Annotated in this window: 46 protein-coding genes and 1 tRNA gene (1 of these 47 running past the window's edge); 18 read left to right on the top strand and 29 right to left on the bottom strand. The window is 36.0% G+C overall.

What is annotated here, in order from left to right; all coding sequences use genetic code 11:
* The 15 genes from CG11_RS16215 to CG11_RS16145 all read right to left on the bottom strand — a co-directional run.
* Positions 1 to 703, bottom strand: the 5' portion of a protein-coding gene (locus CG11_RS16215) for a GNAT family N-acetyltransferase (protein WP_052597844.1). The gene continues 326 nt to the left of window position 1, outside the view; 703 of the gene's 1,029 nt are visible here — the first part of the coding sequence; its start codon is at positions 701 to 703; the stop codon falls past the left edge of the window.
* On the bottom strand, positions 700 to 1,266 hold the full coding sequence (gene purN, locus CG11_RS16210; RefSeq protein ID WP_052597843.1) for a phosphoribosylglycinamide formyltransferase: 567 nt from the start codon (positions 1,264 to 1,266) through the stop codon (positions 700 to 702). Before purN ends, CG11_RS16215 begins: the two co-directional genes overlap by 4 nt.
* Before the next feature lie 4 nt (positions 1,267 to 1,270).
* Positions 1,271 to 2,410, bottom strand: coding sequence for a LegC family aminotransferase (locus CG11_RS16205; RefSeq protein ID WP_052597841.1), 1,140 nt, complete (start codon positions 2,408 to 2,410; stop codon positions 1,271 to 1,273).
* Between the two features lie 39 nt (positions 2,411 to 2,449).
* Positions 2,450 to 3,421, bottom strand: coding sequence for an NAD(P)-dependent oxidoreductase (locus CG11_RS16200; protein WP_052597840.1), 972 nt, complete (start codon positions 3,419 to 3,421; stop codon positions 2,450 to 2,452).
* A 62-nt stretch (positions 3,422 to 3,483) separates the two neighbouring features.
* The gene (locus tag CG11_RS16195) at positions 3,484 to 4,371 is read right to left on the bottom strand and encodes a hypothetical protein (protein WP_052597838.1); all 888 of its coding nucleotides are present in this window, start codon (positions 4,369 to 4,371) and stop codon (positions 3,484 to 3,486) included.
* Positions 4,372 to 4,644: 273 nt separating this feature from the next.
* Positions 4,645 to 5,925 carry an ABC transporter ATP-binding protein gene (locus CG11_RS16190; protein ID WP_052597837.1) on the bottom strand — a complete coding sequence of 427 codons (1,281 nt, stop codon included), beginning with the start codon at positions 5,923 to 5,925 and terminating at the stop codon, positions 4,645 to 4,647.
* Between the two features lie 75 nt (positions 5,926 to 6,000).
* Entirely contained in the window at positions 6,001 to 6,843 is an 843-nt protein-coding gene (locus CG11_RS16185) for an ABC transporter permease (protein WP_052597836.1), read from the bottom strand.
* A gap of 146 nt (positions 6,844 to 6,989) precedes the next feature.
* A complete protein-coding gene (gene crcB / locus CG11_RS16180; protein WP_052597834.1) occupies positions 6,990 to 7,361 on the bottom strand; it encodes a fluoride efflux transporter CrcB in 372 nt (123 codons plus the stop codon).
* Positions 7,354 to 8,409, bottom strand: coding sequence for a glycosyltransferase family 4 protein (locus tag CG11_RS16175; protein WP_052597833.1), 1,056 nt, complete (start codon positions 8,407 to 8,409; stop codon positions 7,354 to 7,356). Before CG11_RS16175 ends, crcB begins: the two co-directional genes overlap by 8 nt.
* A 128-nt stretch (positions 8,410 to 8,537) precedes the next feature.
* Positions 8,538 to 9,938: an OmpA family protein gene (locus CG11_RS16170; RefSeq protein ID WP_052597831.1), complete on the bottom strand. Its 1,401-nt coding sequence runs from the start codon at positions 9,936 to 9,938 to the stop codon at positions 8,538 to 8,540.
* A 319-nt stretch (positions 9,939 to 10,257) separates the two neighbouring features.
* Positions 10,258 to 11,817: a glycine--tRNA ligase gene (locus CG11_RS16165; RefSeq protein ID WP_052597830.1), complete on the bottom strand. Its 1,560-nt coding sequence runs from the start codon at positions 11,815 to 11,817 to the stop codon at positions 10,258 to 10,260.
* Between the two features lie 481 nt (positions 11,818 to 12,298).
* Positions 12,299 to 13,294: a hypothetical protein gene (locus CG11_RS16160; protein ID WP_052597828.1), complete on the bottom strand. Its 996-nt coding sequence runs from the start codon at positions 13,292 to 13,294 to the stop codon at positions 12,299 to 12,301.
* Positions 13,295 to 13,307: 13 nt separating this feature from the next.
* A complete protein-coding gene (locus CG11_RS16155) occupies positions 13,308 to 13,532 on the bottom strand; it encodes a hypothetical protein (RefSeq protein WP_052597827.1) in 225 nt (74 codons plus the stop codon).
* A 103-nt stretch (positions 13,533 to 13,635) separates the two neighbouring features.
* Positions 13,636 to 14,634 (bottom strand): hypothetical protein, encoded by a 999-nt coding sequence (locus CG11_RS16150; RefSeq protein ID WP_052597826.1) that lies wholly within the window; start codon positions 14,632 to 14,634, stop codon positions 13,636 to 13,638.
* A 356-nt stretch (positions 14,635 to 14,990) separates the two neighbouring features.
* The gene (locus tag CG11_RS16145; RefSeq protein ID WP_052597825.1) at positions 14,991 to 15,989 is read right to left on the bottom strand and encodes an SIMPL domain-containing protein; all 999 of its coding nucleotides are present in this window, start codon (positions 15,987 to 15,989) and stop codon (positions 14,991 to 14,993) included.
* 356 nt (positions 15,990 to 16,345) lie between these two features.
* Here CG11_RS16145 and pheS point away from each other — a divergent pair, with 356 nt between their 5' ends.
* From pheS to CG11_RS16115, 6 genes are all read left to right on the top strand, one after another.
* Positions 16,346 to 17,383, top strand: a complete 1,038-nt coding sequence (gene pheS, locus CG11_RS16140) for a phenylalanine--tRNA ligase subunit alpha (protein WP_052597824.1) — start codon at positions 16,346 to 16,348, stop codon at positions 17,381 to 17,383.
* A gap of 44 nt (positions 17,384 to 17,427) precedes the next feature.
* Positions 17,428 to 17,856 (top strand): DUF4878 domain-containing protein, encoded by a 429-nt coding sequence (locus CG11_RS16135; protein WP_156039800.1) that lies wholly within the window; start codon positions 17,428 to 17,430, stop codon positions 17,854 to 17,856.
* 62 nt (positions 17,857 to 17,918) lie between these two features.
* The gene (locus CG11_RS16130; RefSeq protein ID WP_052597822.1) at positions 17,919 to 18,341 is read left to right on the top strand and encodes a hypothetical protein; all 423 of its coding nucleotides are present in this window, start codon (positions 17,919 to 17,921) and stop codon (positions 18,339 to 18,341) included.
* 127 nt (positions 18,342 to 18,468) lie between these two features.
* A complete protein-coding gene (locus CG11_RS16125) occupies positions 18,469 to 19,068 on the top strand; it encodes a YiiX/YebB-like N1pC/P60 family cysteine hydrolase (RefSeq protein ID WP_052597821.1) in 600 nt (199 codons plus the stop codon).
* Between the two features lie 106 nt (positions 19,069 to 19,174).
* Positions 19,175 to 19,936: an MBL fold metallo-hydrolase gene (locus CG11_RS16120; protein WP_052597820.1), complete on the top strand. Its 762-nt coding sequence runs from the start codon at positions 19,175 to 19,177 to the stop codon at positions 19,934 to 19,936.
* A 169-nt stretch (positions 19,937 to 20,105) separates the two neighbouring features.
* Entirely contained in the window at positions 20,106 to 21,764 is a 1,659-nt protein-coding gene (locus CG11_RS16115) for a hypothetical protein (RefSeq protein WP_197043867.1), read from the top strand.
* A 253-nt stretch (positions 21,765 to 22,017) separates the two neighbouring features.
* Here the strand turns inward: CG11_RS16115 and infB are convergent, their stop codons facing one another.
* From infB to rimP, 3 genes are all read right to left on the bottom strand, one after another.
* Positions 22,018 to 25,041 (bottom strand): translation initiation factor IF-2, encoded by a 3,024-nt coding sequence (infB, locus tag CG11_RS16110; protein ID WP_052597819.1) that lies wholly within the window; start codon positions 25,039 to 25,041, stop codon positions 22,018 to 22,020.
* Positions 25,042 to 25,308: 267 nt separating this feature from the next.
* Positions 25,309 to 26,580, bottom strand: a complete 1,272-nt coding sequence (gene nusA, locus CG11_RS16105) for a transcription termination factor NusA (RefSeq protein ID WP_052597818.1) — start codon at positions 26,578 to 26,580, stop codon at positions 25,309 to 25,311.
* Between the two features lie 97 nt (positions 26,581 to 26,677).
* Positions 26,678 to 27,169 carry a ribosome assembly cofactor RimP gene (gene rimP / locus CG11_RS16100; protein ID WP_052597817.1) on the bottom strand — a complete coding sequence of 164 codons (492 nt, stop codon included), beginning with the start codon at positions 27,167 to 27,169 and terminating at the stop codon, positions 26,678 to 26,680.
* Positions 27,170 to 27,434: 265 nt separating this feature from the next.
* Here rimP and CG11_RS16095 point away from each other — a divergent pair, with 265 nt between their 5' ends.
* Entirely contained in the window at positions 27,435 to 27,905 is a 471-nt protein-coding gene (locus CG11_RS16095) for a regulatory protein RecX (protein WP_052597816.1), read from the top strand.
* A 26-nt stretch (positions 27,906 to 27,931) separates the two neighbouring features.
* Here the strand turns inward: CG11_RS16095 and CG11_RS16090 are convergent, their stop codons facing one another.
* The 5 genes from CG11_RS16090 to CG11_RS16070 form a co-directional block, all read right to left on the bottom strand.
* A complete protein-coding gene (locus CG11_RS16090; protein WP_052597815.1) occupies positions 27,932 to 30,019 on the bottom strand; it encodes a penicillin acylase family protein in 2,088 nt (695 codons plus the stop codon).
* 169 nt (positions 30,020 to 30,188) lie between these two features.
* Positions 30,189 to 30,518: an MGMT family protein gene (locus CG11_RS16085; protein ID WP_052597814.1), complete on the bottom strand. Its 330-nt coding sequence runs from the start codon at positions 30,516 to 30,518 to the stop codon at positions 30,189 to 30,191.
* Between the two features lies 1 nt (position 30,519).
* Positions 30,520 to 30,975 carry a hypothetical protein gene (locus CG11_RS16080; protein WP_052597813.1) on the bottom strand — a complete coding sequence of 152 codons (456 nt, stop codon included), beginning with the start codon at positions 30,973 to 30,975 and terminating at the stop codon, positions 30,520 to 30,522.
* 37 nt (positions 30,976 to 31,012) lie between these two features.
* Positions 31,013 to 32,278, bottom strand: coding sequence for a DUF2975 domain-containing protein (locus tag CG11_RS16075; protein ID WP_052597812.1), 1,266 nt, complete (start codon positions 32,276 to 32,278; stop codon positions 31,013 to 31,015).
* A 26-nt stretch (positions 32,279 to 32,304) separates the two neighbouring features.
* Positions 32,305 to 32,763: a hypothetical protein gene (locus CG11_RS16070; RefSeq protein WP_052597811.1), complete on the bottom strand. Its 459-nt coding sequence runs from the start codon at positions 32,761 to 32,763 to the stop codon at positions 32,305 to 32,307.
* A gap of 212 nt (positions 32,764 to 32,975) precedes the next feature.
* On the opposite strand from CG11_RS16070, the gene CG11_RS16065 reads away from it, so the two are divergent.
* From CG11_RS16065 to CG11_RS16055, 3 genes are all read left to right on the top strand, one after another.
* A complete protein-coding gene (locus CG11_RS16065) occupies positions 32,976 to 34,553 on the top strand; it encodes a peptide chain release factor 3 (RefSeq protein WP_052597810.1) in 1,578 nt (525 codons plus the stop codon).
* A 233-nt stretch (positions 34,554 to 34,786) separates the two neighbouring features.
* Positions 34,787 to 37,291 carry a PEP/pyruvate-binding domain-containing protein gene (locus CG11_RS16060; RefSeq protein WP_081909569.1) on the top strand — a complete coding sequence of 835 codons (2,505 nt, stop codon included), beginning with the start codon at positions 34,787 to 34,789 and terminating at the stop codon, positions 37,289 to 37,291.
* On the top strand, positions 37,291 to 38,091 hold the full coding sequence (locus tag CG11_RS16055; protein WP_052597808.1) for an SDR family oxidoreductase: 801 nt from the start codon (positions 37,291 to 37,293) through the stop codon (positions 38,089 to 38,091). The genes CG11_RS16060 and CG11_RS16055 overlap by 1 nt, the downstream gene beginning before the upstream one ends.
* A 373-nt stretch (positions 38,092 to 38,464) precedes the next feature.
* Here CG11_RS16055 and rpsU read toward each other — a convergent pair whose 3' ends face one another.
* Complete coding sequence (gene rpsU, locus CG11_RS16050) at positions 38,465 to 38,659, bottom strand: 30S ribosomal protein S21 (protein ID WP_052597807.1); 195 nt, start codon at positions 38,657 to 38,659, stop codon at positions 38,465 to 38,467.
* 158 nt (positions 38,660 to 38,817) lie between these two features.
* Positions 38,818 to 38,891, bottom strand: a tRNA-Asn gene (locus CG11_RS16045).
* A gap of 313 nt (positions 38,892 to 39,204) precedes the next feature.
* Here CG11_RS16045 and CG11_RS16040 point away from each other — a divergent pair.
* The 3 genes from CG11_RS16040 to hutI all read left to right on the top strand — a co-directional run bounded on the left by CG11_RS16040 (position 39,205) and on the right by hutI (position 42,687).
* Positions 39,205 to 40,131: a PfkB family carbohydrate kinase gene (locus CG11_RS16040; RefSeq protein WP_052597806.1), complete on the top strand. Its 927-nt coding sequence runs from the start codon at positions 39,205 to 39,207 to the stop codon at positions 40,129 to 40,131.
* Positions 40,132 to 40,400: 269 nt separating this feature from the next.
* The gene (locus CG11_RS16035) at positions 40,401 to 41,264 is read left to right on the top strand and encodes a thioredoxin domain-containing protein (protein ID WP_052597805.1); all 864 of its coding nucleotides are present in this window, start codon (positions 40,401 to 40,403) and stop codon (positions 41,262 to 41,264) included.
* Between the two features lie 190 nt (positions 41,265 to 41,454).
* Entirely contained in the window at positions 41,455 to 42,687 is a 1,233-nt protein-coding gene (gene hutI / locus CG11_RS16030) for an imidazolonepropionase (RefSeq protein ID WP_052597804.1), read from the top strand.
* Between the two features lie 385 nt (positions 42,688 to 43,072).
* Here hutI and CG11_RS16025 read toward each other — a convergent pair whose 3' ends face one another.
* The 3 genes from CG11_RS16025 to CG11_RS16015 all read right to left on the bottom strand — a co-directional run bounded on the left by CG11_RS16025 (position 43,073) and on the right by CG11_RS16015 (position 47,185).
* Positions 43,073 to 44,638 (bottom strand): ankyrin repeat domain-containing protein, encoded by a 1,566-nt coding sequence (locus tag CG11_RS16025; protein WP_052597803.1) that lies wholly within the window; start codon positions 44,636 to 44,638, stop codon positions 43,073 to 43,075.
* A 32-nt stretch (positions 44,639 to 44,670) separates the two neighbouring features.
* Positions 44,671 to 46,305, bottom strand: a complete 1,635-nt coding sequence (locus CG11_RS16020) for a hypothetical protein (RefSeq protein WP_052597802.1) — start codon at positions 46,303 to 46,305, stop codon at positions 44,671 to 44,673.
* A 169-nt stretch (positions 46,306 to 46,474) separates the two neighbouring features.
* Entirely contained in the window at positions 46,475 to 47,185 is a 711-nt protein-coding gene (locus tag CG11_RS16015; RefSeq protein ID WP_052597801.1) for a YqjF family protein, read from the bottom strand.
* A 186-nt stretch (positions 47,186 to 47,371) separates the two neighbouring features.
* Between CG11_RS16015 and CG11_RS16010 the strand changes: the two genes are divergently transcribed.
* The 5 genes from CG11_RS16010 to CG11_RS15990 all read left to right on the top strand — a co-directional run bounded on the left by CG11_RS16010 (position 47,372) and on the right by CG11_RS15990 (position 52,103).
* Complete coding sequence (locus CG11_RS16010; RefSeq protein ID WP_052597800.1) at positions 47,372 to 48,661, top strand: replication-associated recombination protein A; 1,290 nt, start codon at positions 47,372 to 47,374, stop codon at positions 48,659 to 48,661.
* Between the two features lie 57 nt (positions 48,662 to 48,718).
* A complete protein-coding gene (dtd, locus tag CG11_RS16005; RefSeq protein WP_052597799.1) occupies positions 48,719 to 49,174 on the top strand; it encodes a D-aminoacyl-tRNA deacylase in 456 nt (151 codons plus the stop codon).
* 279 nt (positions 49,175 to 49,453) lie between these two features.
* Entirely contained in the window at positions 49,454 to 50,686 is a 1,233-nt protein-coding gene (locus tag CG11_RS16000) for a metal-dependent hydrolase (RefSeq protein WP_052597798.1), read from the top strand.
* Positions 50,687 to 50,690: 4 nt separating this feature from the next.
* Entirely contained in the window at positions 50,691 to 51,266 is a 576-nt protein-coding gene (locus CG11_RS15995; protein ID WP_052597797.1) for a Crp/Fnr family transcriptional regulator, read from the top strand.
* A 108-nt stretch (positions 51,267 to 51,374) separates the two neighbouring features.
* Entirely contained in the window at positions 51,375 to 52,103 is a 729-nt protein-coding gene (locus CG11_RS15990; protein ID WP_052597796.1) for an SDR family oxidoreductase, read from the top strand.
* 119 nt (positions 52,104 to 52,222) lie between these two features.
* Here the strand turns inward: CG11_RS15990 and CG11_RS15985 are convergent, their stop codons facing one another.
* Positions 52,223 to 57,058: a T9SS type A sorting domain-containing protein gene (locus tag CG11_RS15985; RefSeq protein WP_052597795.1), complete on the bottom strand. Its 4,836-nt coding sequence runs from the start codon at positions 57,056 to 57,058 to the stop codon at positions 52,223 to 52,225.
* Positions 57,059 to 57,671: the final 613 nt, after the last annotated feature.

Raw genomic sequence — 57,671 nt, 5'->3', positions numbered from 1 at the left:
AAATAGAACCAATAAGTATATTATCAAGAGTTGCTTGATATATCCAAGCACCTTCTATAGTTTCTAATATTTGTAAAAAATAACTCTCCTTAAAAAAATAAAAATCAGCAGCATTCAAATCTACCATGGTTTTATTATACAATTCAAAAAAAGCTTTAAAGGCTTCTTTTGTTCTTTTTCTTGTAACAATGACGCCTTCCTTAATAGCCTTTCGAATCATATTACGGTTTTTACTTGAAAATTCTTTTTTCCAAATATCATCAGGCGATTGCTCTAAATCCAGCAGCACAGTATTTCTATCATACAAAACTTCCATATTCTCTTTCGAAAAAGTATGGTTATTTGTCATTGGATTGAAACGAGTGAACTCTGCTATAATGTTTTTTTCGCAGCAATACTTCTCGAAACTTGCATAAAAAGCATTTTTAAAACTATCATTCTCATTGTTAAAAAGCACGCCATTGTAACCATAGCATCCTTCTATATCAAATGCGTTAGAGACAAACGGTACTTCTTTCAATAAATAAGGATACATTGCAATTTTCTCTCCTTGCTCAAAGATAAAACAATAAGCTTTGCCATCTCCATTATTCTCATATAGTCTATAATATGCTGGAGTATAGTAAATATCCTGAACCTCTCTAGGCAATTTTTGTAAATAACTTAACCATACTCCCTCATCCTCTAGACTTATTATTTTCATACAAAAAATTCATTAATTGATTCTAAACTAAGGATTGTCCCTGCTTCAAATATTTTTTTGTCTAACGATTCAAAATTATCATCAGGCTCTATAATTACAGCCTTTTGTTTTGTAATAGTGCCTCCATCTATGCTTCCATCAACCCAATGAGTTGTAATTCCAGTAATTTTTACACCATAATCTAATGCTTGATCTATTGCTCTAAGCCCCTTAAAGCTTGGCAATAGAGATGGATGAATATTCATTACTTTTTGTTTAAAATTTGTAATAAATTCTTCAGATAAAATTAACATCCAACCTGCTAAAAAAATATACTCTATATTGTTTCTTTTTAGTACTTCAAGTAAGCTCGCTTCATATTCTGCCTTAGATAAGCCACTTTTTTTAGGCATGATAGCAGTCTTAATGTGATATTTTTTCGCAATATTTAAGGCTTCCGACTTAGGGTTATTACTTATAACTAAATGTAAATCAGGTCTTATAAGCCCTTGTTCATTTTTTTCTATAATATCAATGGCTCCACGACCATACCCTGAAATAAATATAGCAAATTTCTTTTTCATAATATTATATAATTACACTACTAGGAATATTAACAATGCGACTTGCCAAGTACTCTGCGTTAGGAATAGGCACATCCAACGAATCTTGATACATTGGCAAAGTTGTCATCAAGTCCCATATAGGGCGCGTCATTACTCCATTTTTATTTGTTGCCTCTAAGAAAGCTGTTTTTTGATGCTCATCTTTCAATAGCAGAGTATTCAACCAAAAATTAGCCGTTGTTCCCTCTTGTTCCCATTTAAATATAATTTCTTGTTTTTCAAAGAACATCTTATAGGCAGTTGCCAAGGTTCTTTTCTTCTCTAAGAACTGAGGTAGGCACTCTAATTGTGCACAAATCAAGGCAGCATTTATATTAGGCATTCGATAGTTAAACCCTAATTCCTCGTGTCGGTAAGCCCAAGGATGTGGTTGTTTTGCTGTTGTAGTTAGGTGTTTTATTTTTTTTCCCAATTCGATGTCATCTGTTACCACACATCCACCACCACCAGCTGTTACAATTTTGTTTCCGTTAAAGCTAAAAACTCCTAATTTACCAAAAGTTCCAGTATGTTGTTTTCCAACCCAACTTCCCAAGGATTCAGCAGCATCTTCCACCACAGCAACATTCCATTCTTCACAAATTTCAACAATTAATTTTATATCACATGGAAAACCAAAAGTATGCATTGGCACACAAGCCTTTACTATTTCCCCTGTTCTTTTATGTATACAACGCCCTGTTCTTAATTCACAATGCTCCTCAAAAAAAGTCCGCAAACTACTTGACGACATGCCCATCGTTTCTAGATCAACATCTACAAAAAGAGGTGTTGCCCCCGTATACTTTATCGCATTGCAAGTTGCTACAAAAGTCAAAGGTTGTGTAATAACAATATCATGCGTACTTACATCCAATGCGTGCAAAGCAATATGCAAAGCAGCGGTACCATTTGTAGTTGCCACAGCACTCTTTGCCCCTGTAATTGCTTTTATGTCTGCTTCAAACCGATCCACAAACTTACCTACTGAAGAAACAAATGTAGAATCAATGCACTCATTAAGGTATTTTTTTTCATTACCGACAAAAACTGGCGCATGTAGAGGGATGAACTGTTCAGGTTCTTTAAATTGCTTTCTAATAAAATCAACAACTTTTTCCATATTAAATATTATTATATTTATAAACCAAACTTCAAAAGCCTAAGAATTTCTATATTTCATATCATCTACATTATCAAAAAAACCGTTTTCAACAACATATTTTATTTGTTCTACTCCCTGAGGTACTTTTATCGTTATTTCAAAACCCAACTGATTTTTTATCTTATCAAAGTTCACTCGATAGTCTCTAGGATCTTCATTTTTTTGCACGTATTTAATGCTAGCTGTTGGAATTTGTTTCACAATCTCATCAACAATCATTTTTTTGGTATAATTCTGAGTAGTATCACCAACATTAAACACCTCATATGCTACTTTTTCTATATCTGACTCCAACACTAAGACAACTGATCTAGCTAAATCGTAAACATGACAATAAGGTCTCCAAAACTGTTCACCGAAAATTACTAATTCTCTTCCTAATGCTATCTCTTTGGTAAACTCATTTACAGTTAAATCAAATCTAGGACGTTCAGATAATCCATATACCGTTGAAAATCTCAAGGAAGTAGGCTTGCATATATTCTCTTTAGGTTGATTTAATAAAAATTTCTCAGAGCTTACTTTTGTTTCTGCATATAGAGATACAGGCGCTAATTTAGATGTTTCAACTACATAGTCACCCCCCTCCATTTTACCATAGTTACTACAAGTTGATGCAAATACAAATCTTGAAATTCCCATTTCATTACACATGGTATACATTTTCTGGGTGGCATCCAAATTTGTTTCTTTAGCTAAGTCTGGCGTTTTTGCACAAGCAGGATCTCCCACAATTGCAGCAAGATTAACAACTGCATCAACTCCTTCTAGGGCTGCTCTTATGTCTTGTTCGTTTCGAACATCTCCTTTTTGAAACTCAAATTCAGGGTAATTAAATAATTCTATTAAAGATTCTCCTCCAAACATTAAATTATCAAGGACTCTCACATTATAGCCTTTTTTTAATAGAATTCGTACCAATACACTTCCTATATAACCAGCACCACCAGTAACTAATATTTTTTCCATTATTTTATTTTTGATTATGTTCAATATTAATAATACTTTTATTCTAAAAAAGATTGTTTCAATTAACAATATCCATATTCTTTTAAATCATACTGATCAAACTTTTGATTTAAGATAAAATTAGAATATTTGAATTGTTCCAAAATTTGCTTTAGATATGCTTTTTCTTCCTCACTAAAACTTTCACCAAAACGTAAAAAGTTAGAATGTTGTAATTTTATACGATATTTAGTTGTATTGAAATATTTCTTTGAAAATAAATAGTCTAAAGATATTTGTGTCTCGAAAACTTTATTTAAAAATCGCATCCATTTTAGCTGATACCCACTCAAAGATCTATTTAAAGCCACTTCTGTTCGTGGAATTGCCTGAAATGTTTCATCTGAGAAATCATTTAACGATGCCAAAAATTTATCTTCTTTTATTTTTAACAATTCATGAGGTAGCACAAGAATATTCTCTTCGCCAAATACCTCTGCATATACCTTATAGGTAGCTAAGTAATCTAATGTATTTATATCAAATCTTGGTTTATCTAAATTCTTCTGACCAAGCCAATCCATTATTTTAATTGTTCCTCCTGAGGCTATCCATTGAGCGTAATATGACTTTAAAAATTCATCTTGTTTTCGTATAGTTATTAGTATTTTCACTTTTTTATCTCCAAAAACTTTTTTCAAACGCCAAGGTACGATATCAATTAAAATTGACCCATCTTTGATAGGTCCTATAAAACTCTCAAAAGAAATAAAATAATCTCCTTCGGAGTATTTTGTTTGTAATTGATTATAATTTATAGATCGGTCAGCCTTCCAAGCAATATCTATCAAGTTATGTTCTATCATTTCGGGATGACCATGAAAAGAGTGCTTAGAGCATTGAGGAAATATAGATTTTTGTAAGAAAGAAGTTCCAGTTCTATGATAACCTATATGTATAATTGTTGCCATTTAAATGTTTTGTATTTTTCATTTCATTATATATACTTAAGTATTCAATCAAAAAAATTATATAAACCACGCAATAATAGCATAACTAAACAACCTTCTTCTGCGCTCTTCATCGAAAAGACTTGCCTTAACCCGCTACAAAATAGCACTAGAAATAAAGCTACACTTTTTTGCTATCCCTTTGGTACATCGTACCAAGCTCTCAAAGTTCACTGTGATCATCAATTAGCAGTAAAAAACAAGCCGATTTTTTAGCTTTATTTTTTTACTTAATTACATAACAAACTGAGCATCAATAATAGCACAATTTCGACGTCGATTAATAATGCCTGATTGGTAATAATCTGATGGCTCAACTTCAAGTACTATTGCTTTTTCCATAACATCAATCAAATCCTCCATTTGTGTTCCTCGATTCGAGATCAAATATTTGATATAGTAAGTTCCTCCTGTCAATTTTAAGCTAGGATACTCTATTTCAAAATAACCACGTTCCATGTCTAATTTAACTATTTCTCCTGTTTCTTGGGTAGAATGAGCCGCTAATAAATTCTCATTTTTATCCCATATGGTAATTCCTATTATTGGGTGCTCGATGCTCTCTTTTTTTACATAAAAAAAACGTAATTTTAAATAATCTCCTGATGCAATAATAGAAGATGGTTGATTATCTTTTCGTAAACATTGAATATCAGTAATCCGTAGTTTTCCATTCCCAAGACGATCAGTTCTACTTTCCAAGCTTAATTTGCTTAGTTTTTTTTCTTTTGTCAAATAATAACTAATACTTTCTTCTGTTCCTCCCTGAAAATCAATTTGTCCATTTTCTAATACGATAGCTTCATTACATAAATTTCGAACACTTGCCATGTTATGACTCACAAATAATACGGTTCTTCCTCCTCCTTGGCTTACTTCTTTCATTTTGCCAATAGCTCTCTTTTGAAACTCTGCATCACCAACAGCCAAAACTTCATCTACGATTAATATTTCAGGCTCCAAAAATGCTGCTACAGCAAAACCAAGGCGTACACGCATTCCAGAAGAATATCGCTTAACAGGAGTATCTACATATAAAGCACAACCTGCAAAATTAACAATCTCATCAAATTTTCTAGAAATCTCTTGTTTAGTCATTCCCATAATAGCTCCATTCAAGTAGATATTTTCTCTTGCTGTCATTTCTGGGTGCATTCCTGTTCCAACTTCTAAAAGAGACGCTATTCTACCTTTTATTTTCACAGAACCTATTGTTGGAGAGGTTATCCTTGATATTAGTTTGAGCAATGTAGACTTACCAGCCCCATTCTTCCCTATTATCCCTAATACACTACCTTCTTTTACCTGAAAATTAATATCTTTAAGAGCCCAAACATAATCCGATTCAGCTTTTTGGGTTCGGTCATTTATCTGCCCGACTAAACTAAAAGGATCCTCTTTGCCTCTTATTTGAGCCCACCAACGTTTTAGATCATTTGATAGTGTTCCTGTACCTATTTCACCAATACGGTATTGTTTAGATAAGTTTTCAACACTTAATACTATATTTGACATATATGAATTTATTATGTAATATTTTTCTAAAAATCCACCTAAATGAGTGCCCACTATATTATGCTCAACAACCAATTAAACTGTGTCTACAAAGTTTCGTTCTGTTTTGTTAAAAATTAAGATACCTACAATTAATACTATAATTGTAAATAGTGTAGAATAACCTAAACCATAAAAAGATAAGCTTCCTTCGCCTAAAAAACTATATTTAAAGGCTTCAACAATATGAGCTAAAGGATTTAAACTAATAAGCATCGTCAAATTACCTTTAATTAAACTCATAGGGTAAATAATTGGTGTTGCATACAAGAGCAATTGTACTCCAAATTGTATTAAAAATTGTAAATCACGATACTTCGTAGTAAGAGAGGTAAAAATCAACCCCAATCCTAGCCCTAGGCAAGCCATTAGCATCATTAAGAAGGGAACTAATAGAATACTTAAAGATACAGATACAGTAACCCCTTTGATAATGAAATAAACATAAACGATAAAGAAAAGGGTGAATTGAACAAAAAATTTAATTAATCCTGAAACTACCTTAGATAGTGGCATTACCAGCCTAGGAAAATAAACTTTTCCAAACATATTTTGATTAACAGAAAAGGTACTAGATGTCTGTATAAAGCACTCTGAAAAATAATTCCATATAATAATTCCTGATAGATAAAACAATGGTTTAGGAATTCCATCTGTGGAAATTCCTGCAATCCCGCCAAAAACAACAATGTACACTAACATTGTCATAATTGGCTGCACAAAAAACCATATAGGTCCTAAAATAGTTTGTTTATATACCGTTACTACATCCCTCTTAACAAACATTGTTAATAGGTCTCTATACTGCCAAATTTCTTTTAGGTTAAGACTCAACAATTTTTGTTGTGGCTTTATAATTAAATCCCACTCTTCTTTCATGTTAAATACAACTATTTAGCAATGAATCAAACATTAGACATGTTACCAACATTTGGTTAAAAAATTCAAAGATAGCTATTGCTTTTGTAATATCCTTAAATTGTTAGAATTATATTCAGACTACAAAAACAAGCTACGTACATTATTTATTTATCCATATTTCCCATCCATATACCTAAAAAGACAGCCAAAACACCCAAGACCAAACTCAATATTAAGTATACGACAGCCCATACTGTTAAACCACCTTGACCAAGTTCTAAGGTTTCTTTAGAAAAGGTACTAAAGGTGCTAAAACCACCACAAAAACCAGTTCCAAGCAATAATTTCCAATGATCTGATAAGTTGTCTCGAGTCAAATGATCGGTAAGGTATCCCAAAACAAAACAAGCACTAACATTAGCAATTAAAGTAGCTATAGGAAAAGAGGCACTGGGTGCTGGGAAAATCAGCCCTACACAATAACGACACAAACTTCCTAGTCCCCCTCCGACAAAAACAGCTAGAGCATTAAACATATCCTTCCGTTTTCTTTTTTTTTCGCAAGGCATACTCTACTATACCTGTTAAAATCGTTCCCATCAGAATGACAACTCCAAATAAAGGCAATGTGCCAATCCATTGTAACTGAAATACAACAGCTATAAAAATTAAGTTGACTATTCCCAAAATAGCTGTTCCTTGAAGGTGGCTACACCCCAAATCTAATAACAAATGATGGATATGTGTACGATCTGGACTAAAGGGAGACTTACCTTTTAAGATACGTAGCGTAAAAACTCGTAAAGTATCAAATAATGGAATAATCAAAATCCCTACAGTTACGGCAGGAACCGAACTAACACTTTGCTCATTCACATAGGTAATATTGGATTGGATAAATGAAATGGCGAGAATTGCTGCTGTTAAACCAATTAATAATGATCCTGTATCTCCCATGAATATTTCTGCTGCTAAGTTGTACCGCAAAAAAGCCAACAAAGCTCCTGCTAATGCAGCTGCAATAATAGCTAAATCTGGGCGATTCATACAATAGAACCAATATCCAAAAGTACCACAGATAATACAACCTATTGTTCCTGACAATGCATTAATTCCATCTATTAAATTAAAGGCATTGATGATGACTATAATTGTAAATATGGTTAATGGAATACCTATAAAATCAGGAATAGCATGAATACCAAAAATCCCATACAAACTCGTCAATTGTATTTTGGCAAAATAAACTAATAAGAAAGCAGCAAATATCTGCCCTGCAAACTTTTTGGAGGGCGTTAGTGGAATAATATCGTCTTTTGCTCCTATTAGAAAAATGACGATAAATGCGCATAGTATATATTGCAAATGAGAGGGCTGCTCATGAAAAGGCACCCAAAAAGTTGTCGAAAAAATGAGTCCTGCAAAAATACCTAAGCCGCCTAAGGTAGGTACACTCTTGGAATGCGAACGCCGTTCTCCCGGTTCATCTACCAAGTTTTTCTCTACTGCTACCTTGATGATAGAAGGTATAGCAAAATAAGTTATTAAAAAGGCAGTTAAAAAAGCTGGAATTATATCATACATCCTTTATCTCACGCTTTTGTGATCATTAATATCGGGGAGAATTCAAAGCTAACAAAAAAAAAGGAGATGCAAGACATTCTGAGTTTGCATCTCCTAGACTTTTGCACATATATATGCTAGATATATTATTATTTACGAACTACTTGTATTTCTGCACGTCTATTGCGCTGTTTTCCTTCATCGGTCGCATTGCTAGACAAAGGATATTTTTCGCCATAAGCATTGTACTTCAAACGTCGATCGCTAATTCCTTGTCCCATAATGTATTTTAAGACAGATTTAGCCCTTCTTTCAGACAATTTGTAGTTGTAATTTTCACTTCCATCACTATCGGCATAGCCACCAACTTGTAATTCTAGTTTAGCACATTTTTGCATAGCATCAACTACTCTATTCAACTGGCGCAAAGAACTGTTGTCCGCTTTGGCTGCATCATAGTCAAAGTAAATAGCTGCCGTCAAAGTTTGTAGATTAATTCGATTACAATCTGCTGCTTCTGCTGGCGTTAATGGTTTTGCATTTTTGGGGTTATAATCATAAATATTATCATTCAAATCATTTCCATTGCCCGAATTTGGATTGCCTCCACCAGAATAACTATCAGTATTGTCAGTGCCAAATTGAATGCCATTTTTTTGCTGATTAGGTAGTGAACCCGAACCAATCTTAATGCCACCACCCGATGTTGCATTGTTCACTTTTTTCTTGCTCAACAAGCCATCTGGGCTAAATACATAACCTTCTTCATCGATACGCACAACACCTTCGTTTGCATCTCGGATGTATCCTTTTCGGTCAATAAAGAACTCTTTAGTATCGGTAATAAAAGAACCACTTTGGTCAACAATATCACCAGAAACGACATCCACACGCATATCATTACGATCGTATAATTTGCCGTCATAACTCTTATAATAGCCTTTTTCTGCTATGCCATTTACTTTTGCTGGGTGACCATTTCTTTCTGCGATTTCCATCATATCTCCGATTGCCAAAGGACAACCATTATACTCAGAAATTCCAAACAAATCAGGACAAGCGTCCAATTCATCTTTGATACCATCACCATCACCATCGGGGCAACCATTGGCTGTAAACAGTCCTCTTACTTCAGGACATTCGTCATCTTCATTTTTTACACCATCACCGTCAACATCCGAAGGGTCTATATCTGGGCAACCTGTTTCACGCTCTCCGTAAGCGTCGGGACATTCATCATCTGGATCAATAATCCCATCATAATCTCTATCCAAACATCCTAATAGATTTGCATAGCCTTTGTCGTCTGGACAGCGATCTTCAGAATCTTGGATACCATCACCATCAGCATCTGGGCAACCAAATGTTCGAGCTGTACCATAAATATAAGGACACTGGTCCACATCATTCGGTACACCATCATAATCATCATCGGGTGCTTTTTTTTCTGTAGTTGCTACCGTATCATTTTTTGTCGTTCCAGCAGTAGAACCACAGGCAACCAAAACAAAAAAGCTAGTGATGTAAATAAATAATACATGTAATTTCATGGTAACTATGTTGGATTGATTTATGATTGCTAAATAGATCGTTAGAATGTAATTTACGAATTTTATTTATTGTTAAGAGGTACTTTATATTTCCTAAAAAATTAATTCTCAATTAAGAGAAATCAAAGATAATTATAAATACTTCTGAGTAATAACAACAAGATAGTGTTTCTATAAATTTAACGATAAAAACGTCAAAGAGTTATTCTTTTTTGTTTTTTATTTGGGTAAAATCATTAAAACACCACCTACAAAAGTACTATTTTAAAATGACTTTACCCTATAAAAAGCTACAAAACAAAGTTTTAAGCTTTATTTTTTATAATTGTTTTAACAAATTACGCATATCAATACGCTCCCCAACAATTTTCTCCACTTCACTCACTGCTATTCGCTCTTGTTTCATACTATCACGCTCACGAATTGTTACCGTATTATCTTCTACTGTCTGCTCATCAATTGTAATACAGTAAGGTGTTCCTAATTCATCTTGACGACGATAACGACGTCCTATTGTATCTTTCTCATCGTATTGACACTCAAACGAGTATTTAATTTCATTAAAAATCGCTCTTGCTTTTGTTGTTAATGCTTCATTTGATTTCACCACTGGCAAAACGGCACACTTAATAGGTGCAATAGCAGGGTGCAATCTCAAGACCACACGATCCTTCAAATTTCCATTCGCATCAGGTACTTGATCTACTTGATAAGCATTACTCATCATAGCCAAAAACATTCGATCACACCCAATTGAAGTTTCAATTACATAAGGAACGTAACTTTCTTTCAACTCTGGATCAAAATATTGCAACTTTTTACCAGAATGTTCTTGGTGGGCATTCAAATCAAAATCTGTACGAGAATGGATTCCTTCTAGCTCTTTGAATCCAAACGGAAATTGAAACTCAATATCTAAAGCAGCATCTGCATAATGTGCCAATGTTTCGTGGTCGTGATAACGCAATTTATCCTCATTCGTTCCCAAAGCCATATGCCATTTCATACGAGCCTCTTTCCAATATTGATAAAACTCTTGTTGTTGCCCTGGACGCACAAAAAATTGCATCTCCATTTGTTCAAACTCACGCATACGGAAGATAAACTGACGTGCCACAATTTCATTTCGAAATGCTTTTCCTATTTGAGCAATTCCAAATGGAATTTTCTGACGAGACGTATTCAACACATTCAAGAAATTAACAAAAATCCCTTGAGCCGTCTCTGGACGTAGGTATAATTTATCATCACTCGTTGCTCCTCCTCCTTGCGTAGAAAACATCAAGTTAAACTGTCTTACATCGGTCCAGTTTCTAGAACCAGAAACAGGGCAAGCAATGTCCAAGTCTACTATTAGTTGACGAACATCTGCCAAATCTCCTGAATTTAAAGCGGTGTTCATTCGATTCAAGATTTCATCAATTTTCTTTTGACGTTCAAGGATTCGCCCATTCGTTGCTAAAAACTCTGCCTTATTAAAAGCATCTCCAAAACGCTTGGCAGCTTTTTCAACATCTTTGTTTATCTTCTTTTGAATCTTGTTCTCTATATAGTCCTCAATAAGAGTATCGGCACGGTAACGCTTCTTAGAATCTTTATTATCTATCAAAGGATCACTAAATGCATCTACATGCCCTGAAGCTTTCCATACTGTAGGCTCCATAAAGATAGCAGCGTCTAAGCCTACGATATTTTCATGCATTTGTACCATGGATTTCCACCAGTACTGCTTGATATTGTTTTTTAACAAAATACCATAAGGACCATAATCATACACTGCACTCAAGCCGCCATAGATCTCACTAGATTGATAAATAAATCCTAGTTTTTTACAATGCGAGACAACGTCTTGAAATGAGGTATTCTGTTCTTTAGTCATAATGTGATGCTCTAGTTTTAAACAACTTATATTGGCACTAATTTGCTTAATGCCCTACCCGAAAATTATTTTTTTCTTGTAGCAATTAAGTTATTATTAATGAATGATTCTATTTAATTCTAGCCTACTAAAAATTATATCTTATTTTTTTTCGTAACAACCATACAGTTAACAACTTATGGGATAATACATCATCGATAAAAATATAAAACTGCCTCACAAATATAAAGTACTAACTTATAGAATTTGATTTACACAACAAATTATACCCTTTTGATTATAAGGCAATCATCAGTGGACTATTAATTTTTGCTAGCAAAAATAGTATTTTATAAAAAAAAACGAAAGTGCTGGCTTAATTTATACCAACACTTCCGCTTATTTTTATTCACTGAGCTTTTAGAACGTTAGGTTTAACCATAAAGTTCACAGTGACGTATTTTTTTTCTATTTTTTAGCTCAAAAACTTTCAAGCCATTGCTCAATCGTTATGAATAGATAGAGTTACCATAGTTTGATTGACCAATACATAGGCAATTTCTCCAAATGTGAAAGGTCCTCGAAAATCTCCTGTAAATTTATTTTCCATTTGTATGTTAACATAATTCAAAATACAGTTGCACGAACAAAGCAAGGCACTTGTATCTTTAGGCAAAGCCTCTGAAAATGCTTGATAAAGATCTTCGATTGGTTTTGCAACATAGTATGTTCTGCCTTGTAATAGGGGGGCAAAAAACGACATTTCGCGCTCGTTCTCTTTAACAGCTTGCACGCTAACGTTAATAGATGCTCCCGAATAGTTTGCAACCAAAGGCAACGATACATCAATATCATGCTCTATATAATAATCTGCTAAATTCGCTGGCTCATCATTGATTCGGCAATCCAAACAAGAAAAACTATTCGCATCCACTTCAATCTTGTCTCCCACTCCCTGTTCATAAATATTAACAATATCCAACTCTGCATAACTCCCCTTCTTCAATGAACAGTGCATGACACAAGCCTTATTTTCAGATACTTCTCCTGTTTTCCCATCAAACACCTTAGGCGTTTTAACGCCAATATCATCCAAATGCACACCTGTTATCCAGCCCATAACTGGCACATCAAAAAGACTTGCTACTTCACCTGTTTCTAAAGCATAGGTTTGATGTATGGTAGAAAACCCAGGTAACAATACATACGAGAAGCCATTGGCATAACGATCCTCAAGCATCGTACTACTTATTTGGGTATTATCATAGGACTCAATCTTTGCCTGTAGAATTACATCGGTGAAATCTGTTACAAATACCTCTTCATGATTAACACTACCTCCATTTTTGTCCATAAAATAAGGAATCGTGCCGCCTATCCAATTGCCTAAGTCTAATTGACGAAGAAGCGTTTCATCACCAGCAATTACAAGGCTTCTTCCTAAATGTATTAAAGTATTGACCTCCTGTATAGACATTAGTTTATTCTCAATGTTCATTTTCTATTGGGTTTTAATTTTTTTTGAAAATAAGCGCTAAATCTTTTGCACACAACTTTTCATTCGCCACACAATAGTTGTATAGCTCTGATATGGCTTCTGCCAAGGTGGTTTTTTCTATTTTTATATTGGCTTTTAAAGAAGAAAGTTTGAGCTTTAGAGATAAACTTTTTAGAGGCGGAGCGTCATCATTCAATAATAAATCCTTCCATTCTTTTTCATTAAGATTTGGTACCATAGGACAGTTTTTTAATTACAAAAAAGCTTTTTTAGCTATTTTTCTAAGATTTATCTAGCACTATTGTTGATTATTAGTTCGTTAATTCTGCACAATTACTCAACTATTGAAAATTGTTGATTGAAAGTGTCACCATTGTTTGATTCACCAAGACATAGGCTATTTCTCCAAACGTAAATGGTCCTACAATTCCCCCCGAGTGCTTTCCTTCCATTCCGATATTCAGATAGCTGGAAATACAATTGCAGGAACAACTAATATTCGAACTATCATCAGGAAGCCGTTTGCAAAACAACGCATATCTATCTTCGACAAGGTTGGCAATTTTATATTCATAGGCTATATTTAAAGGTCCAAAAAAAGACATTGTTTTGTTTTCTGCATCTACATCTTGTATATCTACATTTATTGGAACACCTGCATAATTAGCGACTAGAGGTAGTGTTCGATTCACCCCATGTTCCAAGTAATATTCTGCTAGGTTACCAGGTTCTCCATTAATCAAACAATCCGAGCAAGAAAAACTATTCTCTGGAAATGTAAAAACATCACCATTCCCTTGTTCATAAATATTAATAATATCCAACTCTGCATAGACCCCTTCGGGTAATTGACAATGCAATGCACAAATTTTATTTTCTAGCAACTCCCCCGTTTTTCCATTCATCACTTTGGGCGTTTTTAGACCTATTTCTTCTAAATAGACCCCTGTTACCCATCCCATTGTAGGCACGTCAAATAGATTAGATTCGTTGCTAATATTCAGACCATACTCTTCGTGTACTTCTGAAAATGCAGGTACAACAACATAACTAAATCCATCCAAGTAACGATCATTCAACATCGTTTTAAATTCATCTTTGGAATAAGAAGCTACCTTAACATCAATGATCTTATCTGTAAAATCTGTAACAAAAACCGCATTTTCACCAATCAAACCACCTCCTTTATCACTCATACAATAAGGAATTGTTCCGCCAATCCAGTTGCCTTTGTCAAGTTGTTTCAAATATTCTTCCTCGCCACATATTAACAAAACTCGATTCTGATTAATCAATCTATTCGTTGCTTCGATAGATTTTAATGTGTTTTCTATGTTCATTTTTATAGGGATTAAAAGTTATCAAGGAAAAACATTTTTTCAAAAAGCTGTTGAAGTCATGCGCAATTTATAATTCTAACACAATTCGAAAATTATGCTCGCATTACTACAAACAACATTCATTGGATGCTTTTATGACAATCTATTCTCATCATTTTGTGGGGTTAAATGGACTATTGAGCAATAATTACTTAGTTATTAGCACCTATCATTATTCATTCAAACCACATGATAGTAGCGCAGCTAACTACTGCATATAGACATATAAGTACTATTCATTAAGTTAAGAAAAAGCAAAGCACTTTACAATTTTTTTGGCGTTTAATACCAACATTTAGAATTTATCCAATTCTAAACTAATCAATTTTGATGGGCACTAAATCTCCATCAGGAGTTAGCCAGACATGTTGAGGTGTTGGCTGATTAGGGTCTTTCACGGCTATTTGAATTTTCATTGTATACATAAACTGTATTGCTGGTTCTAATACTGTTGGATTGATAACAATATCAAAGTTATCATACGCTACCTTGTCATAGTACATTGTTTTAGGCTTGTACATATCTTGTACCTTTCCCTTCTCAGGAGTTCCTCCCAACGATACATTCGAGTAAGCATTATAACTAGAGTAGCGATCAACAGGAAAACTCACTTGCTTGTTTTCACCAACGATACGATACCCGCTTTCTAAATCTACTCCTAAACGATCGACATACAATTCTATTTCTTGAACTAAGTGCGCAACGGCTTTTTCTCTCATTTCAACATAAACTGCTTCTTGATTATCAACAGCATAATCTATCTTCACTAAATCAAAGATTTCATATTTTGCTGCTACGGACATGATCTTAGGCATCATACTCATGTCGTTGTACTTGATGTGTACATTTTGCTGCATTTCAAAGCCTTTGGGCACTTCATTATGGGTTTTGGAGAAGATTTTTTTTTCTTTTTCATATTCATACAAGGGGACAAAAGAAATCATATCCAAATAAATTGCGTCTTTAGGAATTCCCACACTTTGTAATTCTTGCGCAAAACCATTGTACCGGTCAGTTAGTAGCCAATTGGTTTCATCAACCGTTTTTCCCATTTGTGTTAGGTTAAATATCGCCACATAGGTATCTGCTTTTTGATTGCTCAATATTTGAACTTCTAGGGTAACCAACTTGCCTTGCCCTAACGTAACATTGGGTTCTATATTCTGAGGAACTTCTGAATAATCGTTGTAGGTATTATTATTATAATTCACATTTCCCTTTGCTCTTTTGGCATAATTTCGATTGCCTGTTGCCTGTGCCATTATCAAGCTGCTCATTGTTAACAACAATAGTATGGTATAAAATATCTTCTTCATTGTTCTTGGTTTGTAATTGATAAAGTTGATGTTCTTGATGTTTCTAACCAAAATAATAAAAAGATTTCAGAATATAATACTCCGTTGCGCTACTACGATTCAAAAGAAGTTAGAATCTATTGTGGAAGACTTCCTACTTGTAATTCAGTTAGAATATAAACATATGGGTCGTTTTTTTGACATTAGCTAAAGAAAAAGCTATTTTTGTCAATACTTCGTGGAAAAATTGTATCCGCTTGATTGTTAATCTAATCTATTTTCAAATTTGAGACTGCAAACAATTAACAATCAAACAACAATCCACCAAGTACTCTTTTAGTCGTATTTATTTAATAAAGAAACAACCAACTAGCTTTATGGTCATTGAAGCATTTGATAAAGTAAAAGAAATACAACAAGCAATTGAAGCGGCTGTTATTGATAATAAAGAAGCTTTAGAAGCTTTCCGCATACAATATTTAGGAACAAAAAATACCATCAAACCTTTGTTTGGTGAAATCCGCAACATCCCTAATGAACGCAAAAAAGAATATGGGCAATTTGTCAATGAAGTCAAGCAGGCTGCTGAGGCAAAGTTTAATGCTGCTCAACAAGCGCTAACAGCGCAAGCTGCGAATCAGGTCGAAGCAATAGATTTGACGGCACCAGCAGAAGCCTTAGAATTGGGGTCTAGACACCCTGTTTCTTTGGTTCTAAATCAAATGATTGAAATTTTTGATCGACTTGGTTTTACAGTAGCAGAAGATAGTGAAATTGAAGACGATTGGCACAACTTTACGGCTTTGAATACGCCAGAAGATCATCCTGCTAGGGATATGCAGGACACCTACTATATCTTGAATGACCCTAGCCGATTGTTGCGTACTCATACGTCTTCTGTTCAGTCTCATGTTATGATGAACCAAAAACCACCGATACGTATTATTGCACCTGGTCGTGTTTATAGAAACGAGACGATTTCTTCTCGAGCACACTGCCAATTTCATCAAGTAGAGGGTTTGTATATTGCCGAAAAAGTAAGTTTTGCAGATCTACGTCAGACCATTTACTACTTTGCGAAAGAGATGTTTGGAGCTACTAAGATTCGTATGCGTCCTTCTTTCTTTCCGTTTACAGAACCCAGTGCAGAAGTAGATGTTTGGTGGGGGTGCGAAACAGAAGCCGACAAACGTATTACAAAGGGAACAGGCTGGCTTGAAATTTTGGGATGTGGCATGGTTGACCCTGCGGTCTTAAAAAATTGTGGTATTGATACGGATAAATATTCTGGATTTGCATTTGGAATGGGTGTGGAACGTATCGCCATGTTAAAGTATCAAATTGATGACATTCGACTATTATTTGAAAATGATGTTCGTTTCTTACGTCAGTTTAAGAAAACAGCAATATTCTAATATAAATTGATCGCCAACTGATTGGGTTTTCAACACTATATGGAATGCTTAAGATAAAAGTTGACAAACTACTAAAATATACTATCATGCGTTTATTGACTGCCTTAGTTTTTTTATTGTTTTTAAATATTGCGTGCACGTCTGAGCCTCAAACGGATCAAAGTACTCCTGAAGCAGCAGCTAAAGGTTTCTTTGAGGCTTTGAAAGCAGAAGATTTTGAAAAAGCTAAATTATACGGAACGAAATCAACTCAAGAATCGTTAAGAGATTTTGCTACGAATCTAAAGATGATTAATGCTGAAGAAAAAGAGGAATTGATTGCTCCTTACAAAATGGAAGTTTCCAAAGTTACTTGTGCTGAGAAAAGTGGCACTACGATTTGCCAACTATGTTGCAATCCAGAATTTGATGTTGAATTAACAATGATTCAACAAGACGAAAAGTGGTTTGCTCAAATGGATTTTCCTTATTAGGAATTCTTCTTATAAGAATCCCATTATTAAATAAATCAATGGACTACTAAAACAATTGACCAATGAAACATATTCTTTTCGCTACTCTTTTCTGTTCCCTATTTGTTTTTTTGGGGTGTGAATCTTCTGGCTCAACAAATTCTAAGGGCTCTCCTGATGAAACAATGGAAAGCTTTATCCAAAAAATAAAGGCAAATGATTTTGAAGGCGCAAAAGAATTTACATCCAACCGCACAGATCCTGTGATGGACTTTATGGCTACTCGTATTGATATGCTCCAGCAAATGGGCAAAGAAGATCAAATCAACTCTCTTTTTGGCGGGCTAGATGTAAGTCAGAACATTACAATCAAATGCACTACTTCCGATCAAAAAGCTAGTTGTGACTGTTGTGAAGAAATTACAGGCAATTGCAAAAGTATTACCGTAATTCAAGAGGGAGGAAAATGGTTGGTTGATCAACCCAAAGAATCTAATGCGGAATAAAAAAAATATACCCACAATATTAAAAGGACTACTGCTAACAGTAGTCCTTTTTTGCTTTTCTGCATGCAAATCTTCGTCCACTGATACAACTGTTAATTCATTTGCTACCATAACATGGGACACAACCATGCCCAATCTAACACAATACTTATTATTTGGCAATGGTAAAGCACAAAATACGAATTCTGATTCTTTAAGTTCTAGAGAACTCCGTCTACTTCAAGATGGGGATATCTTATTGCGAAAAGGCTTTGGTAGTATTAGTGACTTCATTGCTGATTTTCTTCAAGAAAAATACCCCGTTACCCACTGCGCTTTTATTATTAATACATCTAAACCGCCCATACAAGTCCTCCATACCGCTTCTAACGAGCAGGTGAATCATGTCCATATCGAACCTTTAGAGCAATACATCAAACAAAGTGCCGCAGGAAGTCTGGTGTTGGTTCGTCTAAAATGCCTACCTGAACAAAAACGGGAAATTTTACAAATAGCACACCAACTCTTAAAAGAAAAAGTTCCATTTGACATGGGATTTGATGATCAAGATAACCAGGCGCTGTATTGTATTGAGTTGATGCGTAATATTTTTGTAGAGGTGCTAGGGCATGATTTGCTTCCCAATAGAACACATAAAAACACAATTGACGTGTTAAGTATGGATAATTTTTTTAACCCTACTTATTTTGAGGTTATTTTTAATCATTTTGATTCTGTCAAAGATTGATGCCTTACAAAATAGATAGAATTTTATCTTTACAAGAAGAAATATTTTGTTGTACAACAACAGAAGTTGAAGTATACACAAATCCAACATAAACGAATATTACTACATGAAAGTTACTTTTTTGGGGACAGGAACATCTCAAGGCATTCCTGTCATTGGTTGCGAATGCGATGCCTGTCTTTCTACCGATTTTAGAGACAATCGTTTGCGAGTTTCTATTCAAATTGAAATAAAAGGAAAAACAATTGTAATTGATGTAGGTCCTGACTTTAGGCAGCAGATGCTTCGTGCCAAAACAAAGCAAATAGATGCCATTTTGATTACCCATGAACACAGCGATCATGTTGCTGGCTTAGATGATATTCGCCCCTTTAACTTTATGTATGAAATGGATATGCCTATTTATACTACAAAAAGGGTTGCCAAAGAACTCAAACAGCGGTATGCTTACATTTTTGAAGCAACCTACCCAGGGGTTCCTAAAGTACAACAGCATTTAATAACAAAAGACAGTACATTTACAGCAGCAGGAATAAATATCACCCCAATAGAAATCTTTCATGGCAAACTGCCCATTTTAGGATTCAGAATTGGAACGTTTGCTTATCTAACCGATTTCAAATCTATCCAACCGTCAGAAATTCGTAAATTAGAAGGTATAGAAACATTGGTAATTAGTGCTTTACAACATCAACCTCATCATTCTCATTCTACACTGGAAGAATCTGTACACTTCATTCAACAACTACAAATTCCTAACGCCTATCTAACGCACTTGAGTCATAAAATGGGAACACACGCCAACACAGAACGATTATTGCCACCTCATGTACGAATTGCATACGATGGTCTTGTTATTGAGATTTGATGAAACCAATTTTTAAAAAATTCTGTTTTAAGAGCATTCGATCTTTTTATTATTTATTATCATAGAATAAAATACTTAGCTGCGTTGTTACTACCTAGTTTTAACGAATGATTGAATAAAGATGAAATTAGCAAAGTATTATAAAAATTAAAGACACACATACATAAATATGAGCACGACAACAAGTCAACCCACTTCATTTTTAAACCGATTGGCACAGATTCTCTATGGTTTATTCCTTTTAATTGTTGCCCCAGTTTATCTCTATATGAACCTCCCTGTATTAAACATGTGGTTCTTGAGTTTGCCTGTAGGTATCTTTTTTATTGCTTTAACAGTAATGATTATTGAGTTGCGAGTTATCAATAAGAAAAAGACTTTTTTATTCAAATTATCAACCTTAACCGCCCTTTTGACAATCACTTACATTATGGTCATTAGTTTGGCTACTTGGGAAGGTTTTAGAGCTATGTCTTATCAAGGTTTGATTGGAGAAATAAAATTGAGTGAAAACTTTGCGGAGGAAGTACCTCCTGTAGAACTTGATAAAATTCGCATCATTGACCAAGAGGTAGCCCATCGGTTGGGTGACAAAGTTCTTGGAGAGGAATTACCAGGTCAAGAACGCACCTTGGGTAGCCAAGCTTATGTAGGTGAATTTAGAATTCAAAATGTTAATGGAGAACTTTTTTGGATAGCTCCTCTTTTGCATTCAGGCTTTTTTAAGTGGTTTAATAACCGTGAAGGCACACCTGCTTATATCAAGGTCGCAGCTACCTCCGATCCAGAAGTAGAATTGGTTAGCAATGTAAAAATCAAATACCAACCCGAAGCCTATTTTGGCAGCAATCTACATCGTCATCTTTATTTAAGTGGGTATATGACAACTGGTTTGACAGATTATACCTTCGAAATTGATGATGAAGGTACACCATACTGGGTTGTTACTTTATATAGTCACGAAGTTGGTTTTAGTGGTATGAATGCCTATGGTGTTGCTGTTGTTAATGCAGAAACAGGCGAGATCAAAGAATACACCCCCGAAACAGCTCCCAAGTGGATAGATCGCATTCAACCTATGGAAATGGTAGAGGAACAGTTGGAATACTGGGGAGAATATATTCATGGGTATTGGAACTTCTCTAATTTGGACAAAAAGACAACCACCAAAGGGCTCTCGTTAGTTTATGGTAAAGATGATCAGTCCTATTGGTACACAGGTCTTACTTCTGTCGGGCAAGAAGAAGGAACAATTGGTTTTGTATTGGTTAATACAAGAACCAAAGAAGCTACTCGTTACAAACAAGTCGGGGCAACCGAAGAAGCTGCTCGTCGATCTGCAATGGGGAAAGTTCAAGAAAAAAAATACATTGGTTCTTTTCCAATTTTATACAATATCAATAATGTTCCTACTTATGTCCTGTCCTTAAAAGACCAAGCAGGTTTGATTAAAATGGTCGCCATGGTTTCTGTTCGAGATCATTCTATTGTTGGTGTTGGTGAAACATTAGAAGAAGCCCTTCGCTCTTATCGAGGAGGAAAAGTTGTCGATAAAAAAGAAGGAATCTATACGATCTACGGTCATGTTCAGCGCATTCAATCTAGTTTAATTGATGGCAAAACTTATTATCACTTTACCTTGGATAATGTTCCTAATAAAATCTTTTTGGGAGAATCTATTGTTTCAACCGAGTTCCCATTAACGGCTATCTCCGATTCTGTTATGGTTGCTTACGATGATGCAAGACAAGCAACGGTTCCTGTTGCTAAGTTTGATAATTTAGAACTCAATACAACGGTTAGCACTAGTCCAGAATTAGGAAAATAAAATATATCCTCATTTAAGTTTAGAGATACTACGAATGTTGTTTTTCATTCGTAGTATTTTTTTTATTTCTTACTAAGAATTCTTCAACTTCTTCCTTGTCTCTAATAACATTTAAGGTAAATAAAAAAGTGCTGCACTGAAAATAGATCAGCACAGCACCACCATTATATTATGTAGAAGTAAATCTTGTTTATTTTTCTTACGTCACTCTATTAAAAATCATATTAAACTGACAATAAACTAATTACCATTCTTAAAGAGTTTGTTTTACTTCTTTGATTTCATAAACCTCAAGAACATCACCTTCTTTCAAATCGTTATAGTTCTTCATGGTCAAACCACATTCAAAACCATTTTTAACTTCTGTTACGCTATCTTTGAAGCGACGTAAGCTAGACAACTCGCCGTGAACGCCCTCTTTTTTGGGATATTCCACGATGCCACCACGGATAACTCGAACATAGCTGTTTCTGGTAATTTTTCCTTCTTGAACAAAACAACCTGCAACAGCACCCACTTTTGAAATTTTGAATACTTGCTGCACCTCTACCATACCAATTACTTCTTCTACTTGTTTTGGTTCCAACATTCCTTCCAAAGCTGACTTAATTTCATCAATGGCATCGTAAATGATAGAGTAAGTATTAATCTCTACCCCTTCATTCTCTGCCAAGCGTTTTGCCATTGGGTTAGGACGTACTTGGAAACCTACAATAATTGCGTTCGAAGCAGCAGCCAAGTTAACATCCGATTCTGTAATTGGACCAACTGCTTTGTAAATGATATTGGTTTGAACTTGGTCGGTTGACAATTTTAACAATGAATCTGCCAAAGCCTCTACAGAACCATCAAAGTCACCTTTAACGATAAGGTTAAGCTCTTGGAAGTTACCAATCTTGATACGATTTGTAATATCATCCAATGTAACACGACGTGTAGCACGAATTTGTTGTTGACGAACTAGATTAGCACGTTTTCCAGCCAAATCCTTCGCTTCTTTTTCAGAAGCCATCACATTCATAGTTTCCCCTGCTTGAGGAGCACCTTGCAAACCTAGAACTAATACAGGAGTAGCGGGACCTGCTTTTTTCACACGTTTACCACGTTCATTGAACATTGCTTTAACTCTACCATAATGAGGACCAGCCACCATTGCATCTCCAACAGCTAAGGTTCCGTTGCGAACTAGTATCTTAGCGACATAACCACGTCCTTTTTCAAGTGAAGCTTCCAAAACAGTACCAACAGCACGTTTTTCTGGATTCGCTTTCAATTCTAGCATTTCAGACTCTAATAAGATTTTTTCTAGCAACAAATCAATGTTCAAACCTTTTTTAGCCGAAATATCTTGACTTTGGTACTTACCACCCCATTCTTCAATCAACAAGTCCATTGAAGCCAATTCTTGTTTGATTTTATCAGGATTTGCACCTTCTTTATCTATCTTGTTAATGGCAAAAATAATTGGTACTTCAGCAGCTTGTGCGTGACTAATAGCCTCTTTAGTCTGTGGCATAATACTATCATCTGCAGAGATAATAATAACCGCTACATCCGTTACTTTAGCACCACGAGCACGCATTGCCGTAAAGGCTTCGTGACCAGGAGTATCCAAGAACGTAATTGTTCCTTGGTTTCCTACCTTTACTTCATAAGCACCAATATGTTGTGTAATACCACCAGCTTCACCGCCAGCAACATTCGCTTTACGAATACTATCCAACAAAGAAGTCTTACCGTGGTCAACGTGTCCCATTACCGTTACGATTGGAGAACGAGGCGTGTTATCATCTAACTCATCATCCTCAATTTGGTAATCTTTCTCCATTTGGTCTTCAGCAGACACGAACTCAATTTCATAACCAAACTCAATACCCATCAACTCAATCAACTCCCTATCCATACGTTGGTTGATAGAAACCATACGTTTTTCGTTCATACAAGCCATGATAATCTCTGTAGGACTAACTTTCATCAAGTTTGCCAATTCTGATACAGAGATAAATTCTGTTACTTGAATCTTAGGAGCTTCCTCTGTGCTATTTTCAATTTCACGCAAACGCTCAGCACGTTGTTCGTCTCTTTCTTTACGAGAAGCACCAAACTTCTTCTTCTTACCACCACGACCACTCAAAAGATTCATTGTTGCTTTTAGCTTATCATCAATCTCTTTGTTGTCAATTTCCTTGCGTCTACCTTTTTTCTTATTTCTACGATTACTTGGTGTTGCGTCTGGTTTTTTGAACGTTTTTTTCTTGTCCTCAGCATTATCTTTATTGTTGGACGAGTTGTTGTTAGAACCTGATCCTTGAGAATTCTTAGAATCATCTGATTTATTAACACGAGTACGTTTTCTACGTTTTTTCTGTCCTTGACCACTCTCAGAAGAAGCCACCAAATTCTTCTTTTTGGGATCATTACTATCCTCTCCTCCCTTTTTATTGTCTTTTCCTTTTTTCTTACGTTTAGATTTAGGAGAAGCAATATTGATTTTTCCTAAGATTTTCAAACCTTTCAACTGAGGAGCATCTACTTTGATGTCCAACTCAGTATTAGAAGATGAGCTATTAGAGGTTGTTTCTTCTGTTTTCTCTTTCTTAGTTGTTTGCTCTTCTTCTTTAGCCACCACAGGATTCTTTTTCTCTTCAACAACAGGTTGTTTAATTTCTTCAACCACTTTTTCTTCTTTAGGAGTATCTTTAGTTCGTTCGTCCTTGGATGTATTGACGACTGTTTTTTCTTTCTGTTCTTTCTTAGGTTCATTCTGAACCTTTTTATCCTCTACTTTATGCTCTGTTTTTTTCTTCTTACCTCTCTTACCTTGATTATCCAAGTTAATTTTCCCTAAAATTTTAGGTCCTGTAAGCTGAGGTGTTTTACTTTCTGTAACTTCTTCTTTTTTCTGCTCCTCTACTTGTTCTTTTAAAGGTTCTTTTTTCTCTTCGACCACAGGAGTATTGTCTACAACAGGCGTTTCTGTTTTAGGCTCAACAGGTGTTACAGGTTCTGTTGTTTCCTCCTCTTTAGTTTTCCAATTTTTTGCTTTTTCTTTTGGTTGCTCCTCTTTTGTTTTGCGAGTACCAATTGTAATTTGATTGGCTTTCTCCTTGATTGCGATAGAGTTCTGAAAGTTTTTGGCAAGTGCATCATACATCTCGTCCGAAATCTTTGCAGTGGGTTTGTTGCTCACAGAAAAGCCATTGTCATTTAAAAATTCGACAATAGTTTTTGTTCCAACATTAAGTTCTTTAGCTACTTTGACTAAACGTTTTGACATCCTATAATTTTACGTTACTTTAAAATAAATAGCTCGTATAATCTTATTTTTAAGAATTGTTTGGTGACAAAAAACGAACTATAAATACTCCTATATATTAATTTAAAAAAATTCATTAGGATTCAATACTCCTTTAGTAGAAGAGACCCATGCAAGGGACGAGAACAATAGCTTTTAATTAGGCTGTATTTTTCCGCAATAGCCTATAGGTTAAAAACTGTTTCATTAGATTACATCATAATTTCTTACAAGTTTTTAGTACCAAAATTATTCCTCTTCTTCATTATTACCAGAAGCATCTTCTTCCAATTCCGCATTTAGAATAGCTACTACCTCAGCGATAGTTTCAGCTTCTAAATCCGTGCGACGAATCAATTCTTCAACATTCAGTTCCAATACACTACGTGCGGTGTCACATCCAATTGTTTTTAACTCGTCAATAATCCATTCTTCGATTTCGTCTTTGAATTCATCCAATTCAACATCATAATCAGATTCTTCAAATCCTTCTCGATAAACGTCTATTGTATAGCTAGTTAATTTACTAGCCAATTTAATATTTATACCTTTTTTTCCAATTGCTTTAGAGATCTCTTCTGGTTTTAAAAACACAGAAGCTCTCTTTCTTTCCCCGTCAATTTCGATAGAAGAAATTTTAGCTGGTGTAAGAGAACGTTGAATCAACAGTGACTCATTGGTTGTAAAGTTGATAATATCAATATTCTCATTACGCAATTCACGTACAATACCGTGAATACGAGAACCTTTCATACCAACACAAGCCCCAACAGGATCAATTCGCTCGTCATAAGACTCTACAGCTACTTTTGCACGCTCTCCAGGAACACGAACAATTTTCTTAACTGTAATCAATCCATCCTCAATCTCAGGTACCTCTTGTTCCAACAATTTCTCCAAAAATGTATTATCTGTTCTAGACAAGATAATAACAGGATTGCTATTGCGCATATCAACTTTGCGAATGATAGCTTTTAGGGTATCTCCCTTACGGAAGAAATCACCACGCACCATTTCACTCTTTGGCAACAACAGTTCCACCCCAGATTCATCATCTAAAACAACTAATTCTCTTTTCAATATTTGATGTACTTCTCCACGAATAACCTCTCCAACACGATCCACATACATCTGGAATACTTTATCTTTCTCTAGTTCTAATATTCTAGAAATCAAAGTTTGGCGAGCAGCCATAATCGCTCTTCGACCAAAATCAATGATATGAACACGCTGATAACATTCCTCTCCTACTTCATAATCTGCCTCAATTTCTAATGCTTCCGTAATAGTAATCTGAAAGCGATCATCCTCTACTTCCCCATCTGGCACAATTTCTCGTTTTCTCCAAATCTCCAAATCGCCCTCATTAGCATTCACGATGATATCAAAATTTTCATCAGTGCTGTATTTCTTGCGAATTAAAGTACGAAAAACATCCTCTAGTACTCTGATCATCGTAGGAAGATCAATGCTCTTTATATGCTTAAACTCTTGGAATGAGTCTATTAAATTGATGCTCATGCTTTCATAATATTTTATGTTTATCTAAATTCATAGTTTACAATTCTACCTTTCGCAAAATTGTACGAACAACAAAAGTAGTTGCTCTATAAACTAACTATTTAAAAGATACTGTAATTATCGTTTTTTTAATGTTGTCGAAAGAAATCTCTTTGCGAATCGTCATCAACTCTTTCTTTTTTCGACCTTCAATTTTTACCTTTTCTTCGTATTCAACTACAACACTATCTTCGTTCACTTCTGCCAAAACACCTTTGACATGCTTGTGATCGTCCTTAACTTCAATACTTACATTGCGTCCAATATTTTTAACGTACTGACGTTTGAGTTTTAGGGGAGCTCCAACACCTGCCGATGAAACATCGAGCGTGTATTTTTCGCCCAACCAGCCACCTTCTTCAATGTGTTCCTCTAAGTAACGACTTATCTTAACACAATGTTCGTAGGTTACAAAATTGTCGCTATCCAAAAAGACTTGGATAACATCATTGTTTAGCTGTTTTAACTCAATTAGAAATAAGTGGCTAAATTCCTCTTCTTGGAATTTTTGCTCAAGAAGTGCTGTTAATTTCTCTGTTAGTGAAATCATGCTTATATTTCTTCTTCTGGGTAAAATTTACCCCTATTCTATGTATTAAAAAGAGGGAACAGTCTCTGTTCCCTCTTTTTACTCACACTTAATTGTAGCGCAAATATACAAATATATATAGATATTCAAAAAAGTTCGGGTGAGATATTGCTCATATTGTTAATTTTTAATGCTTTTATGTTTTCTTTAACGAGACTATTCCCCTAAAAAGTTTCATTTTTGAGCATTAATTTTCTTTTATTCAAAAAAAATAATACCGCCACTTATGAAAAAATACATTTCTTACGATCAAGCTCGTTCCAAATTGCAAGCTTTTTGTGCCTACCAAGAACGCTGTCACAAAGAAGTTCGTTCGAAATTACTTGATTTAGGTATTTATGGAGATGATGTAGATGCAATCATTGCTGACCTAATAGAGGACAATTTTCTCAATGAATTGCGTTATGCCATTGCCTTTGCTGGTGGCAAATTTAGAATAAAAAAGTGGGGAAAACATAGAATTATCAGAGAACTAAAACTAAATCAAGTTTCTGCCTATTCCATCAAAAAAGCCATTCAAAATGAATTACCAGACGAGGATTATTTGGAGACCCTCGAACAGGTTATTCAGAAAAGAAACCGATTGTTAAAAGAACCCAACTTATACAAACGCAAGCAGAAAATCGCTAAATATGTAATAGACAAAGGCTTTGAATCTCCCTTGGTTTGGGAGACAATCCACCGCTTGTATTCTTAAAGAACGCTTCAAAGCCAAATAAGACATCAAGGCACAGGATGATAGGTCTTTACTGCTTTTTCGAGCACCTCTTTTTTATTCAAACTCATCGTCTTTAGTTCTCGTTCATTAAACATTTCCAACTCATCTTCGTACTGCTCACTAGCCTTCGTAACTTCAAAAGGTAAAAGGGTTTGAATTTGAACAGGTCCTTTTTTATCAAATTCTACAAAATGAATATAAGTATCGGCATATTCAGCCACTTGCTTGCCATCCTCTTCGCGAACCGTATAAATGGGCGATAAGACATCTGGAAATCCGCTCGCAGGATACAATTTGCCGTTGCGTCTATGGAAAAGTATATCTTTCAGAGGTACTTTTAAACGACCGTGTTGTTGCAACAAATCTTTAGAAGCATTTTCTATCGCTTCAATATATAATTGTGCAGGAATTGTATCCGGTATCCCTGTTGTAAAAGGAACATCGGTATATCCCATCTTATCAAAAACGTATTGGATGGTCAATAGAAACAATGGGGCTGTTGTATTCTCAGCACTAGCATCACCATCCCAATTTTGAAGCAAATTTATCGCTTCTTCAAAAGGAGGATATTCTTCTGAATTGATGGCAAACAAGCCTGATAAGCTTTCCCAAAATTTAGAATTCGGCGTCATTTTAGTATCAAACTTCAAGGCTTTAAACTCTTCAAACGTGTATGTTTTATCTTGGTTCATCATCTCCATAAAACGAGTGGAGCGATTGTTATCACCAGAACGCATATCGGCATATTTCAGAACTTCCTTACTACAATTATCCCCAATCACACAAGTCGCATTCGTTGGTGTGTTATTCGCATTAAAAACATAGCCACAATTAGGATTTTCTACCCTAGGAAGTTCTTTTTGGGTGTAATACTCTGTCCATAACTTCTCTTTTGAATCTCCTTTTAGTATCTGTGTAAAGTCATAATCAGGGTTTCTTTTCGGCAACATACCGTTGCATAAATACAAAATATTTCCATCCTTGTCACCATATACAAGATTGAACATAGAATGGGCATTCATACTTAGTGCCGCTTGGAATTCATCGTAATTTGTTGCTTTGTTCATTCTGTAGTACTGCTCTCCTGCTTTCAAATTAAAAAAGGCTGGACAACGTACGGCATAATACTTTTTTTGAGGAGATTTGTAGGTAGGTCCAAATTTCGACCAATAGGTCATCTTTCGTACAGGAATAACTATTTTTCCTATCCTAACTTTTAGCCAAACAGGTCTTTTTTCTAACTTTATATATTCCTCATCGTATTTGTAATATAGCTTTTTTCGAGGGTGCATTTCCAATTCAAAAACATCAACTTGATCAATGTGGTTAAAAGTTTTCCCCCATCCCAAATGCTCATTGTTTCCCATAAAAACACAAGTGCCTCCTTGGAACAAGGCTCCTGTTATATTCAAACCTTCTTCACTGTGCAAATGGGCATCATAAAAAGAAAAAGCACCTTCTATTTTAAAATGAGGATTGATACACAAAAAAGTATTACCATTCGTTGTTTTGTGAGGTGCAAAAGCATAAGCATTTGATCCCGCAGGTTTGGATGCTGGTTCTTTATCATAATCCCCCTCCATAATATGGGTTACTTTGTCAACTGCTCCAGACAATGCCGAAAACCCCACCAAATAAGCTTTTAAAATATCTTTGGGTTCAATGGGAAAAGCTTTCTTGAGCAATATTTTGTCGGGATTTGCTTTGGCATAAGCATTTACTCCTTGACAATAACCATCTAAATAAGTCATGTACTCTTTTGAAATCTTACCAATATTCTCTTGATAAGTCATTTCGGTTCCAATCGAGTGTACAAAAAAATCAAATGGTGCGCCTTTTATGCCATCTTTTTTGCCCATCATCTGCTTACCTATAATCAACAATTCTTGCATCGTTTCAAATGCATCTTCAGCGTTTGCCCATGCTAAACCATAGGCTACAGCAGCATCTGTTTTGGCAAAGATATGAGGCGTTCCCCATTTATCTCTAGCAATGGTAATATCGTTGGGGTCAATAACGTCGTTTTGAGCGTATAAAAAAGGGGCATAAGAAGACAGTAAAATTGCTAAAATGAGGGTGGTATAGTATTGCATTTTTTAATAATGAGAAGACATAAAATAGACCTTTTGGTTACAGCAGCGAAAAGATCAAAACAATGAAATTTACTGTTTTTTTCCATCTTTCAATAATCGTTCAGTAAAAACTGCATAAATGCGCTTTCTTTTTTAGCGGCACTTACTCCAACAAAACATCGTCTATTACTCAACAATCCATATCTTTTAGAGGGTCCCAAAAGAGCGTTTTAAAATCAACCACCTTATTATCTTTCACAACAATACCTTCTGCTTGGAGTAATTCTGCCATCAAATTTCCTCCAAAAGCAGTACGACCAGTCAAAACACCGTTTCGATTCAAGACTCGATGCGCTGGTACATCCTCTGGACATCCATGCATTGCCCACCCCACCATTCGAACACGGCGTTTTTGCTCCAAGGCTGTTGCAATAGCACCATAACTCGTTACTCTACCTTTAGGAATTAGTCGAGTAATGGCATAAATATCTTTTATAAATTGTTCTTTATCAAATTCCATTCTATTCGTTTGAGCTGGTTGATAAATCATCTAGGATTTCATCCTTATAAATCGGCTTCATAATAGGAGCGTTATCAATAGTACGATAAACAATAACCGTCCATCCCCACCCTAGAGCAATGTATAGTGTCCAAGCCCAGAAACACTCCTCCAAGCTAATCGCTCTAGGGCTTGAAAATAAGATAACGGAGAAAATTCCTAAACAGAGACTTGCTACACTCCAAATGCGTCCCATAAAAGGAAGTCGTTGAGCGGTGCGAATGGCGACCAAAAAGCAATACAGACAGTATATTCCTGCCGCTATGGCAAAATACATAGAAGGTTTTCCATAAGGTCCAGCATCATATCCATTTTCATAGAAAATAGCAACCAATCGCTGTTGTTCTTGCTCCAAATTAAAGCCAATGAGATACAGTATAAAACCTAAAAAAGCTTGTATGCGGTAAAGTGTTTTCATTCGACTTGTTAAGAGTTAAGTAACTATTCAAAAAAACTTAGCCTTCCTCCTCCAAAAAATCACGATCTCGCATCATCATCACATAGGCATTCAGCCACATTCCCAACACAATATAAGGACCATAAACCATTAGGACATCTTCCATACGCATGGTATCTGCATAAACCAAAACAACCATAGAATAAATAAACCCAAGCAACGAAAGTAAGCCTACAGCAACTCCCATCCGGCGCATTGTTGCCCAAGTTCGAATGCCTACATAGGTCGCAAATAAAGAGCATATAAGTCCCAATATAGCATAAAAAGACGTTGCCCAATCATAAGAATCTTGTTGGGGGCGTAAGCCTGCTAAGAATGCTTTTTCTTCTTCGTTTAAATGGACTCCTGCATAGAAAAGCACTACTACCAAGAAAATATTAAACATATAGAACTTTCTTAAAGAATGCTTTTTTTCTGTAATTGAGACTCCCATCTTTAATTTTGAGATCCAATAATCTAATTGGTAAGCTTTTTCTCGGTTGGGAGTGTCTGTTTCGACAACAGTTCGGTAAGCTTGTAGGTAATATTTGGCGGCAATTGTCTTTTCCTCTTTATTTTTATAATAATGCCCTAACAAAGTACAAGCCCATTCTATATTTTCTTTGAAATAACTTGTAGACAGATACTCCAATGCCTCATATTCAATATCACCAAGTTCTCCTGTTTTTAAAGCTTGCTCTACATGTGCTCTAAAGTCCATCAACACACCTTGTTGATGCATCTTGTTCTGGTTGGCATCTTCTCCAAAATAGCTCCAAGACAATTCTTTGCCCGTAAGGTATATATGAGATTCTTTAGGCAAGGTTGTTCGCCCTAAAGTTATTTTCTCCTTTAATAAAATTAATACTGTCGCTCTAAAATCATTCGCTTGCAAACGATCAGACTCCTCTTCTTCTCCAACAAAAGCTTGGCTAGTATTGGTTAAGAACATGAGTTGAGACGAAGCAGGAATTGAAAAACCTACAACCTGCAAATCTTCTTGAAGTGCTACAGAAGCTGGGACATTCTCTGAAGCATACTCAACCGCTTCATTTTTTATCTTGTAATAAAACGTTGTTTGAGAAGGAAATAATACGGTGCTTCCTGTCAACTGCATCTGAACCACACTTTGATCCAAGATTTTTTGAGGGGCAATAATCTTGATAGAACAAACAATGTCTGAAGTATCAGCAACTGGATGCTCGCAAATAATTGTTCCCACAGGAAAAGTAGTAGCATAAAGCACTGTTTCTTCCTTTAGTGTGGTCTCTTTTAATGTTGTCATAATCTATCTTCTAGCAAAAATATGCACTATTTGTCTAAAAAATCGTCTAAAAAATCATCTAAAACATTATCCTGATAAATGGGCGTTATTGGTGCCGCTTTTTCATATTGGGCAATGGCTATAATGGTTAAAATAAGATTTGCTCCCATGTAAAAACACCAATACCAAAAGGCATCATACATATTGACATAACGAGGTACTCCAATCATTATCAAGCCAAAACCTAAAAAACAACTCCCATTGCCTACTAAGAAAGCACCTATCAAGGGCAATCTTGCTCGAGTTTTGTAACCCACAAATATAGTCAAAGCACAAAAAAATACGGCACGTATGGCAAAGTTATGTGCAGGTTCATCATAAGCGATGGGATCAAAGCCTACTACTTCTATGTTTGCAATTACTACTTGAAGTGATCGCACGTGAATTATTCCCATGAAAAACAAAATAATAGCAGATATCAAGTGCCCTGTAAATAATAATTGCATAACCTTAAGTTTTAAAAATTATTCTTCTCCTCTTGTAAAGACGTTTCAAAAGCATTCATTATACCTTATTCCTTCTATAAACAAGCCATCTCTTTTTTATGTTTTTATGCTTCTATAAATGAAAACCTTCGCTTTTATTATCACTTCAGTATAAAATCCTTATTTTTGCAGACTTTTCCAATATTTTGCATTTTATAATTAGTAAACATACCATGGCCAATTTTAAAGAAGAAATTCAAAGACGCAGAACATTTGCTGTAATTGCCCATCCTGATGGTGGTAAAACGACCTTAACAGAAAAACTATTGCTTTTTGGTGGAGCCATCCAAGTAGCAGGAGCTGTAAAGTCAAACAAGATTAAGAAATCCACCACTTCAGATTTTATGGAGATTGAAAAACAACGTGGTATTTCTGTTGCTACCTCTGTTATGGGATTTAATTACAAAGATTGTAATATCAACATTTTGGATACGCCTGGTCACAAAGATTTTGCCGAAGACACCTATCGTACCCTGACTGCTGTAGATAGTGTTATTGTTGTGATGGACGTTGCAAAAGGGGTGGAAGAGCAAACAGAAAAGCTAGTAGAGGTTTGTCGAATGCGAGATACTCCCGTAATTGTTTTTATCAACAAAATGGATAGGGAAGGAAAAGATGGCTTTGATTTATTGGATGAAATTGAGGACAAATTAAAATTGACTACTTGCCCATTGAGTTGGCCCATTGGAATGGGGCAGAGCTTTAAAGGGGTTTATAATTTGTACCAAAAAGAGTTGAACTTATTCTCTCCTAATACGAAATATGGCAACATTTTAGGTTTTAATGACATCAATTCTCCCGAACTAGAGCAACATATTGGTGCGGATGCTGCCGAAACGCTTAGAGAAGAGGTCGAAACCATAGAAGGCGTTTATCCTGCTTTTGACAAAGAACAGTACTTGGCAGGAAAATTATCTCCTGTTTTCTTTGGTTCTGCTGTCAATAATTTTGGTGTAAAAGAACTCTTAGACTGTTTTATTGAAATTGCTCCCTCTCCTGTTACATTCAAAACAGAAGAACGGGTTATAGACCCTTACGAGGACAAATTTTCTGGCTTTGTATTTAAAATTCACGCCAACATGGACCCTCGCCATAGAGACCGTATTGCCTTTTTGCGTGTTTGCTCGGGTACATTCCAACGAAATACCAACTACTTGCACGTTCGCAAAGACAAAAAAATAAAATTTTCCAACCCAACTACCTTTATGGCTTCCAAAAAGGAAGTGGTTGACAATGCTTACCCTGGTGATATTGTTGGCTTGTACGATTCAGGGAACTTCAAAATTGGAGATACTCTAACGGAAGGAGAAGTTTTACACTTCAAAGGTATCCCTAGTTTCTCACCTGAACAATTTAAATATATTGAAAATGCAGACCCTATGAAATCCAAACAATTGTCAAAAGGAATTCGACAGTTGATGGACGAAGGAGTCGCTCAATTGTTTGTTAAAAATTCTAACAATAGAAAAATTATTGGTACGGTTGGACAACTTCAATTTGAAGTCCTTCAATATAGACTCAAACATGAATATGGAGCTAGTTGTCGTTATGAACCCATCAACTTATACAAAGCTTGTTGGATTACAACAACCGATCATGCAAAGTTAAGTGAGTTCATTCGCAAAAAAGCCAACTACATGGCTAAAGATAAGGAAGGTAGAAATGTTTATTTAGCAGAATCTAGATGGATGCTAGAATCCGCTCAAACAGATTATCCAGAATTGGAGTTCCATTTTACTTCAGAATTTTAAACTCCTTATCCTATTGCGTTCGCTAAAGTTCCCTTTTAAGAAAGAACTTTAGCGAACGTAATTTTTTTTATAAAAAAGAAAGTACAAGGCTTCTAATACTAAAAATACAACTCGTGTTTTCTCTATGATAGAAAGTTAAAAGGAAACATTGTGTGGCTATATTTCGTTTGCTAATAGAACAACTTCTCTTATGAGATGAGTCCCCCAAGCTGATTTTAAAATATAGATTCCCAATGTATAAAATAGTTTACTTTCTTCTCTTTTTTATAATGGCAACTCCTTTGTGTTGTTCTGTCTTTGGGCAACAAGTGCCTATTATCAATTATTCGACCACAATAGATGGACGAGTTCAGTTAGAAGTTTCTTCAACTACTCAACACTATTATCTTTTACAAGTAAGACACGATAGTACTCAAAGTTTCGAGTTGACCACTTCCATCCAACTTGGTAAATCAGGCACAACCACTCTTACCGAACCATTAGCATACTATTCGCTTGCACATTATCAAGTCTTAGAATATCCCATTGCCGCTCCCTATGATATAGATGGTGATGGCATAGACGATATTTCAGAGCTTCAAAATTTCCCTACTCAAAACCCCATTAACGCTGCTCCATCTATCGCCCCAGTCAATGGAAGCATCTCAATTGATAGCTTTAGTACATTCAATCAATTATCTATTGCAAGAGATTTTGTACAATGGTCTGAATTTCTTAATGGGAAACGGTATGCTAAGTTTATTATTACCGATTTTACGACAGCACCTAAAGTCTATTTCATTAATGGAAATACGCATACCCTTCACGCAGATTTTGCCAATGCAGTAGGCATTAGACATCTAGGAAATGATGTCAAAAAAGGACAACTTATTTATCACCCTACTACTATTTCGAACAATGGTACTTTGGGTACTTTTGCTTTTAATTATAGCAATGGACATGGCGAAAATTTTGAAATCGTTCAAAAGTGTCATGAGCTGCTAGCAGCCAATATGCCTTTTCTTAACAATAATTTGTCTTATTACGTTACCACAAACAGCCAAGACGAATACGAACGAGATTCGACAAAGTACAAAACTTCTAGAATTCCATTGCTTTTTGAAAAAGATGTTTTTGCCCAAGTTGACTATTGGGGATTGAATGAAGCAGAGGGATATGGCTTTTTTAGGGAAATGTCTTTGTCTGATATTCCAGGAATCAAAGATATTGTTTTATATGCCTCTTTACCCAACTCTCTACCTCGTGTAGGAGGAATAATCACCTCTGTCATACAAACACCTTTGTCTCATGTTAATTTAAGGGCGATTCAAGACGGCGTACCCAATGCATTTATTCGAGACCCCTTATCTATAGACTCCATTGCTCGCTTATTAAATCATACTATTTATTTCAAAGTCGAGCCCGATAAGTTTTTTATTCGAGAAGCCAGTTCAGAAGAAGTCAATCAATGGTATGAGAGCTTACGCCCTGAGCAAAAACAAACCTCTCCTTTAAATCTAAATCATGACGCCATCTTACCTTTAGATGAAATTACCTTTTCGATGTACGACGGTTTTGGTGCCAAATGTGCCAATGTTGCAACCATGCGAACGTTTGGTTTTCCAGAAGGAACAATTCCCAATGGTTTTGGCATTCCCTTTTATTATTATCAGAAGTTCATGAAGCACAACAATCTTTTTGAACAAGCTAGGTTGATGCTTAGCAATCCAGATTTTGCCACCAACCGAAACTTAAGAGCACATCTTTTAGCCGATTTTAGAAAAAAAATAGAAAATGCTTTAATGCCCAATTGGATGCGGGATAATTTAGAAAAGATGCAAGCTTCATTTCCTCCGAACACTTCTATTCGGTGTCGCTCTAGTACTAATAATGAGGATTTACCAGGTTTTAATGGCGCTGGACTATACGAATCTAAGACCCATCATCCAAATGAAGGGCATATTGCAAAATCCGTTCAACAAGTTTATGCCAGTTTGTGGAGTTTGAGAGCTTTTGACGAACGAGCGTTTTATAAGGTCAACCATTTTACAGCATCTATGGCACTACTCTGTCATTCCAACTATGCCAATGAGCAAGTCAATGGTGTAGGAGTTAGCAAAGATCCTGTTTACCAAACCAACAATACGTTTTATTACCTAAATTCACAAGTAGGGGAAACTCTAATTACCAATCCAGATGGCAATGCTATTCCTGAAGAAATTTTATTGGATGCCAACTCGTCAAGTTCTAACGATTACATCCTCGTTAGACGTTCTAATCTTGCTGCCAATAATACCACCATCATGCAAGGAGATTACCTTAACCAAATGCGCACTTATTTAACCACCATTCACCATGAATTTGAAGGGCTTTATGATGCTATTGGTAATGAAACATTTGCCATGGAAATAGAATACAAAATCACGCGTGATGGTCAATTAATTATCAAACAAGCCCGCCCTTGGGTTGCCTATCAAGCTACCCATTCCTTTAGTATTCCTGATTCCGATCATCTTGATTTTAATCTATATCCGAATCCTGCTAGTGACTACATCCAAGTAGATTGGATAGACGGAAATCCTTCGGAGGTTATGATTAGTAATATGCTTGGCAAACAAGTGTTACACCAATGTCTAAGCATTTCTAACCATCCAGATTTTAGGATTTATATCAAAGATTTACCTCCAGGAATTTACGTATTAAGTGGCTTTTTAGCTCATAAAGGAACCTACACCTCTAAAAAATTTGTAAAAAGATAATGAATCAAACATTTGCTCAACAATATGGTCCTTGGGCATTAATAACAGGTGCTGCTATGGGGCTAGGAGCTGAATTTGCGCTCCAAATTGCTCAAAAAGGCATTTCTATTATTGCTGTTGACCACAATAAAACTGCCTTGCTTACAACGTGCGAAGAAATTACGCAGAAAACAAAAGTAGAAGTACGTCCGATTGTCCTTGATCTCTCTAGAACAGATTTTTTAGAATTACTTTTGCCTCAAATCCAAGCCTATCAAATTGGATTGTTAATCAATAACGTAGGCATTTCTAAAATTGGCTATTTTGCTCCTCAATCGACTCAGTTTTTGTCTATGCAATTGCACTTAAATACCAAAGTCGTTTTATTGTTAACCCATCATTTTGCTCGCCAGATGCAAGCTCAGAGACGTGGAGGCATTATCATCCTATCCTCTGGTGCAGGAGAGCTATCTAGTGCCTACAATGCTACTTACGCTGCTACTAAAGCTTTTGATTTAAAACTAGCAGAGTCTCTTTGGGCAGAACTAAAACCCTTTGGTGTCGATGTCCTTGGTTTTATGCCTGGACCAACCAAAACTCCTGGTTACATCGCTCAAGGTGGTGATGGCAATGGAGGTATGGTTATGTCTGTTCAACAATCGGTACAACAAGCTCTTCGAGCACTTGGAAAGTCGCCTAACTATGTAGCTGGAAGCTTTTTCATGCGGTTGGGGCATTATTTTTTAACACGTTTTCTTCCAACCAAATTAAGAATTAAGATTGTCAGTCAACAGATTAAACGCTTGTTTGGTATTTCTTAAAAACTTCGTGTTTGTTTAGATGCCTTTACTATACCATCCTCTTAATCGATTACTTAAAAAAGTCTCGTCTCTTAGAAGATATTCGCTCTCCTAAAAAACGAGACAAGTCCAATAAATAACTATCTAATTTTCATATGGGTTTCAATTTGTAGGATAAAAATACGTTTCTATCCTATAAATAGTTCCATTCAATTATTTTTTAACCATTTATTAAAGTGTACTACCGAACACTTACAGCCACAATACTCTCAACCCTGTAACACGGCTCACATCAAACGACAAAAGACCCTGCTCAAAAAGAACAGAGTCCATTGCTTCCTTGTAAACAAGAAATATATATTGTATAAGATTTGGAAAATAAATAAGCCAGAGCCTATCCTTCCATTTCTCTCAATTTTTCAGTATTGTATTTAGCTTTTAGAATTTCAACTCTACGCTCTACAGAAGGCTTTACAAAATGCTTTCTAGCTCGTAGTTGTTTCATTAATTGCACTTTTTTGTGCTTATTTTTGTATCTTCTCAAAGCTCTGTCGATAGATTCCCCATCTTTTACGTTAATAACTAGCATGTGATATTTTTAATGTTTTTTGATTCTCTTTTATTTTGGAACACAAAGATAATAAAAATAAATCAATTCCAAAAAATTAACTTCATCTTACGATGTCAGAAACAATAAATTAATAGATTAAAAAAAAGGATTTATCAAATCTGATAAACCCTTTTTAGCGCCCTCAACTGGGCTCGAACCAGTGACCCTCTGATTAACAGTCAGATGCTCTAACCAACTGAGCTATGAAGGCGTTACTCTTGTAGAGCGATGCAAATATACGACGGGTTTTCACTTTTCCAAAGCTTTTGGCAAAAAAAAATAAAAAAAAATAAAAAAACTTTTCGACAAAAATCACAACAACTTAAAAATCAACAAATTATTAAAAATATTTTTTTTAGCTTTTTTTTGAAAAAAGTTATTTTTCGATAAAAACGGTTCAAAATGCTTTGCTGTAAATAGAGTTTATTATTTTTGTGCTATTAGCTAAATAGATTGTTTGCAATCAAAAATTGCAAATCTATTTAAGGAAGACAACTATTACAATTTTACAAAAATAAATTATTATGAGTTTATTGGTTTTGGGTACGGTGGCATTTGATACCATTGAAACCCCTTTTGGTAAAGCAGATCGTATTATTGGTGGTGCAGGTACCTATGTGGCATGGGCTAGTTCTCACTTTTACAATGACATCAAATTAGTTTCTGTCATTGGTGGCGATTTTCCAAATTCAGAATTGGATGCTTTGAAAAATAGAGGTGTTAATATGGATGGACTAGAAATAAGAGAAGATGAAAAATCTTTCTTTTGGGCTGGCCGTTATCACAATAACATGAACTCTAGGGATACTCTAGCTACAGAATTAAATGTTTTGGAAAACTATGCTCCTGTATTGCCTGATTCTATCAAGAATGTTGACTATTTGATGTTAGGGAACTTTGCCCCTGCTGTACAAAAGAGCGTTTTAGACCAATTAGAATCTCGCCCTAAATTGGTGGCAATGGATACCATGAACTTTTGGATGGATATTGCTATGGACGAACTGAAAGCAGTTATCAAGGAAGTTGATGTATTGACAATCAACGATGAAGAAGCCCGCCAACTTTCTGGAGAGTATTCTTTGGTAAAAGCTGCTGAGACCATCTTAGAAATGGGTCCAACTCATTTGATCATCAAGAAAGGCGAACACGGTGCGTTGTTGTTCCACAAAGAAGGCATGTTCTATGTTCCTGCCCTACCTTTGGAAGAAGTATTTGATCCAACAGGAGCTGGCGACACTTTTGCAGGAGGTTTTATGGGTTACTTAGCCAAAACGGACGATTTCTCATTTGATAATATGAAACGTGCTTTGGTCTATGGTTCTGTTGTTGCTTCTTATTGTGTCGAAAAATTTGGACCAAACAAATTAAAAGAGATTAGTGAAGAAGACATCCGTAATAGAACCAATGAATTCCTTGGTTTGATGGATATTTCGATGGCAGTAGAAGCATAAAAGCTCTATATTCTAATAAAAAATACTAGAAAGCCTCATCAATCTCGTTTTGATGAGGCTTTTTTTTACATTCTAATCTAAATCTTCTATATTAGCCACAAGTCTTTCTATACTTAGCAGAAAAGAAAAGACTTTATTCATATACTAAAAAACACTTGAATAGACGTTAAAGAAGAAGGTGGACAAGAGGGAACACGACACACCAATTTTCCCCCCTCATTGGACAGCTCATTCAACGATCTATTTATTGACCTTTTAACTACTATCCAATGAAGAAGATACTTCTTGCTTTAGCAATAACTCCACTTTTTGTATTGATTGCTGCTTTTAAGCCAACCTCTACCATTGTACAATTTGAATCTGCCAACTGGGAAAGTTCTAAATCTAGAGCAATAGCCGAAGGGAAATTGTATTTTGTTGATTTTGATGCTAGTTATTGTGCTACGTGTCGCAATATGGACGAAAGCACGTATATGAGCGAGCGTTTAGCCAACTATATTAGCAAAAATGTTGTAGCAGTACGTGTTGATGTACAAGACTTTGATGGTGTTATGTGGTCGCAACAGTACGAAGTAGAAGCATTGCCTACCATGCTTATATTCAATGAGCAAGGTGAGTTAGTAAAACGTTTGGTTGGTTACAAAAATGCAGATGATTTACTTGAAGAGTTTTCTCAGTTAAGAACGGTAAAACCAGCACCTGTTCCTCCTGTTAACACAGCTCCAAAGCCTGCTCCTATTGCTGCTGATAAACCAATGTCTAAAACAAATTCTCCTACGAACCCAACTCAAATAGGAACAATAACAACCAACAATTATCCAAACCAAGCAGAAAAACCAGTTTCTTCTGGGCTAGGCTTATATGAAGTAGCTGTTCGCAAACAGGAATCTAGAGGTTATGGGGTGCAAGTTGGCGTGTTCAGCACTTACGAAACTGTCTTGGCTCAAGCAAGTACTTTCAAGCGTAAATACAGCAAAAAAACATTAATTCATATTGATGAATACAATGGGTCTATCGTTTATAAGTTGGTATTGGGTGCCTTTAATTCTAAAAGAGATGCCGCTTACTTTAGAAACGATTTAAGAAGAGATAATATCGATGGCTTGGTCAAAGATTTAAGCCTTATGAAATAAGGAAAAAGACAACCTTTTGCTTTTTTCGAGCATTAGACTTGCTTTATCCCTCGAATGTGCTAATTTTGAGCTCTGGAAATAGACGTTACGCTACTAGATTGTAGGAATAACGCCGAACAAATAATTTCTGTTCTATTTATTTTCAAGGTTCTTAATTTGCACATTTTTTTTTAAAATTTTTGCCTCTATCATGCACACCTTAATTCGTAACATCAAAACACTTCTATTAGCTAACAATCAGGCTCCTAAACTTGTCCAAGGTGCTGACATGAAAACTCTCTCGCAACTAAACAATGCTTTTGTTTTGGTGGAAGAAGAGCAGATTGTAGACTGGGGATCAATGGACAATTGCCCAACATTTAGTCCAGACCAAACTATTGATGCTACAGGAGCTTTTGTTTTGCCAACTTGGTGCGACTCTCATACTCACTTGGTTTTTGCAGCTACTAGAGAAGGTGAATTTATTGATAAAATACAAGGCGTCTCCTATGAAGAGATTGCCCGTAAGGGAGGAGGTATTTTAAATTCTGCCCAACGTTTACAAACTACTCCTCACGAAGTCTTATTAGAATCAGCTTACCAACGCTTGATGGAGGTAAAAAATTATGGTACTGGTGCTATAGAAATCAAAAGTGGTTATGGTCTCACAGTAGATGCTGAGCTAAAAATGCTTCGAGTTATCCGAGATTTAAAGTCTAAGACCAAAATGCCTATCAAAGCTACCTTTTTAGGGGCTCATGCTTTGCCGTTGGCTTACAAGGAAAATAGAGCGGGTTATCTTGATTTGATTGTTCATAAAATGTTGCCTCAAATTGCAGATGAAGGACTAGCCGATTATATTGACGTTTTTTGTGAAAAAGTAGCTTTTTCTGTCGCAGAAACAGAACAAATCATGGAGGCAGGAGCCAAATATGGCTTAAAGCCTAAAATTCACACCAATCAATTTAATTGTATGGGTGGCATTCAAGCTTCGATAGCTCACAAGGCTATTTCTGTAGATCATTTGGAAGTAATCAATGACGAAGAGATTGCTTGTCTTTTGGCATCGGATACAATGGCAACACTACTCCCTTCAGCACCTTTCTTTATCAACGATCACTATCCACAGGCTCGAAAAATGATAGATGCAGGCATGGCTGTTGCACTGGCAAGTGATTACAACCCTGGTTCTACTCCTTCTGGCAAAATTCCTTTTGTCTTGTCATTAGCTTGTATCAAAATGAAAATGCTCCCTGAGGAAGCTATTCATGCCGCTACTCTCAATGGAGCTTATGCAATGGAAGAGTCGCACCGCTTAGGAACCATCAGCAAAGGTAAATTAGCTAACTTAATTATTACCAAACCTATGAATTCAATTGCTTATATGCCTTATGCTTTTGGTTCGGACTGGATTGATAAAGTAATGATTGCGGGCTCATTATAATATGTAGTCGCTTTTAACAATAGTTCGTTGAAAAACTTTATTAGTTTGATAATCAGTAAGTTGCGATTTTATTGCAATTTATGTTAAATTTTGATTATCAAACTAATATAAATGTGCTTTTTTATCTTTTTGGTAAAAAAGTAAACAACTAAGCGATAGCGATCTCACGACCGCAGGGAGCTAATCAACGAACTACTATTTTAAGTAATCGTTCAGAAAAAACTATATAAAAAACAACCTTCTTTTTGCGCTACTCTTCATCGAAACATCTTGCTTTAGCCCGTTAAATTTAGTAGAGGTTTCCTTCCATTGAAAGAAACCTCACTAAAACTATTAAAACGTCTATTTACACTTCTTTATTTCTGTTATTGGTTCCTTAAGGAATCTAAAACAAATTCAATATTTTTTTATTACTAGATTTGCTTGCAATAGCCTTGGCGTCATCTCCTGATCGATAAGCGCTATAACCTCTTGAAATTTTATGCTGCACATCTGCTCCTTGCTCAATTAGATACTTGGAAGCATCATACTTGCCTGCAATAATAGCCTCATGTAACGGGATAAATCCATAGTCTTCTGGCAAATTGATAGAGGCGCCTCCTTTTTCTATTAATAATTTTAAGACATCTACATTTCCTGAACGAGCACCTACGTGCAATGCCGTAAAACCATCGCTATCTTGGTGATCAAATTCCTGTTTATAATTAGGGTAATCAGCAATTAATTTATCAACAATCATGGTAGTAATTTCGGGCGATATTTCGCACGCATCTCGAAGGGCTTTTTGGTTGGAACCAGATTTGGCTTGTGCCAAATTAACATTGTTTTCTATTAAAATTTTAGCAATTTTTACGTGTTCCATATATTCATTATCAAAAGCCAAAATACGAGGTCCTTTGTTGTATAAACTATTAATACAAAGCATCAACGCATTAAAATTACTTCCTTGAACGGCGTTTACATCCGCACCATATTTTAACAACAATGCTACCATATCAGCCGTGTGTTCTTCTCCTCGATCATTTCTAGCTACCGATAATAAAATAGACGTTTTATGTTGATCATCTTGCATTGCTGGATCGCCTCCTTTTTGCAAGTATTTCTCAACAATAGACAGTCGATTACTCAAAGCGGCTTCTCTAATTTCGGCAATTGTAAAAGTTGTTTTTTCAACATCTAGGAAAGGAACAATTTGGGTTCTAGATTTATCTTTTGCAATCTCCAAAGCCGTGGTGCCTTTTGGATAGCCTAATTTTTCGGTAGTAGAAGCTTGCTTAAAATCAACACCTTGCTCTTCAAAAAACTTGAACATAGCTAGATGATCTTGTGTTGCTACCAAATGATGTAAAACCGTCCAACCTGCTCCATCTTTAGTATGGACATCAAGCCCCTCTATTTGTTTGAAAAAGAATTTTAAGCCATCCAGACGACCGCTTGTTGCAATGGCATGAAGTGCTACTTCTCCCTTTTTGTTTGAGATCGTAGGATCAGCGCCCCCCTTTAATAGTGCTTTTAACAAACGAGGTTCTCCGATTCTAGCAGCAATTATCAAAGCAGTATCTCCATTATCATCCTGTCTATCCAATTGAGAAGCACCTTTTAAAATAGCCAAAGCACTGTCAATCGCATTGTAATAATCCATTTGACCTTGTGGCCCCCAAGATTGTTTGGCACAATATTTTTGATCTTTTAATGGGAACGAGCGTTCCTCTTTATTGACATGATAAGTAAATAACCCATTGTTCAATTTGTATTGAACAAAACGATCTCCGTTGTGCCCCTCCGAGTACCAATGATCAATCCTAGCACTCAATACCATTTCCAAAGCCAACATCAACGGCGTTTGACCAATCTCATTTTGAGCATTCAAATCAATGCCTTGTTTTATCAATTTATTTATCTTTGTCTTGCTCTTTTGACGAACAGCTTCTAATAATTCTTGTTCTAACATGTTTATTTTTTCTGAACGATTACGTAATTGGTTTATTTTGTGGAGTAGGCTGTTGCTGTCTTTAATTGCCTCCTCAATTCATCTCGAGTAATTATGCGTACCTTTTCATGATAACTTAGAGCATAACGCAAATTTCCACCTTGGTCTAAGTGTATCCATGGGAAAGGATATTTTCCACCTCCAACAGAGCCACGGGGAGCTGTATTAAAGACAAATGCCTCTTTGAGATTATTTTTCAGAAAGACCAAACGTTCCAAACCTGCCAACATCCACATTCCCTCCAACTCACTATCAGGAACAGCACCGTAAAAATTAAACTCCCCTGTTAATTTCTCTAAAGTTGAATTCATGACGATAGGATTCATTTTCTCATCTAAAGAAATGACTAGGTTATTTAAAAAGAAGAAAGGAGCACGATTGGGAACATCTATCCCACCATTTACATAAGGCACACCAATAAAGCTTTTTCCCAATAAAGGCTCTAACTCTTTTTTGAAGCTCTTTTTTAAAGAATGAACAGTAAGGTTTAAATCCGCATCAACAAGCATTAGTTTGTCATTGAGCAATACCAAATGCTCCTTGTCAATAGCGTAAATTAACAAGCGCTTTCCTCTTGCATCTCCAGCTTTAATTTTAAATGCACTTAATTTATCTTTTTTCTGTGTTTTGAACGATTGTATATCGATTCCTTTGCTTGTTAAAACAACCGACCAACCCTTGCCTGTATACTCTTGCAAAACCGTGTTTCCCATTAAGCCTGTTTTGCTGTCTAGTTTTTCTAATTTTTCAAAATTTTTATTGGTTTTAATTAAGCCTTTTTTAGTATAAATATGATAAAGTCCGTCTTGAACACTCATACCAACAGGATCAAAACCTTCTACTTGTTCCCAAGCACCGCTTTTTAAATCGTAATACTCAATAGGTTGTTTTTTGCCATAGTGTGAAGGCATTTTAAAGAATCGTTCTTCTGCTGCATCGTATTGATATGGTTCACCTTGTGTTGGCAGCAGGGTTGACATTGATTCTAAAAAATTAGGCGACCATTTTCCTACTCGATTCATTCGATATGGAATAGCACTCTCCCAACGATACCAGTTTCTATCCTTGATTGTATACCCGTAACCTGCACTTTCATACATTAAAGCATTACTGTCCCAAAATTTTGTAGGAATCAAAACAACTCCTGCTAAGCGATAATCGGAGAAACTATCCACTCGAACTACCCATAAAGGGCAGCCCTCTATTACATTAAAAGAATTGGCTCTTGCAATAACTTTATACGTATCACTCGTTTCGTCATAAATATCCTTACTAAGTTCAAAACTAGGAATATTTCTAAAACTAAATTCATCAGGATTTTGAGATTTCTGATACCTCTTAAATGCCATTTCAAATTTATCATCATGCAAGGAAGTAAGCATTATACCTAAAAATTCCGCTGCACTACAATCCATTTTTCCATCTTTGGTATGTTCATAGTACACTGCATCTATATCGATGCCAACACAAGCCCATTCGTCAAAATCAAACTGTTCTAAAAACCGCTCTAGTTCTTCATTATGCTGGTTATAATGTTGGCAAAGTTCCCAAACTTCTTTTTTAGTTAAAATTGTTTTTTTGCTTGAATGCGCCTCATACAAAGAGACATTATACATTTCCGCAGACATATTTCTGTGTTTTAAATTACAATCTATTGATTATTGGAATGTCTTAAATTACAGTATTCTCAAGCAATAAAAAAGTCAAAAAAAACATTTTTTAAGGAATTCCAAAACCCAACAAAAGCACACAAACATCTATTTATCAACACATAAAAAACAACAAAAAACAAGACATTCAAATTCTAATTGAAGCTCCTTTCATCACAAAAATTTCTGAACCCTCTGCTAAAAAAACAGAATCAGGTGCAGAATTAATAAAATCAAACTGTTTTCCATAAATCGATGAGAAGTCCCCTTTTATTTCAAAGTTGTCAACTTCATAAAAATCCCATGTAGGGTGTCCTACTTCGTACTGTGCGGTTTGTTTTTTGTCAATTTGAGTATATCCCCAATAATGCTCTGTTATAAATTCTACTTCACTATTAGGCTCTATTGGTAACAACTGGTTTATTGCTTCTGCTTTCATTTTGTACCAAGATTGATTCTTTTGGATGTGATACTCTACCGTTAATTTATCCTTTTCGATCGAAATATGGTGATCCATCTTAAGCGTTTCGTAATGCTCCCCGTAAACCGTATTGGCTACTAAAGTAATCATCCTTTTAGGAACAATTTCTTTAATAAAAACAACTCCTCGACGCCATTCTCCTTGATGTTGATACTTGACATAAAAGCGTAAATTTACCTCTTCAAAATTTCTATGAAACGGGATTGGCATACCCAGTACTTTGGTATTCAAAAACATAAACCCCACCAAACTCAAATGGAGCTTGCCATTCCAATAATCCAATTCTGTTCCTGCTGGCAAATAAGGCAACAGAAAATCTGGCTCTACTAAATAATTAGCCATTATTAACTTTCTCCATTCTGCTGTCAAAAATTTCATGTTTATTGTTTTTATATAGTAGCTATACTTTGAACGCTGAAATAGTATTAATATAAGTAATCGCTCAGACAAAATGAAAATAAATCTAGGCACAAAGAACGGAACTTAATGTTTAACTTTATGGTCTAGAATATTGTTGTAGATAAAGAACTCATCTAAAGCTATCAAAATTTTACTACTCTAGATATGGCAAACAAAAACCAACCACTTGCAGAACGAATGCGCCCACAATCGCTAGAAGATTATATCAGCCAAAAACATTTGGTTGGAGACAGTGGAGCCTTAACAAAAGTCATTCAGATTGGTCGTATTCCATCCTTAATTCTTTGGGGACCTCCCGGTACTGGAAAAACAACCTTAGCAAATATTATCGCCAGTAGTTCAGGACGTGTTTTCTATAGTCTATCTGCCATTAATGCAGGTGTCAAAGAAGTGCGAGAAGTCATCAAAAAAGCCGAAGGACATCATGGATTATTTAGTCCTCAGCAACGCCCTTTGTTGTTTATTGATGAAATTCATCGATTCAGTAAATCTCAACAAGATGCTTTGTTAGGAGCTGTGGAAAAAGGAATTATTACATTGATTGGAGCAACAACAGAAAATCCTAGCTTTGAAGTTATTCCTGCTCTTTTGTCTCGTTGCCAAGTATATATTTTGAATAGTTTGGACAAGCAAGACTTGGTTCAACTGCTTGAAAATGCAATTCAAAAAGACCCTATTCTATCCGAAAAAGAGATTGTTCTAAAAGAAGTCGATGCACTCTTACGGTTTTCGGGAGGAGATGCCCGAAAATTACTCAATGTTTTTGAATTGATTTGTACTTCTGAAGAAGCTCCAAAAGTAATTGTCACCAATGCTCTAGTGCAATCTAAAGTACAACAAAATATTGTTCGATACGACAAAACAGGCGAACAACACTATGATATCGTTTCTGCATTTATAAAATCTATTAGAGGGTCTGACCCCAATGCTGCGGTTTATTGGTTGGCAAGAATGATTGAGGGTGGAGAAGATGTCAAATTTATTGCTAGAAGAATGTTAATTGCTGCGTCAGAAGATATCGGCAATGCTAATCCAACAGCACTAGTTATTGCAAATAATACCTTTCAAGCAGTAACCACTATTGGCTATCCCGAAAGTAGGATTATACTGTCTCAATGTGCTACTTATTTGGCTGCTTCTCCCAAAAGCAATGCGTCTTATATGGCAATTAATAATGCCCAACGTTTGGTAAAACAAACGGGAGATTTATCGGTTCCGCTACACTTGCGCAATGCGCCAACAAAGCTCATGAAACAATTGGATTACGGCAAAGAATATCAATATGCACACGATTATCCTGGTAATTTTGTCGACCAAGAATACCTACCTAAGGAAATTGAAAATACCAAATTGTATGAACCAGGTCATAATCAGCGAGAAAAAGGTATGCGCAATTATTTAAAGCATTTCTGGAAAGAAAAATATAATTACTAGCGCTATTGATATCCACTTAGTCCACTTATTTTTCCGATAAAAATATTAACACAAAATATGAGAATTATACTACAACGTGTCAAAGAGGCATCTGTTACAATAGAAGAAAAAATCAATGCTCAAATTGGGCAAGGCTTGCTTTTGTTATTAGGAATAGAACAAGAAGATGGTCAAGAAGATATTGATTGGTTGAGCAAAAAAGTCTTAGACATGCGCATTTTTAGTGATGAAGAAGGCAAAATGAATCGCTCTATAAGTGATCTTAATGGTGACATTCTAGTCGTCAGTCAATTTACACTTCATGCCAATATCAAAAAAGGTACTCGCCCTTCATTTATCAAAGCTGCTAGACCCGAAATAGCCATTCCTCTCTATGAGAATTTTGTAACAACCATAGAAAAAAAACTAGGAAAAACAGTCGCAACAGGTGTATTTGGTGCCGATATGCAAGTAGCTCTTGTTAATGATGGTCCAGTTACCATTATTATGGATTCTAAAAATAAAAACTACTAATTTCTTCTTCTATTTTAGCGTTCTACATACCATTCATTGAATAAAACTCGCCGTTCATTGAATAAATTAAATAGAACTAAACATTATGGCTCTTTTTTGGTCTTGTTTGTGTTCAAAAATAAATAACTAAACTTGTCGAGTGGATCGATGTTAGTAACACGTGCTATTTAGACAAGAGTACAGATAGTAGTTCGTTGATTTTTTACTTTTTGGTAAAAAATCAACGAACTACTGAGTATAACAAGCAACTAAGAAAGTAAAAAACAAGTATAACAAATCATGGATTCAATTACACAAGCGACACTTGGTGCAGCGATGGGACATGCCGTTTTGGGAGAAAAAATGGGTAATAAAGCTATTTTGGTAGGTGCAATTGCTGGTACGATTCCAGACTTAGATATATTTTCAAGGCTATTTCTAGATCATCAAGTCTATGGATTGGTTTATCATAGAGGGATTACCCATTCCATTATTTTTACGCTGGTGGCTTCACCAATATTTGCTTGGCTTAGTTTGCAGTATTACAAACAAGGCTGGCACAAAAGCGCCATGACTCAAAAAGTTTTAACAACTTGGTGGTTGCTTTTTTATGGAGTCATTGTTGCTGCCTTGTTTTACTTGACCTATTCTACCCAAAGTCTAGTAGCAGGTGGGTTGGTAGGTATTTTTGCTTTAGGTTTTATTCCATTGATTAATAGTTTAAAATACAACTACGAACATCGGGCATCCATTCAATATGATCCTTCTCTAAGAAACTGGACATTAATGTTCTTTCTTGCCTTTTTAACCCATTGGATTATTGATGCTTGTACCGCTTATGGCACTCAAATTTTTGAGCCTTTTTCTCGTTATAGGGTAGCCTTCAACAACATTTCAATTCTTGACCCGCTTTATACTGTTCCTATGATTATTGGCTTAGTAGGCGTCTTTTTTGCTAAGAAATATACCAAGCAGCGCTTTTGGAATTATCTTGGCATTTCTATAGCAACACTGTACATGGCTAGCACCTTTTATGGCAAATCTATCATGAATAAAGTCGTTGCAAACAGCCTTCAGGAGCAAGGAATTGAATACACAGAATACATTACTTATCCTACCATTTTAAATACGGTTCTTTGGCAAACAACAGTCGCTACAGATGATGCCTATTATTACGGAACCTATTCGCTATTGGATAAGCAGCCTACTATTGAGTTCATCAAACTTCCCAAAAATCACACTCTGATTGACAAATATCAAGGTGAAGAATATTTAAACATTTTACTTTGGTTTGCGAATGGTTATTATAACTTGATTGAACAACCCGACGGTAGCATTACGTTTAATAACCTTCGTTTTGGTATGATGGGCGTTCCTGAAGATAGTACTATTCCACTGGAAGATCGTTATATTTTTCGTTTTATTCTCACCGAAAAAGATGGTCATTTTGACGTACAAGAAGATAGAGATGTGGAACGCATCAAAGTTGGTGAAATGGCTCAGACACTTTGGAATCGCATAAAAGGCAAATAAAACCATGGAAGAACTGAAAGCAGTTATTCAACAACTTGTTCCCTTAAATGCTGTAGAATGGCAAGCACTAACCGCTTTATTTCGCCTTGAGCAATGGAAAAAAAATTCTTATTTTGCTCAAGAAGGACGTTATGCTAGGCGTTTTGCATTCGTACAGTCTGGCACTTTGCGGGCGTTTTATAGAAATGCTAAGGGAGAGGAATACAATAAGACATTTTTTACGTCTAAGCACTTTGTTGGAGCTTTCTCCTCTTTGATTAGCAAAGACATTAATCTTATTAACATCCAATGCCTTACACCCTGCGAACTCTTCGTTGCCGAGTATCGTTCGTTTACCAATTTGTTTGAACAGTATCCCAATATAGAACGCATTGCCAGACTCCTAGCAGAACAGTTTTTTATCCGAAAAGAAAAGCGAGAAATTGAATTGGTCATGCTAGAAGCGAAGGAACGCTATGCGATTTTTCAAGAAGAACACCCTTACTTAGAACAACAAATACCTCAATATCACATTGCTTCCTATTTGGGAATTAGCGCCACTCAGCTTAGTAGAATTAGAGGCGAACGAAAGTTGAAATAATGATATCTTTTGGCTTTTTTCTTTACCTATGTAAATGTTTTTGACTTAAGATTAGTAGAATTTTGTGTTGTTAGTTATATGCTTTAAAGACAACAAACAATACGAATTATGAAATTAAGTGGAAACAAAATTTTGATTACAGGCGCAACAGCTGGCATTGGCTTGGCTTTATTAAAAGCTTTTTTAAAAAACGACAATCAGATTATTGCTCTTGGAAGAAACGAAGCGCAATTAAAAGCATTGGCACAAAAAGATGCTCGAATAAGCCCTTTTGCTGGTGACCTTAGTTCTCAGGAATGCCTAGAGGAATTGGTTTTATTTATAGAACAAAAACACCCAGACTTAAACATTTTAATTAATAATGCAGGAATGCAGTACAATTATCACTTCTTAAAAGAAGCACACCTGCCAAGTAAAATCACCCAAGAAATTAATGTGAACTTCATCGCTCCTATTCAATTAATTGCATTATTATTACCTACTTTAGAACAAAATGAAAATGCTGCTATTATAAATGTATCGTCTGGTTTAGCCTTGGCACCAAAAAAAATGGCTCCTGTCTACTGTGGTACAAAAGCAGGAATCCACATCTTTTCGCAAGCCCTACGTTACCAATTAGATACCATAAAGGTTTTTGAAATCATTCCTCCTTTAGTAGATACGGCAATGACAGCAGGTCGAGGTAAAGGGAAAATTAGTCCGCAGCAACTCGCACAAGAATTTATGCAAGCCTTTCAAAAAGATGTTTTTGAAATCAATATAGGAAAGGTAAAATGGTTGAAAGTAATACAACGAATTAGCCCTTCTTTCGCTGCCAAAATCATGAAAGGAAACTAGGTTCGCCTACTTTACTATCTATACTAAAATTTAAAATACTTTTCGTACAAAAAAAGCACTACTCCCTGTAAAGGAATAGTGCTCTATAAAACTATATTCAGTTGTATTTAGGATAGTTCCTATTTTGTTACAACAACTTTTTTCGTCGTGTGCTGTGTTCCTGTTTGAAGGACAACAAAGTAAACACCACTTGCTTGATTTGTAAGTTCTACTGGTATGCTAAACGAAGCATCTGAGTAAGTATACTCTCTTAATACTTGCCCCAATACATTGGTCAAACGCACCGTTGCTGTCTTAGCCTCTGTAAAGGATACTTGTACTTGGAACGTTCCTGCATTAGGATTTGGAATAACATCAAAAGTAGATAGATTTGAAATTTGATTCAAACCAACGATATTGATCGTTACAGATGCAACCGTTGTACAACCATTGGCATCCGTAATTGTCACATCGTAAGTTCCGTTATTAACCAATCCAGTTGCTGTTGCGGTTGTTTGGTTGTTTGCCGCAGCATCCCACTGATACGTGTATCCCGCTGTTCCTCCTGTCCCTGCTGCTGTTGCAGAACCATCTCCATTATCAACGACTGTTCCAGAAAGTGCCGTTGTTGGTTCAGTCATAGTTACACTAGTAGACGTATTACAACCATTCGCATCTGTAATGCTGACAGTATAGGCATTCGCTGCCAAACCTGTTGCAGTTACCCCTACTTGTCCATCACTCCATATCGCCGTAGTTGCCCCTGTACCACCTGTTGTAGTAACGCTAGCAATACCATCTGTTCCTCCATTACAAGAAACCGCATTATTGACAGTAGCCGTGGCGACTAGTGCTGTTGGTTCACTCACGATTACAGCTACGTCCGTACTACAACCATTGGCATCTGTAATTGTCACAGTGTAAGCATTGGCAGACAAGTTGCTAGCTACAGAGCCTGTTTGTCCATTACTCCATGCATAAGTCAATGCTCCAGTTCCACCTGTTGCGGTGGCTGTAATTTCTCCATCAGATGCTCCATTACAACTGATTTGTGCTCCGTTATAATTGCTAGAAACGGATACATTCGATGAAATTAAACTTGGATTGGTTAATGTTGCTGTTGTTGTGGTCGTACAGTTATTACCATCTGTAATTGAAACCGTGTAAGTACCGCTTGACAAAGCCGTAAATGAGCCTGTAAACTGATTGCCAGATCCAATATTGTAATTATAAGGTGCTGTTCCTCCTGTTCCCCCTACGGTAATACTTCCATCTGAACTACCATTACAAGTAGGATCCGTTGTATTCGACACGGCTCCCGTTAGAGCACTGGTGGGTTCTGTGATAGTAACAGGAACTGTTGTTGTACAGTTATTGCCATCGATCACTGTGACGGTATAATTATTGGCAACAAGCCCACTAAATAAACCCGATACCTGACTCCCAGAACCAATATTATAAGAATAGACTGGTGTTCCTCCTACTGTCGAAATTTCAGCCATTCCAGTTGCTCCTCCAAAACAAGCAACATCTGAACTTGAACTCAACGAAGCTGTTAAGGCAGCAGGTTCGCCAATAGAAACACCTACTGTTGCTGAACAAGAAGCATTATCTGTAATTGTAATGGTATAAGTTCCTTGACTCAATCCTGCAAAAGTACCAGATGCTTGGCTTCCTGCACCTATATTGTAAGAATAGGCTGGCGTTCCTCCAGAAGCTGTCACCGTGACACCTCCATCATTACCACCATGACAACTAACATCTGTTGTAGCCGCAATCGCTCCTGTCAAGTTACAAGATACAGCAGCTTGAATGTTGATGTTATCCACATAAACATGTTGTCCGTAACCTGATAAATTCAAAAAGGCAACTCGTACATGGCTAGCACCATCGTAAGCACTCAAATCAACTGTTTCTGTGCGCCACTGTGCCGCTGTTGGTACAAAAACACTCGTTACATCTGGTGCCGTTGCCAAATCACTTCCTCCTTTTAAATAAACAGGCGTATAAGATGTTCCACAATCCGAATTAATAGCAACAATCAAGGTATCGCTATAGGTAGCATCATAACGAGCATAGGCGACGTCAAAAGTCAATGATGTTCCTGTTTGACCTGTTAAATCCAAGGTAGGAACAAAAAACCAATCGTATTGACCTGCAAAGTTAGCCGTAAAATTATCCATATGCATGCATCCAACATCAACAGCTGTTCCAAAACCATTCACAGAGTTATCATAATCCCAAACATTACCATCTCCGTTTTGATCTAATAAAATAATATCCGTAGGAACAGCGCCTCCTCCAAATGCTTCTGCATAAGGCAATGCGCTTGTTGCTCTATATTGGCTCACAACAGACGTTTCATCGTTATTAGGATCTGCATCGGTCCCTGCATTAGGGTTACTAGTAAAGGCACGGAATGTAAAAATAGCTCCCCCTGCTGGAATATTAACTAGAGGCAAACTTACTGTTTCTGTAGCACCTGCTGCTAAAGATCCTGTCCAAGCAAATGTGCCTATTGTTCCTGTGTTAACTTGATAATTAATGGTTACCGATGTTAAGGTTGTTGTGCCAAAGTTCTCTAAAACCACCTCTGGGACAAAAGGATCGTCACAAATTGTCGTACTATCAACAGGGTTGGTAATACTTGAAATTCCTGCATCCAAACCATTGGCTACTGTTCCTGCTTGAATGTTGATATTATCGACAAACATACGTTGCCCATAACCTGATAAATTCAAAAAGGCAACTCGTACATGGCTAGCACCATCGTAAGCACTCAAGTCAACGGTTTCTGTGCGCCATTGTGCTGCCGTAGGAGTAAAAATAGTTGTCGCATCTGGTGCGGTTGCCAAATCACTTCCTCCTTTAAAATAAACAGGTGTATACGATGTTCCACAATCTGAGTTAATAGCAACAATCAAGGTATCGCTATAGGTAGCGTCATAACGAGCATAAGCGACATCAAAGGTCAATGATGTTCCTGTTTGACCTGTTAAATCCAAGGTGGGCACAAAAAACCAATCGTATTGACCTGCAAAGTTAGCCGCAAAATTATCCATTGCCATACACCCTGTTCCTGCTGCTGCTCCAAAACCATTTACGGTCGTATTATGTCCCCACTCGTTTCCATCTCCATTTTGATCTAGTATAATAATATCGGTTGGTAGTGCTCCCCCGCCAAATGCTTCTGCATAAGGCAATGCGCTAGAAGTTCTGTATTGGCTCACAACTGACGTCTCGTCATTGGCAGTATTGCCATCTGTACCACCATTCGGATTACTTGTAAAAGCACGGAAGGTAAACACGGCTCCTCCTGCTGGAATAGCAACCGTTGGTAATGTTACGGTTTGTGTTGCTCCTGTTGCCAAAGATCCAGTCCAAGAAAACGTATTAATTGTTCCAGAGTTAACTTGATAATTAATCGTTGCAGATGTTAAGGTAGTTGTACCAAAGTTTTCCAAAACTACTTCTGGTGCAAAAGGATCGTCACAAATTGTTGTACTGTCAGCAGGGTTCGTTATGTTTGAAATTCCTGCATCTAGAGAATTAACAGGCGTACAGGGGAAATAAGTACCCGCTAATGTAGTTATACCGCTATTATTAGGATCTAACCATACTTTTAACTGTCTATTCGCGGCAGCACCATTGGATGTCCAGTGATACGACATTTTACCATAAGCATCTGGACTATTTGGACTTGTACAAAAAGAGCTACCTCCTGTTAAGGTTCCTACAATTAGTCCAGCACTATTAAACAAAGGAGAACCCGAAGAACCACCTTCTGTGACACCATGTCCATTTGTTGTAGCAATCCAAGACAAGCCCCAATGGCTATTCAATCCTGAACCATTCCAACCTGTTGTTGCTGTTGTTGCTGAAAAAGTAGAAACTTTTTTGATGTCACCTGCTGGGTGGTGAATGCCATAACCGCCTGTAGTGGCAGCTGTACCTGCATTCCAACCCGCAAAAAATACATTATAACTAGATGGAATGGCATTGTTGATTTCTAATAGTAAAAAATCTGATCCATTGTTTCCACCACCACCATTACTATGCGCTCGCATGGTACAGCCTGTCAAAGATTGATTGGCTAAGGTTCCTTGCGATGATGGACTCGTACATCCTGATGCTTGATAATTAAAGTAAAAAATCCACTGTCCAAAATCAGAAGCAGATGCTATTGATGAGTTCACTCCTTGCGTTCCTAGAGCACAGTGTAGAGCGGTTAAAAAATAGCGATCACAGTTTTGCAAGGCATTATTAACCATAGCTCCAGAACACCAACCCGCATTGCTACCTACTCGCACCAAAATACGCGCCACAGCATCCCGTTGCTGTATCTTTCCATTTCCTTCTGGCGTACAATTCACATTGACTTCGCAAGGATCAGAATCACCAAAATTATCCGCCGACTTGGCAAAACGATACATATTACCAATTCCGTCAATCGTAAATTGCCCTTGTCCAGCTACATTGGAAGGTTCCAAGTATTCTACAATAACATCATCGCTATGGATTGGTCCTAGAGCAAACTTACCACTAACTTGGTTGTTAGTACTCGTAAAACCACCTAAAACTTCTTTTTTGTCAATACTATAAACGTATAATTTTGCTCCTTGGGGAATTCTAAAATTACTAAAATACAAAACCATTCCCTTAGCATCTTTGGCTTGTATACGAGTTCTCCAGATTCGGTCTCCATTCGGATACTTATCCCAAACTCCTTGTGCGCCCAAGGCAATACTAGTTGATTGAATTTTAGTGTTAAACATCAAAACACCTTTTGCATCACGCTCTGTATTTTCATGGTTGATGGTAGCCATATCCAATGCAGGCATTGTTACTAAAGGAATATTTTTATTGAGGTAAAAAGCTGGCGTAAAACTTTTAGGCATAGAGCCATCGTTGATTTGCGCAAAAGCTGTTAAACTACAAATAAAAAACAACGTAGTGAGTAAACTAATTTTTTGCATACACTTTCTGTTTTTGTTTTTGGTTATAAGAATATGTCGATTTTAATTTTTGCATTAACTATCCTTTGCTTTTAGAATGTAAAAGCAAGAGAGATTATTTTTGGAGATAGTTTAAGAACCCAAATCCCCTTCTTTCTCCAAACAATACTGACATTATAGGTAGTAATTTGTTGCTTTTTTATTTTTTTTTAACAACAAAAGATTAGCGAATTATTAAGCTAAAACACTCCTATATAAATTAGGAATTTTAGAGTATTGGTTTGTTATTATTTTTTCAGGACAAAAAGCGGATTATGAAAATTATTAAGTAAGTGATCAGAAAAAATAATAACAACAAATGAGATTATTTTTTTGAACGATTACTTATTGCTGTCTATCTAATAATTTTCTAGCAGTACCTTTCTATGTCCTTAACAAATGCAAAATATCTTATCTGGGAGATATAAAAATCGGTCTGTTGAAATGATTGTCTATTCTTTTATTTTATAATACTCCATTGAAAAAATCAACGTAGTAATGTATTTAATAACGGTTGTGTTGTTAAATGTATGATGGAAGTTCATTGAAATAAAAGACAAAAATTTTAAACAAATGCCATTGATACTTAAGTTTC

It is taken from the genome of Aureispira sp. CCB-QB1, assembly GCF_000724545.1.
Classification (GTDB): Bacteria; Bacteroidota; Bacteroidia; order Chitinophagales; family Saprospiraceae; genus Aureispira.
The sequence above is the reverse complement of the archived record's forward strand: the minus strand, read 5'-3'. Positions and strand labels throughout refer to the sequence as shown.

Bases quoted from the DNA above. Each gene is read 5' to 3' on its own strand.
- CG11_RS16195 (WP_052597838.1), bottom strand. From the start codon at position 4,371: ATGGCAACAATTATACATATAGGTTATCATAGAACTGGAACTTCTTTC.
- infB (WP_052597819.1), bottom strand. From the start codon at position 25,041: ATGTCAAAACGTTTAGTCAAAGTAGCTAAAGAACTTAATGTTGGAACA.
- CG11_RS16020 (WP_052597802.1), bottom strand. From the start codon at position 46,305: ATGTCTGCGGAAATGTATAATGTCTCTTTGTATGAGGCGCATTCAAGC.
- CG11_RS15990 (WP_052597796.1), top strand. From the start codon at position 51,375: ATGAAATTAAGTGGAAACAAAATTTTGATTACAGGCGCAACAGCTGGC.
- pheS (WP_052597824.1), top strand. From the start codon at position 16,346: ATGGTCATTGAAGCATTTGATAAAGTAAAAGAAATACAACAAGCAATT.
- CG11_RS15985 (WP_052597795.1), bottom strand. From the start codon at position 57,058: ATGCAAAAAATTAGTTTACTCACTACGTTGTTTTTTATTTGTAGTTTA.
- CG11_RS16120 (WP_052597820.1), top strand. From the start codon at position 19,175: ATGAAAGTTACTTTTTTGGGGACAGGAACATCTCAAGGCATTCCTGTC.
- CG11_RS16025 (WP_052597803.1), bottom strand. From the start codon at position 44,638: ATGTTAGAACAAGAATTATTAGAAGCTGTTCGTCAAAAGAGCAAGACA.
- rimP (WP_052597817.1), bottom strand. From the start codon at position 27,169: ATGATTTCACTAACAGAGAAATTAACAGCACTTCTTGAGCAAAAATTC.
- CG11_RS16165 (WP_052597830.1), bottom strand. From the start codon at position 11,817: ATGACTAAAGAACAGAATACCTCATTTCAAGACGTTGTCTCGCATTGT.
- CG11_RS16190 (WP_052597837.1), bottom strand. From the start codon at position 5,925: ATGTCAAATATAGTATTAAGTGTTGAAAACTTATCTAAACAATACCGT.
- CG11_RS16115 (WP_197043867.1), top strand. From the start codon at position 20,106: ATGAGCACGACAACAAGTCAACCCACTTCATTTTTAAACCGATTGGCA.
- CG11_RS16035 (WP_052597805.1), top strand. From the start codon at position 40,401: ATGAAGAAGATACTTCTTGCTTTAGCAATAACTCCACTTTTTGTATTG.
- CG11_RS16150 (WP_052597826.1), bottom strand. From the start codon at position 14,634: ATGAACATAGAAAACACATTAAAATCTATCGAAGCAACGAATAGATTG.
- CG11_RS16040 (WP_052597806.1), top strand. From the start codon at position 39,205: ATGAGTTTATTGGTTTTGGGTACGGTGGCATTTGATACCATTGAAACC.
- CG11_RS16085 (WP_052597814.1), bottom strand. From the start codon at position 30,518: ATGGAATTTGATAAAGAACAATTTATAAAAGATATTTATGCCATTACT.
- CG11_RS16065 (WP_052597810.1), top strand. From the start codon at position 32,976: ATGGCCAATTTTAAAGAAGAAATTCAAAGACGCAGAACATTTGCTGTA.
- hutI (WP_052597804.1), top strand. From the start codon at position 41,455: ATGCACACCTTAATTCGTAACATCAAAACACTTCTATTAGCTAACAAT.
- CG11_RS16015 (WP_052597801.1), bottom strand. From the start codon at position 47,185: ATGAAATTTTTGACAGCAGAATGGAGAAAGTTAATAATGGCTAATTAT.
- CG11_RS16205 (WP_052597841.1), bottom strand. From the start codon at position 2,410: ATGGAAAAAGTTGTTGATTTTATTAGAAAGCAATTTAAAGAACCTGAA.
- rpsU (WP_052597807.1), bottom strand. From the start codon at position 38,659: ATGCTAGTTATTAACGTAAAAGATGGGGAATCTATCGACAGAGCTTTG.
- purN (WP_052597843.1), bottom strand. From the start codon at position 1,266: ATGAAAAAGAAATTTGCTATATTTATTTCAGGGTATGGTCGTGGAGCC.
- CG11_RS16055 (WP_052597808.1), top strand. From the start codon at position 37,291: ATGAATCAAACATTTGCTCAACAATATGGTCCTTGGGCATTAATAACA.
- CG11_RS16130 (WP_052597822.1), top strand. From the start codon at position 17,919: ATGAAACATATTCTTTTCGCTACTCTTTTCTGTTCCCTATTTGTTTTT.
- CG11_RS16010 (WP_052597800.1), top strand. From the start codon at position 47,372: ATGGCAAACAAAAACCAACCACTTGCAGAACGAATGCGCCCACAATCG.
- CG11_RS16175 (WP_052597833.1), bottom strand. From the start codon at position 8,409: ATGTATGATATAATTCCAGCTTTTTTAACTGCCTTTTTAATAACTTAT.
- CG11_RS16135 (WP_156039800.1), top strand. From the start codon at position 17,428: ATGCTTAAGATAAAAGTTGACAAACTACTAAAATATACTATCATGCGT.
- CG11_RS16170 (WP_052597831.1), bottom strand. From the start codon at position 9,938: ATGAAATTACATGTATTATTTATTTACATCACTAGCTTTTTTGTTTTG.
- CG11_RS16145 (WP_052597825.1), bottom strand. From the start codon at position 15,989: ATGAAGAAGATATTTTATACCATACTATTGTTGTTAACAATGAGCAGC.
- CG11_RS15995 (WP_052597797.1), top strand. From the start codon at position 50,691: ATGGAAGAACTGAAAGCAGTTATTCAACAACTTGTTCCCTTAAATGCT.
- CG11_RS16095 (WP_052597816.1), top strand. From the start codon at position 27,435: ATGAAAAAATACATTTCTTACGATCAAGCTCGTTCCAAATTGCAAGCT.
- CG11_RS16075 (WP_052597812.1), bottom strand. From the start codon at position 32,278: ATGACAACATTAAAAGAGACCACACTAAAGGAAGAAACAGTGCTTTAT.
- nusA (WP_052597818.1), bottom strand. From the start codon at position 26,580: ATGAGCATCAATTTAATAGACTCATTCCAAGAGTTTAAGCATATAAAG.
- CG11_RS16060 (WP_081909569.1), top strand. From the start codon at position 34,787: ATGTATAAAATAGTTTACTTTCTTCTCTTTTTTATAATGGCAACTCCT.
- CG11_RS16200 (WP_052597840.1), bottom strand. From the start codon at position 3,421: ATGGAAAAAATATTAGTTACTGGTGGTGCTGGTTATATAGGAAGTGTA.
- CG11_RS16090 (WP_052597815.1), bottom strand. From the start codon at position 30,019: ATGCAATACTATACCACCCTCATTTTAGCAATTTTACTGTCTTCTTAT.
- dtd (WP_052597799.1), top strand. From the start codon at position 48,719: ATGAGAATTATACTACAACGTGTCAAAGAGGCATCTGTTACAATAGAA.
- crcB (WP_052597834.1), bottom strand. From the start codon at position 7,361: ATGTTTAATGCTCTAGCTGTTTTTGTCGGAGGGGGACTAGGAAGTTTG.
- CG11_RS16125 (WP_052597821.1), top strand. From the start codon at position 18,469: ATGCCCAATCTAACACAATACTTATTATTTGGCAATGGTAAAGCACAA.
- CG11_RS16185 (WP_052597836.1), bottom strand. From the start codon at position 6,843: ATGAAAGAAGAGTGGGATTTAATTATAAAGCCACAACAAAAATTGTTG.
- CG11_RS16155 (WP_052597827.1), bottom strand. From the start codon at position 13,532: ATGGTACCAAATCTTAATGAAAAAGAATGGAAGGATTTATTATTGAAT.
- CG11_RS16160 (WP_052597828.1), bottom strand. From the start codon at position 13,294: ATGAACATTGAGAATAAACTAATGTCTATACAGGAGGTCAATACTTTA.
- CG11_RS16000 (WP_052597798.1), top strand. From the start codon at position 49,454: ATGGATTCAATTACACAAGCGACACTTGGTGCAGCGATGGGACATGCC.
- CG11_RS16080 (WP_052597813.1), bottom strand. From the start codon at position 30,975: ATGAAAACACTTTACCGCATACAAGCTTTTTTAGGTTTTATACTGTAT.
- CG11_RS16070 (WP_052597811.1), bottom strand. From the start codon at position 32,763: ATGCAATTATTATTTACAGGGCACTTGATATCTGCTATTATTTTGTTT.